The 55568-nt window shown below is 51.6% G+C and carries 59 protein-coding genes and 1 other RNA gene (2 of these 60 running past the window's edge); 23 read left to right on the forward strand and 37 right to left on the reverse strand.

All coding sequences use genetic code 11. The annotated features are described in order from the left end of the window. Both HUF18_RS17900 and HUF18_RS17905 read left to right on the forward strand, forming a co-directional pair. Nucleotides 1-823, forward strand: partial view of a permease gene (locus HUF18_RS17900; RefSeq protein ID WP_225693220.1) — the 3' portion only. Its footprint begins 167 nt before the window's first position; only the last 823 of its 990 coding nucleotides appear in the window; its start codon lies beyond the left edge, outside the window; it ends in the stop codon at nt 821-823. 32 nt (nt 824-855) lie between these two features. Beyond that, nucleotides 856-1089 (forward strand): thioredoxin family protein, encoded by a 234-nt coding sequence (locus tag HUF18_RS17905; RefSeq protein ID WP_225693222.1) that lies wholly within the window; start codon nt 856-858, stop codon nt 1087-1089. A 27-nt stretch (nt 1090-1116) separates the two neighbouring features. Here HUF18_RS17905 and HUF18_RS17910 read toward each other — a convergent pair whose 3' ends face one another. The 5 genes from HUF18_RS17910 to HUF18_RS17930 all read right to left on the reverse strand — a co-directional run bounded on the left by HUF18_RS17910 (nt 1117) and on the right by HUF18_RS17930 (nt 5877). Continuing rightward, nucleotides 1117-1593, reverse strand: a complete 477-nt coding sequence (locus HUF18_RS17910) for a Dps family protein (protein WP_145466179.1) — start codon at nt 1591-1593, stop codon at nt 1117-1119. Nucleotides 1594-1642: 49 nt separating this feature from the next. Next, on the reverse strand, nt 1643-2572 hold the full coding sequence (locus HUF18_RS17915) for a ZIP family metal transporter (protein ID WP_225693224.1): 930 nt from the start codon (nt 2570-2572) through the stop codon (nt 1643-1645). Between the two features lie 97 nt (nt 2573-2669). Then, entirely contained in the window at nt 2670-4112 is a 1443-nt protein-coding gene (locus tag HUF18_RS17920; protein ID WP_225693226.1) for an FAD-binding domain-containing protein, read from the reverse strand. After that, the gene (locus HUF18_RS17925) at nt 4112-4312 is read right to left on the reverse strand and encodes a DUF2256 domain-containing protein (RefSeq protein ID WP_225693228.1); all 201 of its coding nucleotides are present in this window, start codon (nt 4310-4312) and stop codon (nt 4112-4114) included. Before HUF18_RS17925 ends, HUF18_RS17920 begins: the two co-directional genes overlap by 1 nt. Nucleotides 4313-4314: 2 nt before the next feature. After that, nucleotides 4315-5877, reverse strand: coding sequence for a cryptochrome/photolyase family protein (locus HUF18_RS17930; protein ID WP_225693229.1), 1563 nt, complete (start codon nt 5875-5877; stop codon nt 4315-4317). Between the two features lie 157 nt (nt 5878-6034). Between HUF18_RS17930 and HUF18_RS17935 the strand changes: the two genes are divergently transcribed. Next, entirely contained in the window at nt 6035-6490 is a 456-nt protein-coding gene (locus tag HUF18_RS17935) for a hypothetical protein (RefSeq protein WP_225693230.1), read from the forward strand. On the opposite strand, the gene HUF18_RS17940 is transcribed toward HUF18_RS17935, so the two are convergent. After that, entirely contained in the window at nt 6475-7248 is a 774-nt protein-coding gene (locus HUF18_RS17940) for a transporter substrate-binding domain-containing protein (protein ID WP_225693231.1), read from the reverse strand. The two genes, HUF18_RS17935 and HUF18_RS17940, sit on opposite strands and share 16 nt — an antisense overlap. Before the next feature lie 170 nt (nt 7249-7418). Here HUF18_RS17940 and earP point away from each other — a divergent pair, with 170 nt between their 5' ends. Next, the gene (gene earP, locus HUF18_RS17945; RefSeq protein ID WP_225693232.1) at nt 7419-8615 is read left to right on the forward strand and encodes an elongation factor P maturation arginine rhamnosyltransferase EarP; all 1197 of its coding nucleotides are present in this window, start codon (nt 7419-7421) and stop codon (nt 8613-8615) included. A 39-nt stretch (nt 8616-8654) separates the two neighbouring features. Further along, entirely contained in the window at nt 8655-9221 is a 567-nt protein-coding gene (efp, locus tag HUF18_RS17950) for an elongation factor P (RefSeq protein ID WP_145466170.1), read from the forward strand. Between the two features lie 76 nt (nt 9222-9297). Here efp and HUF18_RS17955 read toward each other — a convergent pair whose 3' ends face one another. The 21 genes from HUF18_RS17955 to HUF18_RS18055 all read right to left on the reverse strand — a co-directional run bounded on the left by HUF18_RS17955 (nt 9298) and on the right by HUF18_RS18055 (nt 26656). Beyond that, a complete protein-coding gene (locus HUF18_RS17955) occupies nt 9298-9897 on the reverse strand; it encodes an adenylate/guanylate cyclase domain-containing protein (protein ID WP_225693233.1) in 600 nt (199 codons plus the stop codon). A gap of 239 nt (nt 9898-10136) precedes the next feature. Beyond that, a complete protein-coding gene (locus HUF18_RS17960; protein ID WP_274704273.1) occupies nt 10137-10676 on the reverse strand; it encodes a methyl-accepting chemotaxis protein in 540 nt (179 codons plus the stop codon). 5 nt (nt 10677-10681) lie between these two features. After that, nucleotides 10682-10918: a hypothetical protein gene (locus HUF18_RS17965; protein ID WP_225693234.1), complete on the reverse strand. Its 237-nt coding sequence runs from the start codon at nt 10916-10918 to the stop codon at nt 10682-10684. A 106-nt stretch (nt 10919-11024) separates the two neighbouring features. After that, entirely contained in the window at nt 11025-11396 is a 372-nt protein-coding gene (locus HUF18_RS17970) for a hypothetical protein (RefSeq protein WP_225693236.1), read from the reverse strand. 270 nt (nt 11397-11666) lie between these two features. Next, nucleotides 11667-12737 carry an AAA family ATPase gene (locus tag HUF18_RS17975; protein ID WP_225693238.1) on the reverse strand — a complete coding sequence of 357 codons (1071 nt, stop codon included), beginning with the start codon at nt 12735-12737 and terminating at the stop codon, nt 11667-11669. Further along, nucleotides 12724-13314: a nicotinamide riboside transporter PnuC gene (gene pnuC / locus HUF18_RS17980; protein WP_225693240.1), complete on the reverse strand. Its 591-nt coding sequence runs from the start codon at nt 13312-13314 to the stop codon at nt 12724-12726. The genes HUF18_RS17975 and pnuC overlap by 14 nt, the downstream gene beginning before the upstream one ends. Then, nucleotides 13311-14657 (reverse strand): hypothetical protein, encoded by a 1347-nt coding sequence (locus HUF18_RS17985; RefSeq protein WP_225693241.1) that lies wholly within the window; start codon nt 14655-14657, stop codon nt 13311-13313. The genes pnuC and HUF18_RS17985 overlap by 4 nt, the downstream gene beginning before the upstream one ends. Further along, nucleotides 14654-15238, reverse strand: a complete 585-nt coding sequence (locus HUF18_RS17990) for a hypothetical protein (protein ID WP_145466159.1) — start codon at nt 15236-15238, stop codon at nt 14654-14656. The genes HUF18_RS17985 and HUF18_RS17990 overlap by 4 nt, the downstream gene beginning before the upstream one ends. Nucleotides 15239-15269: 31 nt before the next feature. Next, on the reverse strand, nt 15270-16925 hold the full coding sequence (locus HUF18_RS17995; protein WP_225693242.1) for a hypothetical protein: 1656 nt from the start codon (nt 16923-16925) through the stop codon (nt 15270-15272). Between the two features lie 155 nt (nt 16926-17080). Further along, nucleotides 17081-18058: a hypothetical protein gene (locus tag HUF18_RS18000; protein ID WP_225693243.1), complete on the reverse strand. Its 978-nt coding sequence runs from the start codon at nt 18056-18058 to the stop codon at nt 17081-17083. Continuing rightward, complete coding sequence (locus HUF18_RS18005; protein ID WP_225693244.1) at nt 18055-19635, reverse strand: AAA family ATPase; 1581 nt, start codon at nt 19633-19635, stop codon at nt 18055-18057. The genes HUF18_RS18000 and HUF18_RS18005 overlap by 4 nt, the downstream gene beginning before the upstream one ends. Nucleotides 19636-20150: 515 nt before the next feature. Next, nucleotides 20151-20576 (reverse strand): type II toxin-antitoxin system YafO family toxin, encoded by a 426-nt coding sequence (locus HUF18_RS18010; RefSeq protein ID WP_225693245.1) that lies wholly within the window; start codon nt 20574-20576, stop codon nt 20151-20153. Between the two features lie 44 nt (nt 20577-20620). Further along, nucleotides 20621-20845, reverse strand: coding sequence for a hypothetical protein (locus HUF18_RS18015; protein ID WP_225693246.1), 225 nt, complete (start codon nt 20843-20845; stop codon nt 20621-20623). Between the two features lie 233 nt (nt 20846-21078). Next, nucleotides 21079-21477 (reverse strand): HNH endonuclease, encoded by a 399-nt coding sequence (locus tag HUF18_RS18020; RefSeq protein WP_225693247.1) that lies wholly within the window; start codon nt 21475-21477, stop codon nt 21079-21081. Nucleotides 21478-21605: 128 nt separating this feature from the next. Next, nucleotides 21606-22526: a zonular occludens toxin domain-containing protein gene (locus tag HUF18_RS18025; RefSeq protein WP_225693248.1), complete on the reverse strand. Its 921-nt coding sequence runs from the start codon at nt 22524-22526 to the stop codon at nt 21606-21608. 2 nt (nt 22527-22528) lie between these two features. Continuing rightward, nucleotides 22529-22801: a DUF2523 domain-containing protein gene (locus HUF18_RS18030; protein ID WP_225693250.1), complete on the reverse strand. Its 273-nt coding sequence runs from the start codon at nt 22799-22801 to the stop codon at nt 22529-22531. Beyond that, nucleotides 22794-23873: a hypothetical protein gene (locus HUF18_RS18035; RefSeq protein WP_225693252.1), complete on the reverse strand. Its 1080-nt coding sequence runs from the start codon at nt 23871-23873 to the stop codon at nt 22794-22796. Before HUF18_RS18035 ends, HUF18_RS18030 begins: the two co-directional genes overlap by 8 nt. 82 nt (nt 23874-23955) lie before the next feature. Next, a complete protein-coding gene (locus HUF18_RS18040; RefSeq protein ID WP_225693254.1) occupies nt 23956-24108 on the reverse strand; it encodes a major capsid protein in 153 nt (50 codons plus the stop codon). A gap of 126 nt (nt 24109-24234) precedes the next feature. Continuing rightward, nucleotides 24235-24516, reverse strand: a complete 282-nt coding sequence (locus HUF18_RS18045; RefSeq protein ID WP_225693256.1) for a G5P family DNA-binding protein — start codon at nt 24514-24516, stop codon at nt 24235-24237. A gap of 30 nt (nt 24517-24546) precedes the next feature. Further along, nucleotides 24547-26328, reverse strand: coding sequence for a replication endonuclease (locus HUF18_RS18050; RefSeq protein ID WP_225693257.1), 1782 nt, complete (start codon nt 26326-26328; stop codon nt 24547-24549). A gap of 109 nt (nt 26329-26437) precedes the next feature. Next, entirely contained in the window at nt 26438-26656 is a 219-nt protein-coding gene (locus HUF18_RS18055; protein ID WP_225693258.1) for a helix-turn-helix domain-containing protein, read from the reverse strand. Nucleotides 26657-26804: 148 nt separating this feature from the next. On the opposite strand from HUF18_RS18055, the gene HUF18_RS18060 reads away from it, so the two are divergent. Both HUF18_RS18060 and HUF18_RS18065 read left to right on the forward strand, forming a co-directional pair. Beyond that, complete coding sequence (locus HUF18_RS18060) at nt 26805-27494, forward strand: helix-turn-helix domain-containing protein (RefSeq protein WP_225693259.1); 690 nt, start codon at nt 26805-26807, stop codon at nt 27492-27494. Between the two features lies 1 nt (nt 27495). Continuing rightward, the gene (locus HUF18_RS18065; RefSeq protein ID WP_225693260.1) at nt 27496-28479 is read left to right on the forward strand and encodes a phage integrase; all 984 of its coding nucleotides are present in this window, start codon (nt 27496-27498) and stop codon (nt 28477-28479) included. On the opposite strand, the gene HUF18_RS18070 is transcribed toward HUF18_RS18065, so the two are convergent. The 3 genes from HUF18_RS18070 to smpB all read right to left on the reverse strand — a co-directional run bounded on the left by HUF18_RS18070 (nt 28480) and on the right by smpB (nt 31133). After that, entirely contained in the window at nt 28480-30066 is a 1587-nt protein-coding gene (locus HUF18_RS18070; protein ID WP_225693261.1) for an LA2681 family HEPN domain-containing protein, read from the reverse strand. 107 nt (nt 30067-30173) lie between these two features. Continuing rightward, nucleotides 30174-30529, reverse strand: a transfer-messenger RNA (tmRNA) gene (gene ssrA, locus HUF18_RS18075). 121 nt (nt 30530-30650) lie between these two features. Continuing rightward, the gene (gene smpB / locus HUF18_RS18080) at nt 30651-31133 is read right to left on the reverse strand and encodes an SsrA-binding protein SmpB (RefSeq protein WP_145466151.1); all 483 of its coding nucleotides are present in this window, start codon (nt 31131-31133) and stop codon (nt 30651-30653) included. A gap of 139 nt (nt 31134-31272) precedes the next feature. On the opposite strand from smpB, the gene HUF18_RS18085 reads away from it, so the two are divergent. Genes HUF18_RS18085 through HUF18_RS18095 form a run of 3 tightly spaced genes read left to right on the forward strand, consistent with a single transcriptional unit; the run spans nt 31273 to nt 33487 of the window. After that, nucleotides 31273-32748, forward strand: a complete 1476-nt coding sequence (locus HUF18_RS18085) for a sodium-dependent transporter (RefSeq protein WP_225693262.1) — start codon at nt 31273-31275, stop codon at nt 32746-32748. Between the two features lie 21 nt (nt 32749-32769). Continuing rightward, a complete protein-coding gene (locus tag HUF18_RS18090) occupies nt 32770-33201 on the forward strand; it encodes a type II toxin-antitoxin system RatA family toxin (RefSeq protein WP_145466146.1) in 432 nt (143 codons plus the stop codon). Then, nucleotides 33194-33487, forward strand: a complete 294-nt coding sequence (locus tag HUF18_RS18095; RefSeq protein ID WP_225693263.1) for an RnfH family protein — start codon at nt 33194-33196, stop codon at nt 33485-33487. Before HUF18_RS18090 ends, HUF18_RS18095 begins: the two co-directional genes overlap by 8 nt. Nucleotides 33488-33576: 89 nt before the next feature. Here the strand turns inward: HUF18_RS18095 and HUF18_RS18100 are convergent, their stop codons facing one another. Next, the gene (locus tag HUF18_RS18100) at nt 33577-33975 is read right to left on the reverse strand and encodes an outer membrane protein assembly factor BamE (RefSeq protein WP_225693265.1); all 399 of its coding nucleotides are present in this window, start codon (nt 33973-33975) and stop codon (nt 33577-33579) included. Nucleotides 33976-34088: 113 nt separating this feature from the next. On the opposite strand from HUF18_RS18100, the gene fur reads away from it, so the two are divergent. Beyond that, a complete protein-coding gene (fur, locus tag HUF18_RS18105; RefSeq protein ID WP_145466140.1) occupies nt 34089-34496 on the forward strand; it encodes a ferric iron uptake transcriptional regulator in 408 nt (135 codons plus the stop codon). A 98-nt stretch (nt 34497-34594) separates the two neighbouring features. Here fur and recN read toward each other — a convergent pair whose 3' ends face one another. After that, nucleotides 34595-36268 carry a DNA repair protein RecN gene (recN, locus tag HUF18_RS18110; RefSeq protein ID WP_225693267.1) on the reverse strand — a complete coding sequence of 558 codons (1674 nt, stop codon included), beginning with the start codon at nt 36266-36268 and terminating at the stop codon, nt 34595-34597. Between the two features lie 149 nt (nt 36269-36417). Between recN and grpE the strand changes: the two genes are divergently transcribed. From grpE to dapB, 4 genes are all read left to right on the forward strand, one after another. Then, on the forward strand, nt 36418-36993 hold the full coding sequence (gene grpE / locus HUF18_RS18115) for a nucleotide exchange factor GrpE (RefSeq protein WP_225693269.1): 576 nt from the start codon (nt 36418-36420) through the stop codon (nt 36991-36993). 116 nt (nt 36994-37109) lie between these two features. Then, nucleotides 37110-39017: a molecular chaperone DnaK gene (gene dnaK, locus HUF18_RS18120; RefSeq protein WP_145466134.1), complete on the forward strand. Its 1908-nt coding sequence runs from the start codon at nt 37110-37112 to the stop codon at nt 39015-39017. 163 nt (nt 39018-39180) lie between these two features. Then, nucleotides 39181-40299 (forward strand): molecular chaperone DnaJ, encoded by a 1119-nt coding sequence (gene dnaJ, locus HUF18_RS18125; RefSeq protein WP_225693271.1) that lies wholly within the window; start codon nt 39181-39183, stop codon nt 40297-40299. Nucleotides 40300-40404: 105 nt separating this feature from the next. Continuing rightward, nucleotides 40405-41208 (forward strand): 4-hydroxy-tetrahydrodipicolinate reductase, encoded by an 804-nt coding sequence (dapB, locus tag HUF18_RS18130; RefSeq protein WP_145466130.1) that lies wholly within the window; start codon nt 40405-40407, stop codon nt 41206-41208. A 62-nt stretch (nt 41209-41270) separates the two neighbouring features. Here the strand turns inward: dapB and HUF18_RS18135 are convergent, their stop codons facing one another. Then, on the reverse strand, nt 41271-41879 hold the full coding sequence (locus HUF18_RS18135; RefSeq protein ID WP_145466128.1) for a TetR/AcrR family transcriptional regulator: 609 nt from the start codon (nt 41877-41879) through the stop codon (nt 41271-41273). Nucleotides 41880-42489: 610 nt separating this feature from the next. Between HUF18_RS18135 and carA the strand changes: the two genes are divergently transcribed. The 3 genes from carA to greA are packed head-to-tail and all read left to right on the forward strand — an operon-like array spanning nt 42490 to nt 47377. After that, nucleotides 42490-43638 (forward strand): glutamine-hydrolyzing carbamoyl-phosphate synthase small subunit, encoded by a 1149-nt coding sequence (gene carA, locus HUF18_RS18140; protein WP_145466126.1) that lies wholly within the window; start codon nt 42490-42492, stop codon nt 43636-43638. A 16-nt stretch (nt 43639-43654) separates the two neighbouring features. Then, a complete protein-coding gene (gene carB, locus HUF18_RS18145) occupies nt 43655-46870 on the forward strand; it encodes a carbamoyl-phosphate synthase large subunit (protein ID WP_145466125.1) in 3216 nt (1071 codons plus the stop codon). A gap of 30 nt (nt 46871-46900) precedes the next feature. Beyond that, entirely contained in the window at nt 46901-47377 is a 477-nt protein-coding gene (gene greA, locus HUF18_RS18150) for a transcription elongation factor GreA (protein ID WP_222428427.1), read from the forward strand. A gap of 66 nt (nt 47378-47443) precedes the next feature. Here the strand turns inward: greA and HUF18_RS18155 are convergent, their stop codons facing one another. From HUF18_RS18155 to HUF18_RS18165, 3 genes are all read right to left on the reverse strand, one after another. Beyond that, nucleotides 47444-47965: an acyl-CoA thioesterase gene (locus tag HUF18_RS18155; RefSeq protein WP_145466123.1), complete on the reverse strand. Its 522-nt coding sequence runs from the start codon at nt 47963-47965 to the stop codon at nt 47444-47446. A gap of 133 nt (nt 47966-48098) precedes the next feature. Further along, nucleotides 48099-48614: a 3-hydroxyacyl-[acyl-carrier-protein] dehydratase FabA gene (gene fabA, locus HUF18_RS18160; RefSeq protein ID WP_225693273.1), complete on the reverse strand. Its 516-nt coding sequence runs from the start codon at nt 48612-48614 to the stop codon at nt 48099-48101. Between the two features lie 155 nt (nt 48615-48769). Then, the gene (locus HUF18_RS18165) at nt 48770-49888 is read right to left on the reverse strand and encodes a beta-ketoacyl-ACP synthase III (protein ID WP_225693275.1); all 1119 of its coding nucleotides are present in this window, start codon (nt 49886-49888) and stop codon (nt 48770-48772) included. Nucleotides 49889-50050: 162 nt separating this feature from the next. Between HUF18_RS18165 and HUF18_RS18170 the strand changes: the two genes are divergently transcribed. Then, entirely contained in the window at nt 50051-50437 is a 387-nt protein-coding gene (locus HUF18_RS18170; RefSeq protein WP_145466117.1) for a hypothetical protein, read from the forward strand. A 5-nt stretch (nt 50438-50442) separates the two neighbouring features. Here HUF18_RS18170 and HUF18_RS18175 read toward each other — a convergent pair whose 3' ends face one another. Further along, the gene (locus tag HUF18_RS18175) at nt 50443-50745 is read right to left on the reverse strand and encodes a YhbY family RNA-binding protein (protein WP_145466115.1); all 303 of its coding nucleotides are present in this window, start codon (nt 50743-50745) and stop codon (nt 50443-50445) included. Nucleotides 50746-50882: 137 nt separating this feature from the next. Here HUF18_RS18175 and rlmE point away from each other — a divergent pair, with 137 nt between their 5' ends. The 4 genes from rlmE to glmM all read left to right on the forward strand — a co-directional run. Beyond that, nucleotides 50883-51503 (forward strand): 23S rRNA (uridine(2552)-2'-O)-methyltransferase RlmE, encoded by a 621-nt coding sequence (gene rlmE / locus HUF18_RS18180; RefSeq protein WP_145466112.1) that lies wholly within the window; start codon nt 50883-50885, stop codon nt 51501-51503. A gap of 82 nt (nt 51504-51585) precedes the next feature. Then, nucleotides 51586-53508 carry an ATP-dependent zinc metalloprotease FtsH gene (gene ftsH, locus HUF18_RS18185; protein ID WP_145466110.1) on the forward strand — a complete coding sequence of 641 codons (1923 nt, stop codon included), beginning with the start codon at nt 51586-51588 and terminating at the stop codon, nt 53506-53508. An 86-nt stretch (nt 53509-53594) separates the two neighbouring features. Continuing rightward, nucleotides 53595-54437, forward strand: a complete 843-nt coding sequence (gene folP, locus HUF18_RS18190; protein WP_225693277.1) for a dihydropteroate synthase — start codon at nt 53595-53597, stop codon at nt 54435-54437. Then, nucleotides 54430-55568: the 5' portion of a phosphoglucosamine mutase gene (gene glmM / locus HUF18_RS18195; protein WP_225693279.1), read on the forward strand. 196 nt of this gene lie beyond the right edge of the window; 1139 of the gene's 1335 nt are visible here — the first part of the coding sequence; its start codon is at nt 54430-54432; its stop codon lies beyond the right edge, outside the window. Before folP ends, glmM begins: the two co-directional genes overlap by 8 nt.

The following is a 55568-nucleotide window of genomic DNA, read 5'->3' on the forward strand; positions in this document are numbered from 1 at the left end:
GCTGAATGTTGAGCGGGTGCGCGATTATCTGGCGCGCAAACATACCGGGCTGGGCTTATTACTGGGCTCGGCCTTTGGTGCTATTACGCCGTTTTGCTCCTGCTCCAGCATTCCTGTTTTTCTCGGCTTTACTTCTGCCGGTATTCCGGTGGGTATTACCATGGCATTTCTGCTGACGTCACCGCTGATTAATGAAGTGGCCGTACTGCTGCTGATGAGCCTGCTCGGCTGGAAATTCACGCTGCTGTATATCGTTACCGGCATGGCCGTCGGCGTAGCCGGTGGTCTGGTATTGCATCTGTTAAAAGCCGAACGCTGGCTGCAGCCTTTTGCTGCCCGTGCTTACAATCAGGCGCAACAGGCCGGTCATACCGGAACCGCGAGCACCGGCAGTATGACTCTGAAAGAGCGTCATGAATTTGCCAAAGAAGAAATGACCGATATTTTTTCCCGCGTATGGAAGTGGGTCATCCTAGGCGTCGGTCTGGGCGCCGGGCTGCACGGTTTTGTGCCGGATCAGTGGGTGTCTGACACCCTGGGGCAGGGTGAGTGGTGGTCGGTGCCGGCCGCGGTACTGGCGGGAATTCCGCTGTATTCCAACGCCACCGGGGTGATTCCGGTGATGGAGAGTCTGATTACCAAAGGCCTGCCGGTGGGTACTACGCTGGCGTTTTGTATGAGCACGGTTGCCGCCAGTTTTCCCGAATTTATCCTGCTGAAACAGGTCATGAAAATCCGTCTTCTGGCGCTGATTTTTATCATGCTGCTGGTGGCATTTACGTTGGTGGGTTGGGTGTTGAATGCACTCACTCCGTATCTGTAACACAGCCGTTTTTATGGCGGTAAGGAGTCATGATGAAAATCGTTAAAGTACTGGGTTCAGGATGCAGTAAATGCGAAAAAGTCGCGCAGTCGATCAGCGCTATTGCCGCAGAAAAACAGATAGAAATTGAATTAATTAAAGAAACCAGCCCGGAAGCCATGATGAATTATGGTGTTATGCGTACACCGGCGGTGGTGGTGGATGAGCAGCTGGTACACAGCGGCTCGATTCCACACCGTGAGGATATTGAAAGCTGGCTGCAATAATACAGCCAGCCTTATGGGCCTGAGTGGTTATTCTTCCAGCTGGGCGCGCAGCATCCAGGCGGTCTGCTCGTGAATGGCCAGCCGCTGGGTTAATAAATCAGCGGTCGGTTCGTCGGATGCTTCCTCCACCAGTTTAAACAGGCTGCGTGCTGTGCGGGCGGTGGCTTCGTGGCCATCGGCCAGAATACGGATCATCTCTGTGGCTTTAGGCGGCACCTGTGGGGCATCCGGTAATGAAGCCAGCTTGGCAAACTGTGCGTAGGAACCCGGTGCTACATGGCCAAGCGAACGGATGCGTTCGGCAATCGGATCGACGGCGTTCCACAGTTCGGTGTACTGGGTCATAAACATCGCGTGCAGGCTGTTGAACATCGGCCCGGTAATGTTCCAGTGAAAATTATGGGTGGTTAAGTACAGCGTGTAGGTGTCGGCCAGTAAGCGGCCGAGTCCCTGGCTGATGGCTTCACGGTGTTCGGCACTGATGCCAATATTGACGGTGGTCATAAGCTGCTCCTGCGGTTGCTTTGATAAAAGTAGTCTTTTTGCCTCGCTCTTAACCGAGCGTGGTATCCAAAATCATCATTAAGGCAAAACCGGTCATTAATCCCAGTGTGGCGACGGTCTGGTGGCCGTTGCGGTGTGTTTCCGGAATCACTTCATGGGACACCACAAACAACATAGCACCAGCGGCCAGTCCAAGTCCGATCGGATAAGCGAGTAATAACCCGCCGCCCAGGCTTACGCCCAATAATGCTCCGACCGGTTCCAGCAAACCGCTGCCCGCGGCAACCAATACCGCAAACAGTGGGCTGAAGCCGGCGGCGCGCAGTGTGAGCGCAACCGCCAGACCTTCGGGAATATCCTGCAGGGCGATGGCCGTCGCCAGTGGCAGACCCACGGTTAAATCGCCCTGGGCAAAGCTGACACCTACGGCCATGCCTTCCGGCAGATTGTGCAGAGCAATGGCGAACACAAATAACCAGGCTCTGCCGCAACGTTCATGGCCCGGGCCGCAGGGGCCGGTTTTGTCGTGCTCATGCGGGGTAAATTCATCCAGCCCGAGCATCAGCGCCACGCCCATAAACATGCCGAACACCACAATGAGTCCGCCCTGTGTGGCGCTATGCAATAACTCCGTACCGGCTTCAATGCCGGGTAACAGCAGCGAAAAAGCCGAAGCGGCGAGCATCATTCCGGCGGCAAAGCCGAGCATGGCATCTTCCGCAGCCTGCGGGATTCTTTTCAGCATTAGGGCGGGTAAAGCGCCCAGCGCGGTGGCGATAAAGCCGGCGCTGCCACCCAGCAAGGCATAACGGCCGAACAGGCTGCTGTCGGTGGTCAGTACCTGAATCAGACTCTGCACCAGCAACACGCTGACCAGTGCCAGTGCCGCCGCCAGCGCTGCGGCGATATAAGGGTGCTCAATCGCATGCTGGCGGAAGATCGCCAGCCATTGGTTGTTGGAGCGTTGGCCGATGTCCATGAAAACCTCACTGAGCCGGAATCTGCTGTTTGAATCCCCCATTGTAGAGTGGCTGTTCATAGAAGCTATTTTATTAAAATGATACGTTCATAAGTTTTTAGCTATGAATCAGAGCGGCTGGCGCTGCACAGGTTGCTGCTGGCCACAAAGGCAGCGTCGGGCCACCGCTCTGATGTTGCTGCACCTGGCTCAGGGTCACGTTGCTCAGTTCCGGCAGCCATTGCCGCAGGTGCGTGAGGTGCGGGTCATACCGTTCCAGCTGTTTGTTGAGGTTAAAACAGCGCCCGCCGCGCGGGTCCTGACCGCAACCGGCGATATAGGCCCAGTTGCCCCAGTTACTGGCGACATCAGCATCGATCAGGTGTTGCTCAAAGAAGCGTGCGCCAAGGCGCCAGTCGAGTTTCAGTTCATGGATAAAAAAGCTCGCCAGCCACTGGCGCATACGGTTGGAGCTGAAGCCGGTGTGGATCAGCTCACGCAGGCCGGCATCAATCACCGGATAGCCGGTGCGCGCTTCACACCAGGCCTGCCAGCGTGTGTCAGCGAACGGCTGAGGTGCGGGGTTACGGAACAGCGCAGATCCTTTGAGGCGCAGCGTCCAGTGAAAATACTCGCGCCACAGCAGTTCTTTTTTCAGCCAGCTACTGTGTTCGCTTGCGCCATGCAGACTCTCCCAGCGCACAATATCGGCCCATACCTTACGCACCGATAATGCACCCCAGGCCAGCCAGGGGCTGAGCTGGCTGGCAAAGCGGCTGCCGGCGTAAGGGTTGTCAGCCTGACTGAGCGGCGCCGTGCAGAGCTGGTTGCGTGTATCACGGTAGTGACGAATGGCATTTTCCCGCCCCAGATAGGCTGCAAGATGGCGTAATCCGGCGTCTTCGCCTCCATGAAAGGTCGTTGCCGGAACGCGCCCGGCCCAAGACGGCACCTGATGCAGCTGATGATCCGGCCACTGTACGGCGGCTTTGAGCGGTGCTTCGAGGGGATTGGCACTGAGCATGGTGGGCGGCAGCGGCGCGGCTATAGCGCCGGGTAAGCCGTGCTTATCGAGCCAGCGGCTGAAGGCGCTGTAGCTGTCGGGCCAGTTTTCTGAGCTGAGCAATTCCGCCAGCTGTTGCTGGCTGAACAGCGTCTGGGTTTCGTAGGTGCTGACCGGTGCAAAAGCGGCAATGGCATTCAGCCAGTGTTCTTCTTCCGGCGCCTGGGCGACGCTGGTGTGCAGGTGAAACGGCTGTTGGGCATACCAGTCACGCAGCAGGCTGACCGGGTCACCGCCGAGCAGGCTGAGGCGGATATTCTGCTGATACAGGCTGCGCTGCACATCAATCAGACAGGCGCGCAGGAAGCGGGCCCTGGCCAGTCCCAGCCGGGTCAGGCCCGGATATTCTGCCGTCGGCTGCTGCCAGTGTTGCGGCAGAATAAACACCACCGCCATACCCGGGCATTCGCCCTGAGCGGCCAGATGCTGAAAAACAGGATGGTCGTGCAGGCGCAGATCGTTGCGCAGCCACACCAGATTGATGGGGCGGGACGTCATCAGAATTCATCCTCCACGGACGCGGCGGCGCATATATTGGCCGGTGTTTTTTGTGCCCTGTGTTTGCAACCTTTGCTGCAGTACTTCACGTCGTCCCAGCTGCGCGCCCATTTACGCCGCCAGCAGAACGGCCGGCCACAGAGGGCACAGGTTTTGACCGACAGGTTATGGGGGTTACGGAAGCCACTCAGCAGGCCCATGGTTACAGAGTCTCCAGATGGATCAGACAGTGCTCCGCCCGGGCCAGAATCGCCTGTTGTTTGGCCGCAGCCATGCGGTCGTAACTGCGGTACATCATGGCCATGCGTGGATTGGCGGCGAATTGCCCGCGGTGGCGGATTAAAAAGTGCCAGTACAGGCTGTTGAACGGACAACTGTCGGGCTGTTCGGCGGTTTTCACGTTGTAGCGGCAGTGGCCGCAGTAGTCTGACTGGCGGGCAATGTAACTGCCGGAGGCGCAGTAGGGTTTGCTGCCCAAGAGACCACCGTCGGCGTGCATCATCATGCCCAGCGTATTGGGTAATTCCACCCAGTCGTAGGCGTCGGCGTACACGGCCAGATACCAGTCGCAAATCTCCTGCGGGCGGATTCCGGCCAGCAGGGCGAAATTGCCCGTCACCATTAAGCGCTGAATATGGTGCGCGTAGGCGTTAGCGAAGGTGGTGCGGAAGCACTCACTCATGCAGTGCATCTGCGTTTTTCCAGTCCAGTAAAACCAGGGCAGTGCACGCTCGTTGTGCTGGCTGTTACGCCCGGCGTACTCCGGCATAAAGGCCCAGTAAATACCGCGCACGTATTCGCGCCAGCCGATGATCTGGCGGATAAAGCCTTCCACCGCCGCCAGCGGCGCCTGACCATGGTAATAAGCGGCTTCGGCAGCTTTGCACACTTCCAGCGGGGTCAGCAGGCCGCAGTTGAGGTAGGGCGACAGCAGGCTGTGAAACATAAAATCAGCGCGTTCGCCCAGGCTGTTGTGGCTGACCATAGCGTCCTGATAACGGCCGAAGTGCGCCAGGCGGTGCTGAATAAAGTGCTGCAGAGCAGTGAGTGCCTGCTTCCTCGTAGTCGCCCAGCGGAAGGGCTGAAGCTTGCCGGGGTGGCGGTTGTCTGGCCCGGCGAAGCGGGTGCTTACCAGCGCCAGCACCTCGGCATCAATGGCATCGCGGCTAAAGCTGAGCGGCGCCGGTACCGGTACTTCGCCCTTATAAGCTGCGCGGTTATCGGCATCGAAATTCCATTGCCCGCCGACGGGCTTGTCACCGTCCATCAGCAGACCGGTTTTGCGCCGCATATCGCGGTAAAAGTATTCCATACGCAGCTGTTTGCGGCCGGCAGCCCAGTGCGCGAAGTCGGCGGGCGGGCAGATAAAACGGTCGTCTTCAAATACGCTTACCGGGACGCCAAGGGTTGCTGACCACTGATTATCCATCGCTGTTTGCAGGCGATATTCCCCGCAGCGGGTCAGCATCAGGCCACTGCATTGCTGTTCCTGCAGGGTTCGGCGAACGACATCGAGCAGGCTGTGGTCATTATCCGGTGCATCCAGCGGACGGTAGATTACGGTCCAGCCGGCACGGCGCAGCTCCTCGGCAAAATGGCGCATAGCCGAGAACAGCAGGGCAATTTTCTGCACATGGTGGGCAACGTAGGTGGCTTCTTCAGCGACCTCGGCCATTAACAGCACGTCCCGCTGCGGATTCAGTGCGCGCAGACTGGCCAGTGATGAGCTCAGTTGATCGGCGAGGATAAGACCCAGATATTTCATTAGTTATACAAAAATCTGTTTATGTACAATTAGTGTATAGCTTTTTATGTGTATTGCCAGTGGAGACTCATCCGCTGCAGGTTATTTTTTGTTGGCCATCAGGGGCGCTGCAGCGGCTCAGCTATGCTTATCGGGCAGCGGCATATCGGGGGTTTATATGCTCAACACACGTATTCAGCATGGCGAATTTGTACTCAGTACCAACGGTAATATTCTGGTTGCCCGTTTGTCCGGCAGCTGGAATGAAGAAGCGGCCAGAGCCTTTGACCGTCACTTCCGCGAACATGCCGCCGGGCTGGCCTCTGCGCCCTGGGGACATATGGTTTTACTCGATGAGTGGCAGTTAGGCGTGCCGGAAATGGGGCCGGTGATTGAGGCGCTGGTGCACTGGTGTATTGATAATGGTCTGCGGCGCGCAGCTCATGTGTACCAGCCATCGCTACTGAAAAAACTGCAGCTTGAGGATTTGGTCACCGGCTCTGAGCAAGGTTTTCAGCGCCGGGCGTTCAGCAGTGTTGATGTGGCTCTGGCCTGGCTGAAAGAAGAAGGGTTTGAACTGAATGATGAACTGGACCCACTGCTAGGAGCCGACAGCCATCAGGGCAGATCATAACTCTGGCGGATAGCACGGATCACTTCCGGGTTCTCACGCATAAAGCGGTCGAAGCGTTCAATCAAGCGGGGATGACGGATACTGGAAAGGTGGTAAGCATAACGGTAGGGGGCAATGTCTTTCAGCATGGTCAGTTGCAGCGGCTGTGTGCGTCTGGCAGCCGCTTCCTGTGCTACCCGGACGTTGAAGTAGATACCGTCGATGCGACCGGATTCTAGCATTTTCAGCAGCTGCTCCATCCCCGTGACTTCGGTCAGGGCGATATCTCCGCGACTCAGGGCAGAGCTGATGCCCGGTGTGGTAAATCCCATAATGGTGCCGACATTGCGCACCGGTCCCTGGTGATCGTTGAGTATCATTACGGCTTCACTGACCTGGAATACCGGCTGACTGTAGTGAATGGTGAGGCCGGCTTTCAGGTTTTCTGACCACTGCGGATTATCGGGAAATTTGAAGTCGAGCTGGTTATGAGTGAACTGCAGAAACAGGCGTGGCACCGGTAACGGGTGATAGTCGGCTAACAGGTGCGCATCGGCGAGAAAAGCATCCAGCAGATCACGCGCCATGCCGCTGTAGCGCTCATCCTGCATATGGTAATAGGGAGCGTAGTCGGTGGTTTCTACGCCGATCAGCAGGGTGTCCGGTGCTGCATTTGCCGATACCGGCGCGAACGCCTGATTGCCTGCCAGCGGTTCTGCGGCAGCGGTCAGTGTCAGGCAGCTCAGTATGAGCAGGCACAGATGCAAAACAGTATTCATATATTGGTTATTTGTTAGCCAATGTATCAGAAGATTAGCAGAAATATGTGTCCGGACTCATAACTGAGCATGACTTTAATCCGTCAATCGCCACCGTCTGTACTTACGGACTTTCCTCGCCCTGTGTGGCCTTCTATGATGCTGGCCTTTTTCCTGCCGGATACCCTTGCATGAGCCTGATGCCCGACCCGACTTCACAACGCCACTGGCACCTGTTCTGCCGGGTGATCGATAACTTTGGCGATATTGGCGTGTGCTGGCGTCTGGCGCGGCAACTGCACCAGCAACATGGTCAGCAGGTAACGCTCTGGGTGGATGACCTGAGCAGTTTCCGCGCGTTATGCCCGGTGCTGGATTGCTCTCTGGCAGAGCAGCAACAGCAGGGGGTTGTGATCCGGCACTGGGCTGAAGATTTTCCACTGCTCAGCCCGCAGCAGACCGGTGATGTGGTGATTGAAGCCTTTGCCTGTGAGTTGCCGCAAAGCTATATCGCAGCCATGCAGCAGCGTGAGCGCACGGCCTGCTGGATTAATCTGGAATACCTGAGCGCCGAAGACTGGGTTCCCGGTTTTCACCTCAGTCAGTCGCCGGTGCACGGGCTGAGCAAAACCTTCTTCTTTCCCGGTTTTGTTCAGGGGACCGGCGGCCTGTTGTGCGAACCGGAACTGGCACTATTGCCACACCAGATGGCCGAAGGTGCGGCACGTCAGGCTTTTCTGAGCAGCTTTGGTTTGGCTCCGGCTCTGGCAGATTGTGCGCTGCAGATCAGCCTGTTTGCCTACGAAAATCCGGCCCTGGCCGGTTTGCTGGATGCGCTGCAGGCCTGGCCGCAGACAGTACACCTGCTGGTTCCGGCAGGACGGGTATCGGCGGGGCTGGATGACTGGCTGGGTGAAACGACGCAGGCCGGGCACACCTATCAGCGCGGCAGACTGAGTATTTCGCTGCTGCCATTTATGTCACAGCCACAATACGACCAGCTGCTGGCCATGTGTGATCTGAATCTTGTGCGCGGAGAGGAATCCTTTGTCCGTGCGCAGATGCTGGGCAAGCCTATGTTGTGGCATATCTACCGCCAGGAAGAGGATGCGCATCTGGATAAACTGGAGGCTTTTCTTGGCCTGTATTGTGACCGCAATAACCTGTCAGACCGCATGCTGGCGGAGCATCTGGTGGGGGCATTCCGGCACTGGAATCAGGCACCGGATAGTGCGCTGGCAGCAGGCGCTGAGGCGCATGAACACTGGCACGGGCTGCTGCAACAGCTGCCAGCATGGCAGACCCATGCTGTTGCCTGGCAACAGCAGCTACAGGCGCTTGGCGACCTTGCATCAAATCTCGTGCATTACGCCACGGATCGGGTATAGTGCAGCGCATTTTTAACGACTGATATCCGGTAATTCTCTATGAAAACTGCTAACGAATTTCGTGCCGGTCAGGTACTGAGCCTGAACGGTCAGGCATGGGTTGTCCTGAAAGCTGAATTCAACAAATCCGGCCGTAACGCCGCTGTTGTAAAAATGAAACTGAAGAACCTGCTGACCGGTGCGTCGCAGGAGCCGGTTTTCAAGGCTGATGACAAGCTGGAACCCATCATTCTGGAACGCAGCCAGGTAACCTACTCTTACTTCGCAGATCCGCTGTACGTGTTTATGGATGAAGAGTACAACCAGATCGAAGTGGAAAAAGAAAACCTGGGTGACACCCTGAACTTCATGACCGACGGTATGACCGACGTATGTGAAGCGGTTTTCTACGAAGGCAAAGCCATCAGCATCGAGCTGCCTACCACCATCGTCCGTACTGTGTCTTACACCGAGCCTGCGGTTCGTGGTGATACCTCCGGTAAAGTGATGAAAATGGCCACTCTGGAAAACGGTTATGAACTGCAGGTTGCTGCGTTCGTTGAAATCGGTGATGCCATCGAAATCGATACCCGTACCGGTGAATTCAAAGGCCGTGCAAAAAACTGATTGGTTTTTGCGTGCATAAAAAAAGCTGCTCCGGCAGCTTTTTTTATGTCTGTCTGAAAAGGACGGGTGTTGTTTTTCAGCTCATATAATAGGTGCGGATCGTCAGTTTTCCGAAGGCATGGTCACACATTTTTTCGTGTACCCGCATATCGGCCGGCAGATTATGGTAGGCCGCTTCGGTCAGCAGAATTTCCCATGCAGCGGCGGTGTCTTCTCCCAGCTTGCTGGCTTCATTAACCGGGTCACCGAAAATTTCGCGGTCGTGAAAATTAAGCAGCTCACCAAAGGCAATACCTGCGGCAATTTCAATATCGTGATGCTGCGGAAATTGCTGATTATCCTGCTTCAGACGCTGACGGATTTCGCGCAATGCATTCAGGGCAGAAGCGCTGTCGGCAAATAATACAAAGGCATCGTCGGCCACGTATTTAATCAGCGTGCCGTTAAACTGTGCGGTAACGGCTTCAACGATATCCTGCATACGCTGAATTAATGTCAGGTAATAAACAATGCCTTTTTCTTTGGTGATGGCCGAGAAGCGGCTCATATCGGTAATTAATACCGCCGCGGTTGTACCATAGGCCTGCCATACCGCCTGAGCTGATTCCGTGCAACCATGGCTTAAGTGATGTTGCTGCAGTAATTCTGCCAGCGGTGAGTGATCATTGACCCGCATCGTGAGTTCCTGATTTTTAGTCCCTTGCCAGATGTTAATCCGTCATGTTATTGCCGGATTCCGTGAGCGATAACAGCGCGTATGTTATTACATCAGGAAGAGTCTGTCCCCGGCGTTCTTTTTACCGAAAGGGTATGTGATGTGACTTTACGGGAGCGGATTTCTGTTCAATAACCGATGATCGGCATTGGCGGGCATTAGTGTACGCAGGTGAGCCTGCGTACATTAATGCCGGATTTTCAGCTCAGACGAAAGCTTTGAATCATGGTTTTTAATTTGTCGGCGATATCCGCCAGCTCCGACGATTTACTGCCGGTCGATTGGGCGGCTTCGCGGGTATAGACCGCAATTTCTTTGGCTTCCTGCAGGTGTTGGTTAATACCACTGATAACGGTGCTTTGTTCTTCACTGGCGGCAGCAATTTCAGAGTTCAGATCGTTAACGGTGTTCAGGCTGCCGAATAATCCCAGAATCTGTTCGTTGGCTTTGGCAAAGGATACGGCCATGGATGCGCTGGCCTCGGTGCTGTTGGTCATGGCCTCAATTGAACGACTGGCGCTTTGTTTCAGGTTTTCAATCAGTCCCTGGATTTCTCCGGTACTGCTCTGGGTTTTGCTGGCCAGGTTGCGCACTTCGTCGGCAACCACGGCAAACCCACGGCCCTGTTCTCCGGCCCGTGCCGCTTCGATGGCCGCATTAAGCGCCAGTAAATTAGTTTGTTCGGCGATGCCACGGATGGTCTGCAGGATGCCGTAAATACCGTCGACCTGAGCACTCAAGTTGCCTACGTCGCGATAATGCCGGTCAGATCATTAAACTGGCCATTCAGGGCGCGGATATCGTTGCTCAGGATTTTACCATCACGATCAACGTCGGAAACCTGATTGTGCGCTTCCTGCACATTCCGGGCGATGTCGCTGGAAGCCGTGATCAGTTCATTGGTGGCGGAGGTAACATTCACCATAATGCAGCTCAGATTTGCTGCGTGGGTTAAATTACCGTCGGCATTTTTCTTCAGCACCGAAGTGCTGTTATTCAGTCCGTCGGATACCTCATTAATCCCTTTACTGTGGGTTCAATGCGATTCATAAAATGGTTCAGGCCATTTCCCAGCGCGCTGAGTTCGTTCATATCCCGTGCCTGCAGGTGATAGGAGAGCGGGGTAGCGGGGTAGCGGGATCGGCGATGCGGATAACACCTTCAGCCAGATTATTCAGACCGGCGGTAATGCGTTTAACGCTGGTCAGCGCAACGAAAACCAGTACCGGAATCGCGATTTCGGCTTTTTCATAAAAAAATGTCTCAAATTCGCGGCTGATCAGCGTGCGCAAAGCGTATTCATCCGGTACCGCTGGCATAGCGACGATCTGGCAGCTGAGGCTGTCGACCAGGTTATCGCGTTGGGCAAGCATGTCGATGACCGCTTTCGTGATGGTCACAAACAGCGTCGGCTGGGCCGGAAGGGCAGAAGCAATGATCCGTTTTCGTTGGGCGCTCATACCAGCTGTCCGTTTGACAGGTAGTAAAACTGATAATCCTGGTAGCAACTTCCGTAGATGCCCGGTTTACGGATAAACCGCGCTGCGGGCTTGCCACATTGGCAGCTTTGGTCCTGAGTGGGACCGGAAACAATTGACCATTACACTAGTTGCACCCCTAAAAAGTCGATGGCGTTGATGTATGATCTTGCGCGCTTTCATCGACTTCATTTTAGGTCGTAATTGGAATATGTAACTTCGGATATATCGTATTTTCTGTAAAAATCGATGCTATTTGTTAAACCCTAATTGGTTAGATATATACTCTACGCGATCTGAAACCTTACCTTTCACAACCGTGTAAGCAATGTTACGCCGGTTAAGTTCTTTCTCGTACCACTCCTGTTGACGTTGGCGGAACGCCGGATCCTGCCGCGTACCATCCTGAACAAAGTCAAAATCTGCGGCACACAGAAACACGTGGTCATAGTGTCGGGTGGCTAGCACTTCTAACGCTGGATCTACGCGGTCAAACAAAACCTGGGAATAGAGAGCTGTGGTGAGTGGGCTGGTATCGCATACGAGCCATTTATTGGCTTTTTGTGCGAGAGCCTGTTCACGAGCGACCTGAGTTTGTCCGATATGGAGCATATCTTCGAATATAAGTGTGCCGTTGCGCTCATCCCAGCACTCCCGACCATATTCTGGTGCCCATTGTGTCTCTAACTCCGAAGCCAGTGCTTCTGCCAACGTCGTCTTACCCGTGGACTCGCCACCAAGCAGAAGAATTCGTTCTACAAAATCGGCGTAGACTTCAGGTGCCATAAAGTGCCTCAAACTGTGCGGGCCAGCGCGTAGCTGTGTTCCGGATACGGGAATCTTTTGTCGATAGCGATCGACACTTCGGTGTACCGTCTCTGGAGCTTGAGGGTCTGTTTGGCGAAAGTACTTCGTGAGTTCGGCTGCAAACCCATCTCCGTAATCTTCACTGGTGAATACTGCGTCTATGTGAGTATTAAACAGGTGCTGACATAGCCAGCCGCAGAAGTAGCGGTGGTCGTTGTCAGGGGCATCGTTGTCAGGGATATCCGGCGGGTTGTCTATACCCTGGCTAGTGGCGGCGCGTTTTAATTCGCTTTGATCCAGAACCAATATTGGCAGTTTTGGGAAGCGTTGGCGCAGCCAGGATTCGCGACGGGAGCGATTGCATTCCGGCAGCTCGGGTTCACTGTACGAAATCAGATAAAGATTTTCACATTCCGCCTGAGCCTGAGTGATCAGAAATTCGTGACCTAAGTGCAAAGGACTGAATTTTCCGACCACCAGACCGTTGATAAAGCGTTGCTGGTTAAGCTGGGGCATTGGCTGATGTCGTTGCGTCTATATCTTTTGTGAGCAGTGAGCGCCAGTAGAAGAATGCGATGATGGCATTCACCCAATAGCAAGCGTACAGGAAAGACGTGAGATACAGCTCGCGACTAGCGAAAAGGGGCACTGCAATGGTGTTGACCAGAAGCCAGAACCACCAGGCTTCGAGGCGGCGCTGCATCAGTAACCATTGTGCAATAACGCTGAATGTCAGGACAAGTGAATCTAGAAGTGGTGCATAGGCATCAGTGAAACGGTGGAGTATTAGTGCGTATAACGAGGCGACAAGCAGACCAAGCGGTGCAATTAGTGCAACATGGCGCAGACCTGCACGGGTGACTGGCCTTGCCTGACCATTATTTCCGCGTCGCCAATGCATCCAGCCATAAGCACTGGTGGCAACAAAAAATATCTGCAGCGTTACATCGGCATAAAGCTGAGCCTGAAAGAACAGTAGTCCAAACAATACACAACCAATAATGCCGGTCCACCATGTGTGTACGCTGTTACGCCCAGCCAGCAGAATAGAAATGGTGGTTATCAGATTGCAGGCGATTTCCAGCGCACTCATTGCAGTGTTCCTTCTTTAAGGTTGCTTGTGTATTGCATAATTTTGTCTTCGCTCCCAATGGACTTTACCGAAATCGGCTGGTTTCCAAAGACAGACGCTAAAGCGTCAAGGCTGGCGGTTGAGTAATGCATAGAGACCGGTGCTAGGGATAAACAAAGTGAGCCGTCCGCGTCCTGATGCAATCCGAACTGAGCCAATGGCAGTGATTTTAATGCGTGAGTGATGTCGATATTGTTGACCCAATCTCCGCTTTGCGTAAGGAATCTCACCGGACTACGTCCGCTAAGACCTGTAAGCAAAGGGCCTTCTGGCGAGTAGGCGAGTGAAGCGTAATCGCCAGTACGATAACGCAGTAGTGGCAGGCAGAAGTTAAATCCACCGGTCAGTGTAATTTCGCCGCGTTGACCCGGGGGGACGGGTTTACCTTCAGTATCCAGAGTTTCGATATACAATTCCGGCTGGAGTAAGAGATGTCCATTGAGATTTGCATCAAATACTGCGACTGGACCAGATTCATTCAGCGAATAAATGTCGAGCACGGGGGCGCTGAAATGGGATTCAAATTCATTCTTCAGGCCTTGTGATAACATCATTCCAACGGAAATGAGCGCCTTCGGACGGGTACTTAATGGCAAAGTTTTCAGCGCGCTCAGGGACAATGGATCACCCGTATATATTTCAGCGTTCAGTGCATCAAGATAGGCTTCACGGTCAGAAGGGCTAGTCCAGTCGTCTGGGTGCAGATTGATCTTTGCCAGGCCTGACTCGCCCAATTGTGGAGTGACAGAAATATACGTGAAGCAACGACGTTGATGACCGACCAGAACAACCCCTACTTGTTCAGGTCCTTCGCTTAGTTCAATTCCGAACCGGCGGAGTGCCCGGCGATGAAAGCACAGATATGTCGCAGCGATACGGGGATGTGAAGGTAACAATAATGGATTGCCACTGGTGCCTGTGGTCTGAAAATTGATCATGCGATCGAGTGGGGCGCTGTCAGGCACAAAGGCGGTAATGTCGCGACTGAAATCCGCTCGGGTCACTGGAGTTATGTCGGTAAATTGGGGCACTTGTCCCTGCGACCGGTAAAATGGGACGTCGTGATACACGTTATCAACAAATGTATTCAGCCATTGTGGAAGTTGACGATCATTCCAGTCGACGCTGCTGTTATTCAGTTTTCGCTCGTAGTCAGCCAGCAGGTTCAGGTCGTCGGAGGTCAGCTTATTGCCGCTACTATTGCGGTAGATTGGTGCCTGCGGATGTTCGCGAAGAAATTTGAGCATCCGGGCGCCGTCTTCGCTCAGAGTAGGATAACGTTCCGGGTCGAAATACGAATTCATTCCCGTGTCCACTTGTCGGCAGATTCTGCAGCCGCCTGCTTTGCGAGAGCTTCACGGATAGCCCGTGCGCGGGCTTCTGCTTCGCGACTTTCCTGCAGCAGACGATTGCGCTCAGTCGTGCTCAGGGCACTGAGACGATCTGTCGCTTGTGTAATACTTTCGCCAGCGGGGCGGTAGTCGAGACGCGCCAGAAGGAAACGCGCAAATTCTTCACGGCGATCACTGTCATTAATGTATTTGGTTGCCGTACAGACATCGGCGAGTTGCTGTATCGCCTTATCGAGCAGGGACAGCAGTGCATCGGCATCATGTAATGTGCTCTTAAACCACTCATCGTTCAGTACCCAGATGGCCAATGCTACCAACCTCAGTCGGTTGTGATCCTTTTCTGAATGACTGCCAATGAATCTCTGCAGTTGTTCAACAGTGGCCTGATGGCCGACCTGGCGGAGAATATCGTGCACCAGCGCGGCAACTGCGAGGTCGCCACGGCCATGCACCTTCGGATCATCCAGAAAATCTGCTGGTGTGGCAGATATCCGGCGCAACAGGTGTTGCAGATCTGGTCCAATGTTATTCACGCTGAAATCCTTGTCATTGAGTTCACCGGGATTATTCCGCGTTAAATTTGGCTGATGGGAGAGTAACTGAGCGCTGACCATAGTGCCGGTGGGAGAATTCACGGGCAAATTCGAGCAATTGAGCAAGATCTGTCACGGCATAAATCTCCCAACCTTGCTGATCCCGTGCCTTGCGCAGGTCGTTTGCGTAGGTGGCGTTCTGTGTTGTCCATTCGCGATACAGGTTCAGAGCCATGGTGCCGCCGGCACGGCCCTTTTCCAGAGCCATTGCCGCGATATCCCAACCGCTGTTGCCCCGCTCATCCTGATCAAACATGGTGGTGATACCGTCATCGGATATGTGCAGGATATGACAGTCGCGATCCTGGACATCACGCTGGGCAAAGGTGTCGCGCAGTTTGTGAATCGGAAACGCCGTAGCCCCTCCGAAATGGCCGGTTAATATACTCAGAATGCTGTCTTCGTCACGAACGAATCCTAGGGTGGAGATACACTGGTGTGTGCCGCTCCATAACGTGGCTTGCACGCGCGCTCCGCTGCGTAGAGCTGACAGGCAGATAACGGCTCCCGCGAGAGCCATATAAGAAATACGTTGCTGCGGGTTTGGCATAGAGCCTGAGCTGTCGACATAGATATCCAGATCCACTGGGCGTGTCGCAGGTTCTGCACCCGCCACCATGCCATACCGGCGTTTTAATGTGGTGATTCCTGGTACTGGCTGTGGTGAATAGCTGAGGCTCTGTAGCCAGTCGATTTCGTCCAGAGCGTCACCCATCTCCCATACATCGAGTCCTTCCATCTGTGGCTCCAGAGTCTGTGGTGCCGCACGTTTAGGAAATGGGATCAGATAGGGTAAAGCGGCTTCGCGGTAGTAGCGGACAGCCAGTTCATGGTCTGTGAGCTTCAGGCCTGCTGCACGCAGAATTTCGCCATATTCGAACGGTTCCCGGCGTTGTCCCCGGCCGGGAATTATCTGTTCATCCCGTGGAGTGTCTGATGCTGCTTGTTCATCGGGTTCAGTGCCTGTGATCAGAGGGTCTTCCGACGGGTGCAACTGCGACACCTTTTCATCATCGTCAAAATCAATCAGACCCGTGGGTTCGCAGTCCTGACCTGCTGATTGAGTATCCATGAGTTGTTGAAGAGCTTTTTCCTGCGCTTCTTTTTCCTGCTCTGCCGCATGTAGATAGGGCAGCAGTAACGCGGAAAATCGCGCTCCACCGGTCAACCAGTCATTGGCGTACACCCGCACCAGACGCGCTCCCAGCCACGCATGAGTATTGAACAGACTGTTTTCGACCATTACGCCGAGCGCACCGCGATCAAGTTGCCATAAAATTTCGTAAATCCGCAGGTAGAGGGCCCATACACCTGGCCTCCGGATAGGATCGTCATGATCGACCAGGCGTTGATAGATGGCGTGCATACGCAGCCCGCTTTGTCGTTGCAGGCGATCGTTGATCAGCAGGTCGGTATAGAGGTTCGCCACCATTGGCGCGTGTTGCTCAAGTGTTGGCAGGCCCTGGCGGATTCGTGCCAGCAATCGATAGTGATTACTGGCGTTGGCCGGAGCTAATACATGGTGGCCGATTTCGTGGGCCAGAACCTCTACTGCATAATCTTCCAGTTTCAGCCTTTCTATGCCTTCGAGGTCGACGACCACACTCTGATCGGATAGCCGGATCATGGCGAAACTGCTGGTTAATCCTTCTTTGGCTGCAGTTACGGACGATTGACAGAGGTTAGGATCAGACAAGCGCGTGAATTGACTCCAGACGGCCAGAGCCTGCGGCCATGCTGATTGCCAACGTTCCAACAGTGAAAGGGGCTTTGCAGATCCAGTCATAATAAGGGCACGATACTGATGGAAAAACTGTAGGGCGAAGTCAGTGCAGCAGTGTATGCATTCCAGGCCAGTTGTAACCCATCGGCAGGTAGCGGAATGACAATCGAAGAATTCGCATAGATCAGAGTATTGGCACTTAGCTTGGGTGATCTGCCTTCCCTTGCCGCATGTCCGGCACTGACAAATTCAGCTAGGGTCGCCGGTAGCAATACAGCACCAAAGCCATCGGCGATCAGCTGGAAACAACGGTCGCTGCTTTTGACGATAAAGCCATCGTTGGTTGCACGTACTTCGGGTGGCTCTGCAAACTGTCCTCCAAGCCCGGTGAACGCGCCTACCTCAAGAGCCTTGTCTGAGCGCGCTATCAGCCAGGGATTCTGTTCTGCAAGTCGCAGTTGTTCCTGCACGTCACGCTCTGGCGCCAAATCAAGCAGCGTGCAACCGATATGTGGAAGACGTGCTGCCGCTTGTAATGCAGGCAAGCGGAAGTGAGCTGCACCAGCGCGCCAGGCCGCGAGCACTCCGAGTTGCAGCAGATCATCGGGAGCGGTAAGGCTACTACCGTATTTTTTGAGTAGTTCCAGCCATTGATTAGGGCGGGCAGCGGGCAGAGCTTCGAGATTGAGCAGTGCATTGCACAAGGCGCTGATCAATCTCGAAGGGCGGTCAGCCATAGCCGGTGTCAGGGTTGGTAGGGTGTCTTGCCATAACGCTGTAAGTAACTTCCCCCGTGGGTGAGCGCCTGTCAGTTCGCGGCCCACGAGATCCAGCGCAATGTCGAACGCCGAGCTGGCAAAAGCACCGCGGTTTGCCGCGTCGATACTGACGATCACCGGATCGACGCACTCTTGCAGAAACAGGCTGAATACATCGGTATTAAAACCGCGGTAGCGGTGGCGAGCTTCGGCGACCCGGGCATTAAACTGCGGCCTGCCAGCACGCAGCAGTTCAGCAAATTCGGTAGAAATACTCATCGTTGCAACTGCAGCCAATGCAGATAATTGGTGTAACGCTGGTGCAGATATTTCAGTTTGAGTAAGTCATCGTAGATATGGCCATAGAGCTTCCGGCCTTTACACCATTCTCCGACCAGTCGCTCGATTCTGCCTATTCTTGTCCGGACCTCACTTTCAGTGAGCCCATCTAACCCCGCAGAAAACTCAAGATCAAGTTGTTGCACCGGATCATCGTGATCCAGGCCCAGACGTTCAAATTCTGCATTGGAGAGATCAAACAGATGGCGTAGCCAGCTTATGCTGTCTGAACGGAAGGCAGCATTTTGAGGTAACGCGAAAAACGGTGCATCCAGGTCGGGCGTCAATTTGTCGTTCAAAACGAACGGCAGAATCTGACGCAGATCTTCGAGCTCGACAGAGGTGTTGCCGCGGAAATAGGCCAGCGACTTAGCGTAAATAATAAGCGTCATCAGATTGCGCACCGACAGGCCATTCAGGGTCTGGCAGCCGAGGTCTTTGAGACGGTCACGACCGTTATCGGCCGCGACCAGTTGTGCCCAATCGATGGCCGCTAATCGGGCAGTGTCTTTGGTCATGTACTCGAACTGAGCACCGGCGGCTTCTGACAATTCAAACTGACTGGAGAAAAACTCCAGACGGCGGCGCAGCGGTGGCGGCAGTTCGATCTTAAGAATATCCGCGTTCATCTGATCAATTTCGGCTTCAGTGAACACAATGTCTTTCGGAACCACTTCTTCTGGTCGCAATCCTTCTTCTATTCGCACCAGTAGTTCGCCAAGAAAGCGTGGATTGAACGCCAGTGCCTGTACTATCACATCAATACGGTCGCGCAGTGCCTCAATTACCTGATAGGTGCCGCCACCCTGATCGTCATTTGCGGTTAGATACCAGGCGGAATCCGGGCATTCGAAAACATGGTTCAGCACTTCGGCGTAGTTGTCGCCCATGACCGTTAGCAGTGCGCTCTGAGTGCGGGTTGGGATGCGGTTATATTCGTCGATGATCTTGACCCGCATGCCCAGCCAGTTGCGCCAGGCGATACGGATGTCTTCCATACGCTGGGCACCGACGAGATCCGCGGGTAGAGGATTTCCCAGCAGATCCGCGATCGTCATTTGTGGATGGCCGTGCTGCATGGCCCTGCGTACTTCTTTTACCGGGTATCCGGCGAGTACGCCCATGAGAATGGCACTGGCTGTTTTACCGCGCCCCGGACCGCCGACAAACAAACACTTACGCCGGGTAGCGAAGGTAAGCAGAGGGAGTAACACGTAACTTGAATAGCTCTGTGCTGACGGCAGTGTAAGGCGTCTTTTGCTGTCACCGACAATGAAACTCTGTGGTGGAGTGAGGTTATATTCAATGTCGTAGTGCGGACTGATGATCGCACTGTTCACAATCCAGAAATACGCCTGACGCAGCTTCTCATCCAGAGCGATGGCAGCTGGTGCCGGATCAAACTCGGATTGCAAAGGGCCCTGATAGAGATCCGCCACATCAAACTGCTTCGGTTGGGTGACTCGTTGCGGATTGGTGGGGGCAGCAGAAACGCGTTGGAAAATTTTGAAAGGCATCAACTATCCCTTTTGCGGTACTGTATTCGCATTTTCTTTTAAACAAGGATGATGCGTCAGCTCGCTTAGATTCGCAATTGGGCCGGAGAGTTATTGGGGCTGCATCGAGATATTTAAATTAAAAATTATCATCAAGTTTGACTCGTCAGGTTCTATTCATTTGCTAGATTTCATAAATATAATCAAGAAAATAAAAAGCCCCTGATGCGAGTTCTATGGGGGATTGCACTCGGTATATCAATGTACCTCGCCCTTCGGGCTGCTTCGCAGTGCAAAACGGCTGTCCAGCCTTTTTTGGAACCCAACTGTGGCAGGTGCAGAATCCCCGCTTCAGCAAGTAAAAAAGGCCCGGCGCTTTCGCGTCGGGCCTTCTCTATTTGTATGGTGGAGATGGCGGGATTTGAACCCGTTGCAATGGGGTATAACGAGGTTTTAAGGGGCGGAAATATAGATTTCATGGGCTTTTCCACCCCGTTAACACCCTGTGGTACCTCACTTATGTAGTCACATCGTAGTCAGTATTTGTCTCTAAAGTCAGCGGCGGCTTTTTCTGCTAAGGGAATCATTACATTTAAATGATCTCTTTGGAGCTCATGCCCATTTGGTTCTAATATTGCCATTAGCATGTATGCATTTTCATCATAATAACCCTTGGTATATACAAGGATTCTATCTCTTTCAGCATCACCGATACGGTTAGTTCTCCTGTCTTGAGAGATTCCTCGGTTAAAAGGCCTGTCAGACGGTGCTAAATGGATGTGCCACAAATTATCTTTAACTACTTGAGGGGTGTCGGGGTGATCATAGGCAGCATCCCTGCCAAAGTTGTCAGGCAGACCATTACCGCTTTTATAGCTTTTGAAGCTAAGCGCGAGGTTTCTTATATTGGGGATGTCTTTAATGTGCTCGTGGTACGTTACCCGGACTACAATCTCGGCCATTCGTCAGCTTGTTCCTTCCTTTGATTCTGAGAATGGTCTTCGATTTATACCCAGTCTGGGCAGTAGTCTTCTGGAAGACGAACAGTGTTCTGGATTGCAGCCAGCGAAACCTCAACAGCTCTAGCCATTTCTGCTGCTTTTGGGCCTGCAAGTAAAGGGGCTTCAGGGGAACGCTTCTTAACTTGTAAACGCTTTACAAGGCTCCCACAAGCCAGCGAACGTGATATTTGCACGTTTTGATAGCTGTCAACTGCGAGTAAAGCACTCATTTTAGATTCCTGTTGGGGTGTAGGCTTAAGTTTAAGCCTACACGGTGTACAAACTTTAGTCAATTACGCTGTAAGTTAGTAAGTTCGTACATTGGTAACTTTATAAGCGTAGATTACCTAACTTAGAAGGAGGATTCCACACAAGTTACTCCGATGTTCGGAGCTAACTTTCTAGGGGCACAAACCATTAGTTATACATGGGGCGCTACCGCCCCCATCCCCCCGGTAGGCGCTCAATCGCCGCGGGGCTGGTCAGTCAGGGCGAGTATCTCATCTGGCGGCGTTAAGGGCTCAGAACTACCGATGTTCCTTTCAGTTCGGTATGGCAAGCCGGGATCATCATAACTTGTGAACATCGGAGGCATTGTTCGAGCCGGTGGTCTGATTATCGTTGGGTCAGGGCAGGGGCAGCCGCCCCAGTGGTTCAACAGGAGTTCGATCTTGTGCTTGGGTGAAATGCCCTGAAGATGTGAATTCATGGATTTGCAGCAGGCAGCCAGATTGTTGAAGCCTTCGGCTCCGATTGTTGAACTTGGAATGATGTGCTCAATGGAAGCATCTTTCCTCGGCAGTGGTTTACGACAATAGAAGCAAAGACCGCCCTGGCGATGCAGTAAGGTTTCGACTTGCATGTATTATCTCCTTCGGTGGGCGTATGTTTTATTCTGGCGGGTATAAATTAATGAGTTTCGCTTGCGAAACTGAGGGCTGATTGCCCTATAGCGTGTCAGACGTGCGCAAGCGCCCGTCGGCCCCGCTATCAGGGCAGTAGAGCTAACAAATCTCTGTCTCTGACCCGATAGTTGAAGTCTGCTATGTAAAAGACAATATCCACTCCCTGACGTCTGTAACCGTCAAAGTCTTGGAGTGTGAAGTATTGGCCTGATGTTGGATCTTCAAGGAAGACAGTCAGTTGGCCGCCGCTTCGTTGAAAGCCGCGATACTGAAGTTCGCCATCATTGGTCACGGAGGGTTGTTTACCTGGTAGGGGATCTGTGACCACTTCGGTGTGTGTCGGAGTATGGGACTGTTTCGCTTTGCTTAAATCAATTTTATCGTTCATAGAAAGCCATAAGCTGTAGATGCAATACAAAACGAAAAGAGCCGAACCCACTCCTATACTAATGTATTTCCAAGGAAGGCGAAGTTTATGAGTGTGAACGGTTGCAGATTTGTAGAACTGAAAAAGCTTTTTATCAAATGGCTTTTTCTTCTTTGCTGCATCCGATGAGGAGTGAGAGGGTTCAGGGTTTTCGTTGCAGGTATTCCATTCTAAAACGGTGCGACGCTTCATACCGAATGCACGGTACATGTGTTGATGCAACTCAACCAGTTTACGAATATTGCGATCAATCAGTCCAGGGTGCTGTGTAATCAGAATAATATCTAGCCCCTGATGGCGATGGGTCTCAAAGCGACTGATGTAGTCAGGTACCGCCGATCCATTGGGACGTGGGCGAAACCAACGCTGACATTCGTCGATAACAATCAGAGATCCATCAGGGAGGTCATACCAGTGTTCAACATCTTCGAGTTCAAAGCAACGAAGAGCATCGGTATCAAGTCCGCTGATATTCGAGTAAGCGGGCCTGATATTCTCAGATAATGAGTTTTCATAGAGTAATTCGACGGCGAGTAAAGACTTACCTGAGCCTGGTATTCCTGTAATTAAATGAATCATGATCAGAGCCTCATCTGACGCAGCGACATCATCGTAATTCGGGCCGTGTACCCCGATACAATCAGATTGATAGCGAGATCGACGTCAGCTAACCCCAATAATGCAGCAACATCCCCAGGTAAGCCGGTGAACATGTCATGCACCAGCATAACGACCTGGGACAGGATGTAATCCAGCCCCTGAAACGTAACGAAGGATATGCCCAGGGCAAGTAAGATCCTTGCGACTACGTGGCCGGCAACGAGAGCTGTGAAATGGAGAAACAGACTACTCATTACGAATACCTCCGAAAATAATTGCAATAAAGCTCAATACAGCGCCAAAACGAATGAAGGGTGAGGCGTAGTCCGTCAGTAATGAGCAGAGCGTTCCATACTCGAATGTGAAGGTTTTATCACCAATGGTGAGAAGATCTTTATCGGCAGGGCAGGTCTTCGGCAACCAGCCAACACCGAAATCAAAGTATTCAGATAGATCTACGGTTTTTTCTTCGACGTAATCCATACCAATCATTGGCTCAGTTGGTTCAGGGTCAGGATCCTGTGGCTCATTTCCGAAGTCGGTATCAGAAGCTGTTTCAGTAATGCTAATCGGGTCAAAAACATCACCATATACACCTGGTGAAATTTGCAAATGGGAGGGGTTCGCGAGAGCGGCAGCTGCAACATCTTCATCGGATACGGGTTGTTCCTGTGCTTCTTGTTCTGGTTGCGTGTCATACCAGTTTTGATAATAGGTTTTCAGTTCAGCCAGAGAATCGGAGTAGACCATCCCGTATAGACGAACCACTCCATTGGGTAAATCTTCATTCCAGGGCAAGCCAGGATACTGAGGCTGTGGCTGGAATGTGTAGAGCACATACTTTCCTGCCCAGTTCGGCCCGGAGGCACAGGGAATTGGACCAAGTGCGGTAGAAACACCACCGTTGACATCTTCAACTGGCTTTTCTAAGCATTCCTGATAGGAACCAGAGGATCCAGGGAGAACAATGCGGCCATCGCTTGTAAGTGTGTAGCCGTAATAAATTAAAGCGGAAGTTAATGCAGCAGAGGCGGCACATGAAACGGGATTCTTGACGCAGGTCGTGACATAAGTTCTTAGTTTTCCGGGATTAAAGTTAGCTGTTTTGAATACCCGGATCGGATTGCCAAACCGGTCACGAGCATCTATGACAACGTTTGCAGTTTTATTGCTACTACTGATGCTGGTTACACCTGCTAAACGCGCTGTGTTGCCATCAGTTGTGGGTATTGTGTTGGTATTTGGAAAGCTAACTACCTCTGCGAATGTAGTTATCGAAATAAAATATAGAACGCAACAAGCATAGTGCCGATGTATAGAAACCATTCCATTTACCGCCCTCGAAAATGGGGCGAATGATCGCCCCTTCTGATTTAAGATTTTCCCCAGAAAGCTGAGGCGAGAAATATCAGCCGATTGCGCGACGAATCCACTTGAAGGCTGCAATGCCAACGACTACGCCGAGAATTGCCAGACCAACTGTTTGCACATCGCCTACAGATGCAGAGATGGTGTTAGTTACAGAGGTCAGATCCAGTGCAGATGCAGTATTTTCTTCCATTTTTGGTTCTCCAATGAGAGTTAGATTGCTTTTTTAATTTGCACAATTATCCAGGCAGAAGCCCAGAGAAGACCCACCGCTTGAACGAATTCAATGGCTTGTGCAGGGTCAACTTCAGGAAACACGTTATGAGGCCTTTGAAGCCGCGCGAGGCGTTTCAGCAGGCTTTAAACGCAGCTCGAACGGATTGAGTTCGAGGTTTTTAAAGCGGCCTACCTGAAAGGTGCTGACATCGAGTGTGTATTCACCAATAGGTTTGGCATCCGCAGGGTTGCGGAGTGGGATTTCAATCTGTTGAGGAAAAGCACCGCCCAGGTGAGCGTAAGCCTCCTGGAAGTAACGGATTCCGTTTTTGGTATTGCGGGATTGGGCCTGATGATGGCCGTCAATGATGCTGATGCTTAACATGGTTTTTACCTCATAGTGGTTGGCGTAGAGTTATTGAAACAAGTCCAAGGCAGCAGGCTGCGCCTGCTGCATGTAGACGCTGTGCAATGACACAGGAAGCTGATGATTCTGTTCCTGGATCTCTTCAAGAATGTCGGCAATACCGTCCATAATTTTCTGACGGGCTTTGATGACCTTCTCGTTCTCACGGATCTGCCAGAAGTGGGTACGGCTTAAGACCGTAATACCGTGAATCAGAATGCCCACAACACGCTCTTTGGCTTCATCGCCGTAACGGGTGTGGGTGACTTCGGTAATCTCACCAGTGGCAAAATCCAGCTTCTCAGACAGGGCATAAGTAGGCCGTGCCAGATACTCATTGCGTGGGATATTCGGGCCGCCCATTGCTTTTACGAATGCAGCCCAGTCACCAGCGTCAGCAGCTTGTCTAACTTGTTCGATGACACCTTCCTGCTCGCTCAGGCGTCTGAGTTCTCTCCATACCGTCACGCTTGGGCCTCCTATGGGCTGAAATTGGCGAATGCGGTTTGTTCTGGCCCATGCTTCGATTCGTTCAGCCGTTTCGTATGGGTTCTTACCGTTCCAGTCTTTGTCTTTTGCGGCCTGTTCATCGTTGTCGATTCCGTGGCCGTCGATGTTTTTACTGATGTACTTAATGATGTAGCCGGTTGCGGAGTACTCCCGCCCGGTTTCCGGATTGATACCGGATTTGATTTTTTCTACTTTCACGCGGTGTTGAGCTGCACCCTTTTCGTCAGGTGAATCTTTGAGTGCCCAGCGGTGGAAGATTGAAACCAGTTCCTCACTACGTTCTTTCTGAACGAACAGAAGGAAATGCCAATGAGGTGTGCCATCGTGGTGAGGTTCTGCAACGCGAAAGCCATAGGGACGAATACCCTCACGGTGGAATTTGGCCTGAATTTTTGCCCAGGTGGAGCACAGATATTCCTGAGCGTCGCGTGGTGTTGAACCGTCAAACTTCCCATTGGGAACGACCTTAATGACCTTGCCGGATTCGCCGGTTATTTTGGTCATACGATGGAAGCGAGAGGGTGCTGTAAATGTCACAAACAGAGCTTCATGCCCCATTTCTTTAGCGAGAACTTCGTATCCTTTACAACGAGTAATCAGCTCAAGTCGTCGAATAGCCGGATTTGAAACTCCTAAATCAGATAGCTCTGCCAACGTATACTCTTGACCACGCTCGTTAGTCGCTAATTGCGATTCTAAATATTGGCGATTAGCCAGCTTTTGGGTTTTATACTCTCTAAGAGAAATAGTTGAGCAATAAGGAGTCGCATGATCGTGTACCAGTTTTAAATCTCTGGATACTGACTCAACTGAAGATTTCTTCAAACGCATTAAATTACGCTTCCACCATTTCTCACAGCAAAGGCGATTCAGGCAAGAAGTAATGTTGTTCGAGTGATTGGATGGATCAGGGGGATTCAGTCGGTATGATATGGCAAGGTCGGAACACTTCTTAAATGCCACTTCTTCCGAAAACTTGGATGAGAAAGATAAGCAGACCACTGCGCGAGAACGTGAAAATTCGCGGACTTCGGCTTCATCCCATACAAAGTAAAAGTCTTCGACGTGGAGTGCATTGTGCAGGTTCAGCAAGCGTTGATTCGCTTCAACATAGGAAGAGGAATCCGCAGTTGTCTTATATTCCTTTTTTAGCGCATTCAGGAAGGGCAGGTGTGATGAAAAAATGCGCTCACGGAATTGCTGGCACTCTGCAGTACCATACTTTAAGAATTCGGCTCCTGAGTAATCAGAGCCAGGCTGACCGGGAATATGGCCAGACATCAATCTATGCGGTAACATTCTTCCGTCCTAGTTTTTAGCGAATCGGGACAAGCTGAGGGTGTTGGCGCACCCTTGGAGGTCTTACCAGTTGGCGCTGGTAAGGCCGCTCTTAACGTTCAAACTCTGCTTCAAGCGCTTCTTTAGTAATCAATGCAACATTGACCATTCTATGTTTGCCAATCTTCACGGTTGGCAAATGGCCGCGATCAACCATTCCGCATATTGTTTTTTCAGTAAGGCCTGTGAGCTGAGCAAAGAGTCGTTTGGTTACAATTGGACCGGTGCTCGCTAACGGGGTTGTATTGACAATGGTGTTTACTTCTTCCATGGGCCCTCTGTGTCTTGTCACTTATTACACTGGCTATTGTGTTGTGCTAGCCTACTCATAACAGGAATATAGCTACTGCAATTGCAGTAGTTGCAACTATCTAATGAGTGGTGGCTACGTGTCAAGCGCTTTGCACGAAAAAATACGGATGATCCGTGAGGTTGAAAGTCTGACCAGGGCTGAGTTTGCAGCTCAGATTGGAATTTCATCGAGAACGATTGAGGCGATAGAGAATAAGGGGAGTGTCCCAAGGGGAGATGTAATAGAGAAAGTTGCCGTAAAATGGCCAAGGTACGCTTATTGGCTGACTACCGGTGATATTGACCTCCCATTTCACATTTCACCTGATAAAGCTTCTGGCAGGGTTCTTCGTGTGTACGAGGATGTCAGCAATCTTCATCCGGGTACTACTGATTTGATGACAAGGCCAGAATGGTTTGGAAGGGTGCTATTTCTTCAGCGTAGCGATGAGAAAAATGATCTCTATGTTTTGATCGAAACGATTCAACCAGAGCTGATGGGCATCAAGCAGTGCATATTCATAAGGTCAGGACTTAACCTGTGCAGTGATGGAAGTGGAAAAAACCGATTAAGAGATCTTGCTTTGTATCTGGTCCAGAAAGGACGTGCAGACCTGATCAAGACCAGCGAATTAAGGATTTGTCTCTCTGACAAAATCAATAAGCTCTTTGAAACTAAGCAGATCGAAGAAGAAGCGCTTCAAGTGCCAGACCTGGCTAAAGCGGAGTGGTTGAAAAAACTGCATATCAACTTTGCTGCCTGGAGGATGGACGGTGAGAACTATGAGCCGAAGTATACCTGGCAGGACATGAAGTAGGATGACAATAAAAAAGGACGGTGAGAAATGGCTCGTTGATCTTTACCCAGAGGGCCGAGGTAGTAAACGAGTACGGAAGAAATTCGACACCAGAGCGGAAGCTGCACGATTTGAGAAGTTTGTGCTCAGTGCTGTTCACCAGGGAAAGGACTGGAATACAAGTAAGCGAGATTCCCGGCATCTGAATGAGCTGATTGATATCTGGTACAAAGCGAAGGGCAGTTATCTGAAAGATGGGCCGCGCCGTCGAAAATGCTTGCTGGATATATCCGAGTGGCTGGGGAATCCGAAGGGAATTGATCTGAAAGCTATCAACTTTACGGCGTACCTGAGTTATAAAACCGAATCCGGTATCTCCGAAAAGACGATTAACAACCACCTGGGATATATGAATGCGGTGTACAACTATCTTTCCGACGTAGGTGAGATTGAGTACTCCAACCCCCTGGCCAAGATTAAGCCGATCAAGATAGATGAGCGTGAGCTTTCATGGCTCACAACCGAGCAGATCCGGCACCTCTTAAGCACCATCGAATCATTCAGCCAGAATCAGCACGTACTTCTTCTGACAAAGATATGCCTGGCAACAGGTGCGAGATGGAGTGAGGCTGAAGGGCTGAAGTTACGTCATGTCCGTGACGGAAAATTAAGCTTTCACGGAACCAAGAGTGGCAAGTCTCGAAGTGTTCCAGTGGCTGAAAACCTTTTTAATGAAATTCATGCTCACCTGGAGAAGTGCGGTGAGTTCAGCTTTTCACTGAGTGCGTTCAGACGGGCACTGGATGAATCAGGGATTGAGTTGCCAAAAGGGCAGGCTGCTCATGTATTGAGGCATACCTTTGCGAGCCATTTTATGATGAATGGTGGTAATATTCTTACTCTGCAACGGGCTTTGGGGCATTCGAGTGTAACGATTACTATGAGGTATGCCCACCTATCACCAGAACATCTGCAAGATGTTGTTCTAAAAGGCCCTCTTTCTTAATCATCTTTTCTTTTTGGGTACGCTATTTTTTATTGATATAGAGTTGGGTTTTTTTTCTTGATTTTTCTTTTCTGTTAATCCAATTGCAAGATTTAGATAAATTATAGAGTTTCTGACAAGCTTTAATAGTTGGACAGATTTTTTCTCCAAAGTAGAGCGATTTATTTCTAATGAATGGTTCTTCCTTTTTATTATATGTCTTTCTTGTTTGTCAGGGCTTTCATTGCTATTGGATGGGGCTGGGAAGCAAGAAGTGAATATGTCATCAATCACTTTTATTGATCTGTGTTCTATGTGGTTTCTGATCTCTACAATAGTTTCAGATTCCGGATCGAGCCACTTTGATGGGCTTTCCTCTTTTAGTCTTTGTACGTCTCGTAGATCTCTTAGTATGTTGAATAGCGCAGCTAAGAATATGTTCTCTGAATCTATTTTGTTATTTGTGTATTGGGATTCTTTTTTTTCTTTTATAAATATTTTTTTAAAATCGGCATCCTGGTCTTTTGATAAATCAAAGATGTCGTAATAACGGTGTAGTAGGTAAGCAATTTTATCCAATATGGAAAAGGCTATTCTGTATGATGACTTTAAATCTTCACTTGATTTGTCAAGGATTGAGCCATCTAGACAATCTGTTTGTTCTAAGTCTTGAAATGTAAATTTTAAAGGGTCTTCTAATTGGTAGATTGCTGAAAATAGTAGGTTTCTAGCATAAATGAAGCTGGTGATGATCTCATCGAAAGCGTAGTGATATATAAGTTCATCTGAAATATTCATTTTTACTGAATCGTCTATGCCTATTCTTACGCTTGGAAAAGGAATGAAGTCGTAAAAGAATTCAGGGCTATTGTTTAGGGAATTGAGGGGGTTTAAGAAGAGCTTGTTTGACCCGCACCATCTTTTGAAGTCAGCTTCGATGTCGCTGTGATAGTTCTCTTTATAGTCTTCTAGATCTATCTCTAAAGGAAGTAGTTCTTTTTCATACCATGTTTTGAAGTTGTGGATGATGGAGCCTTCAGAAATGGTTCCGGAATAGCTATCGTCATAATTGATGATGTTGTCGCATTTTAGAGCTGAATAGTAAGCCTCTTTGTAATATTTTAGAATGTGCTTCTGGTCAGGGAGAAAAGTGGAAGTATTTATTAGGTTTTTGGTTATACCTAGGATGGCTACAGGTTGTCCTTTACTATACTGCTCTTGTAATGCCTCAGTTCCTTCCAATAGCCTTCCCAAGGAAGAAATGTTATTCGCCGCATTTGTTTTAATGCACGATTCGAGTTGTAGGACGTCCTCTGTTCTCTCCAGCTTTGACAGTTCATGTAAGGCTTTTCTAAAACATACTAATGCCTTACCGGAGTTCTCTGAAAAATAGTCATTAGTATTGTTGTTGTATATGTAATCGAATGCGTTACCTAAAATGTAGTAAAAACTGGCTTTCGAGCTGATGCTGCCAAAAATCAAATTGTTGTCAACATAGGGGGTAACGATGGTTGCTAAGTTTTCCGGTGTACCATTCCGAATGCACTGATCGATTTTCGTTGATAGAGTTTGGATTTCATTGTCGTTGACGTGTTTATTAATGTTCATTTCACTCTATTCCCTTTGATGTGTAGTCAAAGTGTGGTCATTTTCAGAGTAAAAAACAATGGGAATAAAAAAACCCCAAGCAAATCAATTGCTTGGGGTCTTTTGTATGGTGGAGATGGCGGGATTTGAACCCGCGTCCGCCAATCCTCCACTAGAGGATCTACATGCTTAGCCGTCTCTATTGATTTAGTTCGTCACGGGCCGAGGGGCAGGCCGTTCAGAACGAGCTCGATTAAGTTTAACCTTTCAGCTCCGAGCGAAGCATCCGGGCGATCCTGTAAGACGTCGCCCTCGTCCCCCGGCTACAGGAACCCGAGTTCGGAGGTAAGCGGGCTTAAGCCGCTAGTGCGTAAGTTTCGTCGTTTGCGACTATAACTATGTATAACGTTTATTTACGAGATCGCTATACACTCTCGGCATGCACCCATAGCTTTGTAATCAACGTCGAATCCTAATCATCCCCGAATTCGTCGCCTGCTACTTGCTCAGGTCTTAGTGTCTTATATGAGGGCAGTCTGGTGTTTTTCAACCCCTGCCTGCCCGCAAACAAGATGAGTCAGCTTACCACAGTTGTCTGACATCTGTCAGCGTGTGGTGTGCTTCATGATCCGTTCTTTCTGCTTGGCCCAGTCGCGGTCTTTGGATGCATCGCGCTTATCATGGCTCTGCTTACCTTTGGCCAGAGCAATTTCTGCTTTGACGTTGGGGCCTTTCCAGTAAATCGCAGTGCAGACGCAGGTGTAACCTTTGGCCTGGATTTTTTGATTCAGGCGGTCGATTTCACGGCGGTGCATCAGCAGTTTACGCTCACGCCGCGGTTCGGTAACGATATGGGTAGACGCCTGCTTCAGCGGTGTGATCAGGGCGCCACTCAGCCAGGCTTCGCCTTTATGCATGACGATATAGGAATCGACCAGCTGACATTTACCTTCGCGCAGCGCTTTTACTTCCCAACCAGTCAGCACCAGTCCTACTTCCAGTTTGTCTTCCAGGAAGTAATCGTGACGGGCTTTTTTGTTGAGGGCGATCGTGCCGCCATTTGTTTTGGGTTTTTTCTTGGTACTCATGGCCGCGAGTATAACTGACGAAGTGTAGAAAAGGCAGTAGCTGTAGCGCTGCTTTGGGTTGAGGCGAGGGGGCAAATCCCGGACAATACGCCGAACTGAAGATTGGGTAAAAAGAACGATGAGCGCAGACAAACGCGGAATGCACGGTATTTGGGGTAGCCGCTGGACATTTATTCTGGCCGCCACCGGATCGGCTGTCGGGTTGGGGAATATCTGGAAGTTTCCATATATCACGGGTGAAAACGGCGGCGGCGCTTTTGTTCTGATGTATCTGGTCTGTATTCTGATTGCTGGTGTTCCGGTGATGATGGCCGAGGTATTGCTGGGCCGCAAAGGCCGGATGAGCCCTATTCATACCATGCAGGCGATGGCGCGCGAGAATAATGCCCCACGGCTGTTTTCCGGTATTGGCTGGATGGGTGCAGTATCCGGTTTCTTTATTCTGTCGTTTTACAGTGTCATTGCTGGCTGGACGCTCGCTTACGTCGGTAAGTTAGCTTCGGGTGAGTTTGCCGGAGCAACGGGGGAAGTGGCAAAGGCGTCTTTTGGTGGATTGTTGAGTGATCCGTGGATGCTGCTCGGATTGCATACCTTTTTTATGCTGATGACCGGTTTTGTTATTGCCCGTGGCGTTAAGCACGGGCTTGAAGACAGTGTTCGCCTGCTCATGCCTATGCTGTTCCTGATGCTGATTCTGCTGCTTGGCTACAGCATCACGACGCCGGGTTTTGTACAGGGCTGGGATTTTCTCTTTACCTTTGATTTCAGCAAACTGACGACCCACAGTGTTGTGGTTGCTCTGGGTCATGCATTTTTTACCCTGAGTCTGGGGATGGGCGCGATCATGGCATACGGCGCTTATATGCCGGCTCAGGCCTCGCTGGGTAAAACTATTCTGGCGGTAGCGTTTCTGGATACCCTGGTCGCCCTGGTTGCTGGTCTGATTATTTTTCCTATCGTATTTTCGCATGGACTGGAACCGGCATCTGGCCCTGGCCTGATATTCCAGACACTGCCTATCGCCTTTGGCGCATTACCGGGCGGGACGTTAATTGGCACTGTATTCTTTGTTCTGGTCGTCATTGCGGCCTGGAGTTCGGCGATTTCTATTGCTGAACCGGCGGTAGCCTGGGCAGTAGAGAATGGTTTCAGCCGCGCCAAGGCAACCTTTGGTGTTTGCTTCCTGGCCTGGTTGCTGGGGATTGGTTCGGTATTGTCATTCAATGATTGGGGTGATGAGCAGTTCTTCGTAACCGAAACCATCGCCACGACCGTGGCTGACGCGAGTACCGGCGAAGAAATCCAGAGCAGTGAATCGGTATTCCACCTGTACGCCAACACGACAGAGCTGAATGCTGAGCCACTGGCGGACGGGGCTGAGCGCAGCGTGAAGGGTAAGACGTTCTTCGACCTGCTCGACTTTATTACTGCCAACGTCATGATGCCGCTGGGTGGCGTCTTTATCGCCATCTTTGTCGGCTGGTTTATGTCGCGTGAGTCGGTGGCTGCCGAAGCCCGGGTAAAAAGCCCGCTGCTGTTTAATATCTGGCGATTTATGGTGCGTTATATTTCGCCGGTTGCGATCTTTATTATCTTTGTTGAAGGCCTTTCCTGAGACGGCGGAGAGTGAGTGCGAATGACCAGTATTACGCGCAGTGCGTTGGTGATGCATACCGCAGAGCAGATGTTTGATCTGGTAAATGATGTGCGCCGCTACCCTGAATTTCTTCAGGGTTGTCAGGCAACAGAAGTGTTGGCTGAAGGTGAGGATTTTATTGAAGCCCGGCTGACCATTGCCAAGGCGGGTGTTAATCAGAGCTTCAGTACCCGCAACACACTGCAACGTCCGGAACGAATGGAAATGCGGTTGGTGGATGGGCCATTTACGCACTTTCATGGCGTCTGGCATTTTTATCCGTTATCCGATGAAGCCTGCAAGGTGTCTTTAGATATGGATTTTGATGTCGGTAATAAACTGGCGGGTGTGGCCCTGGGGGCAGTTTTTAAACAGGTTGCCAATATGATGGTGGATGCCTTTGTTAAGCGAGCAAAAGAGATTTATGGCTGACATGATTCGTGTAGAAGTAGCGTACGCCTTGCCACATAAGCAAAAAATCCTCAGCGTTGAGGTTGAAGAAGGTACGAGCATGATTGATGCCGCTCGTCAGTCGGGAATTGAAGCTGAGTTCCCGGAGTTAGTATTGGCGGAGGCGAAGTTCGGTATCTTTGGCAAAGCATCGCGTGCACCGGAAACGGATGTCGTGCGGGATGGTGATCGTATAGAAATTTATCGTCCGTTGCTGATTGACCCCAAGCAGGCGCGGGCTAACCGGGCGGCCAAGGCACAGAAGTAAGCGCTTTACTCGCCACGCCAGAGAGTGCAGAAACAGAGCACAAAAAAGCCAGGCGATGCCTGGCTTTTTTGTGCTTAAGAGGGAGTATCTCAGATATCGGTTGGCACGGTGTTAACCGATTTTTCCTCTGTCGGCAGGGTTTTCAGCTGATCTTCTTCTTTGAAAGCCTGCTCTGGCAGAGTGCCGGTGTAATGGGTGTAGTTTCCCTGAGCATCGAAGTAAACGCTGATGGTGTAATTTTTGATAACCTTATCGCGCTGTTCAAGGGTATACAGATAGTCCCAGCGCTGTTGCTCAAAAGGATTGCGAACCACCGGATTGCCCATCACATAAGCCACCTGACGGGGATTCATGCCGGGTTTCAGTTGTTCCAGCATATCCGCAGTCACAATGTTGCCTTGCTGCACGTTCAGTTTGTAGACGCCAGGGAAGACACAGCCGGAAAGGGTTGCAAAACCGAGTAAAAGGGTCAGAATTGGGATTCGCATAATAATTGGTGTTGTCTCTGAGTGCGTTTGTAGTTGCATAGTTGTTGCGTTGTGACTTAGACCCGCGATAATACCCGATAATTCAAGTTGCTGTGAAATATTCGAGGAAAGCAATGTCCGATCAGAACGTGGAGTTGCGTAAAGCAGGCCTTAAAGTCACTTTGCCACGAGTGAAAATCCTGAGCATTCTGGAAACCAATATCGACGCACATATGAGTGCTGAAGATGTCTATAAATCTCTGATCGAAGCAGGCGAAGATGTTGGTCTGGCGACGGTTTACCGCGTACTGACCCAGTTTGAAAGTGCGGGTCTGGTAACACGCCATAATTTTGATGGCGGTCACTCGGTGTTTGAGCTGGCGCGTGGCGAGCATCACGATCATATGGTAAACGTTGATGACGGCACCGTGATTGAGTTTACCAATGCGCAGATTGAGCGCCTGCAGCATGAAATTGCCGAAGAACACGGCTTTGATCTGGTTGAGCACAGTCTGGTGCTGTACGTACGCAAGAAAAAATAATCCTGCGCGACAGACATAAAAAAAGCAGCCATTGGCTGCTTTTTTTATGTCTGTCGGTTACCGCTTCTGCGTATCAGTATCGCTGTGCTGGCACCGGTCTATCTGACCAGCGCCAGCATTTCTTGCGCATGAGCCAGGGTTTGTTTGGTGATATCGACGCCGCCCAGCATCCGCGCAATTTCCTCTGAGCGCTGTTTCTCACTCAGTTCACGCAGCTGGGTGTGGGTGGCGCTGTCACCACTGATTTTGCTTACCTGATAATGCTGATGTGCCTGAGCAGCGACCTGCGGCTGGTGGGTAACACAGAGCACCTGGCTGTCTTTGCCAAGCGTCCGTAGCAGGCGGCCAACGCGCTCAGCGGTTCCGCCACCGATGCCGACATCGACCTCATCAAAAATCAGACAAGGTGTTTCGCTGACGGCAGCGGTTACCACCTGAATGGCCAGGCTGATACGGGCCAGCTCACCGCCAGAGGCGACTTTGGCCAGTGGGCCGCCGGGCATGCCCGGGTTGGTCTGTACAAAAAAGCCGATCTGGTCGATGCCATGTTTGTTGCCGTGCTCGGTACTGCCGGCTTCAACCTGAGTGATAAAGCGGGCGCGACCCAGAGCAAGTGCTTCAAAGTGTGATTCAACTTCTCTGTCCATGCGCGCAGCGGCGGCCTGACGGGCACTGCTGAGCTGTTGTGCCAGTGTGCTGTATTCTGCCTGCAGTTCCTGTACCTGCTGTTCCAGTTCAGCCAGATCTTCGTCGCTGAGATTCAGGCCGGCGAGCGCTTCTTCCTGCTCCTGCCAGTAAGAGTGCAGTTGTTGTGGCTGAATCTGATGCTTGCGCGCCATGCTGTACAGGTCACTGAGGCGGCTTTCTACCTGTTGCAGCCGGTGCGGATTGATATCGACCAGCTCAAGGTAGTGCTGCAGCGAACGACCGGCTTCTTCCAGCTGGATTTGCGCCTGTTGCAGCAAATCCCGGGCTTCGTTCAGCAGCGGATGCTGGTCGTCGATATTATCGAGGCGGGTAATGGCCTGATAGGTCAGCTGGGTTGCAGCCAGCTCGCCGTTGTCGTCACCATAACAGGCAGCCATCGCATACTGGCCGTTAAGCAGCATACTTTCGGCATTGGCCAGACGTTTATGTTCGGCTTCCAGCTCGTCCAGCTCGGTCTCTCCCGGTGCCAGCTGGCGCAGCTCTTCAACCTGATAGGTCAGCAGCTGACGCTGGGCGGTTACTTCGGCACTTTCTTCCTGCAGCATGGCAAGGCGTTTGGCGTGTTGCTGCCACTCGGACCAGACCAGAGCTACCTCGGTTGCCTGCAGCTGCAGCCCGCCAAAGGCATCCAGCAGCTGGCGCGGGGTGTCTTTCTGCAGCAGGCGCTGATGGGCATGCTGGGAGTGAATTTCGATCAGATACTGACCGATGTCTTTCAGGTCGTTGGCGGATGCGGGGCGACCATTGATATAGCCGCGTGAACGGCCTTCGGCGGAAATAATACGGCGCAGGATTACCCAGTCATCATCGGCGGGAATATCCCGCTGTTGCAGCCATAACCGCGCCTGTTCGTTCAGTGTGAATGAGGCGGACACTTCGGCTTTTTCGGCATTGTTACGCACACAGCCGGCGTCGGCCCGCTCGCCGAGTGTTAGCCCGAGCGCATCAAGCAAAATCGATTTACCCGCACCGGTTTCGCCGGTAATCACCGACATACCGGGTTGCAGTTCAAGTTCCAGCTGATCGACTAACGCAAACTGATGAATGGACAGATGAGCCAGCATGGTCATGCTCCGTATCTGAATGGATATACAGTGTTTTTATATACAGTATAAGATTCTGTCAAGAGAATGTTGCAGCGCTGCCCTTGAATCTCATCCGTTCGTCCCCCATATAGCCGACAGTTTCGAAAATAGTGATCGAGGAAAGATAGATGTCGGAAGAGCAGAAGGTTCAAGAAGAACTCCAGGAACAACTGGACACTGAAACTCCGGTGGATGCGGCGGATGCCACTGCCACAGAATCTGCTGATGATCAGCTTGCCGGCGCACTGCAGGAAGTGGCTGAGCTGAAAGAACAGGTGTTGCGTGTTCAGGCGGAAATGCAGAACGTACGCCGTCGTGCTGAGCTGGATGTGGAAAAAGCCCATAAGTTTGGCGTTGAGAAGTTTGCCAACGAAATGCTGGCGACCGTCGATAATCTGGAACGCGCGCTGGCTGCGGCTGTTGCCGATGATGAAGCGACAAAAGCGATTCGCGAAGGCGTGGAAATGACCCTGAGCGGCCTGGTTGCCGGTCTGGAAAAATTCAAGGTGGAAAGTGTAGATCCGGTTGGTTCTGCGTTTAATCCGGAATTCCATCAGGCAATGGCCATGGTTGAGAATCCGGATGCCGCACCGAATACAGTTATTGCGGTGATGCAGAAAGGTTACACCCTGCAGGGACGCCTGTTGCGTCCGGCAATGGTGGTGGTGAGTAAAGGCGCACCACAAATCGACGAAAGCGCCTGATTTTATTGTTACCGGGGGCCTTGAAAGCCTGTTTCCCGGACTTATATAGAAAGCAACACAAATACAACGGTTAATAGTTCACGCAGCGTAAGCTGCCATGAATGGAGAATTGAAAAATGGGTAAGATTATCGGTATCGACCTGGGCACCACCAACTCCTGTGTGGCAATCCTGGATGGCGACAAAACCAAAGTGATTGAAAACGCTGAAGGCGATCGCACCACTCCTTCCGTCGTTGCTTATGCTGACGACGAAGTACTGGTTGGCCAGTCAGCCAAGCGTCAGGCCGTCACCAACCCGAACAACACCCTGTTTGCGGTTAAGCGTCTGATCGGTCGTCGTTTCAAAGACGACGTAGTACAGAAAGATATCTCCATGGTTCCTTACAAAATCATGGAAGCGGATAACGGTGATGCCTGGGTAGAAGTAAAAGGCGAAAGATATGCGCCACCACAAATCTCTGCTGAAATTCTGAAGAAAATGAAGAAAACCGCAGAAGATTATCTGGGCGAGAAAGTAACTGAAGCGGTTATTACCGTACCGGCTTACTTTAACGATTCCCAGCGTCAGGCAACCAAAGACGCCGGTAAAATCGCTGGTCTGGAAGTTAAGCGTATCATCAACGAGCCAACCGCTGCGGCTCTGGCTTATGGTATGGATAAAGAAGGCGGCGACCGCACCATCGCAGTATATGACCTGGGTGGTGGTACCTTCGATATTTCCATTATCGAAGTGGCTGACGTTGACGGTGAAAAACAGTTCGAAGTACTGGCAACCAACGGTGACACGTTCCTTGGTGGTGAAGACTTTGACCTGCGTCTGATCGAATATTTAGCGGCTGAATTCAAGAAAGAAAGCGGCATCGATCTGCACAACGATCCACTGGCTCTGCAGCGTCTGAAAGAAGCCGCAGAAAAAGCCAAGGTTGAGCTGTCTTCTTCTCAGCAGACTGACGTAAACCTGCCGTACATCACGGCCGATGCGACTGGTCCTAAGCACTTAAACGTGAAAGTGACCCGCGCCAAGCTGGAGTCTCTGGTTGAAGAGCTGGTAACCCGCTCGCTGGAGCCTTGCCGTATCGCACTGAAAGATGCCGGCCTGAGCTCTGGTGAAATTGACGAAGTAATTCTGGTGGGCGGTCAGACCCGTATGCCACTGGTGCAGAAGAGCGTTGCTGATTTCTTCGGTAAAGAACCACGTAAAGACGTGAACCCGGATGAAGCGGTGGCTGTTGGTGCTGCGATTCAGGGCGCGGTTCTGTCCGGTGATGTTAAAGACGTTCTGCTGCTCGACGTAACGCCGCTGACTCTGGGTATTGAAACCATGGGTGGCGTTGCGACTGCGGTTATTGAGAAAAACACCACGATTCCGACCAAGAAATCTCAGGTGTTCTCAACCGCCGATGACAACCAGACTGCGGTAACCATTCACGTGGTTCAGGGCGAGCGTAAGCAGGCTGCGCAGAATAAATCACTGGGTCGTTTTGACCTGGCCGATATTCCGCCAGCACCACGCGGTATGCCACAGATCGAAGTAACCTTTGATATCGACGCCAACGGTATTCTGAACGTGAGTGCGAAAGACAAGGCTACCGGTAAAGAGCAGTCGATCGTCATTAAGGCCTCTTCTGGTCTGAGCGATGAAGAGATCGAAAAAATGGTTGCTGATGCAGAAGCGAATGCGGATGCTGACCGTCAGTTCGAAGAACTGGTGCAGGCACGTAATACTGCCGATGGTCTGATTCACGCAACCAAGAAAACTCTGGAAGACGCGAAAGACAAGGTAACCGATGACGAGAAAACTGCCATCGAAAAAGCCATCGCCGATCTGGAAGCTGTGATCAAAGGCACCGATAAAGAAGAAATCGAAGCCAAGACACAGGCTCTGACTGAAGCGTCCAGCTCTCTGGCTCAGCGTCTGTATGCCGAGCAGGCTCAGGCCCAGCAGGGTGGTGCGGAAGCTCAGTCCGGTAATCAGGACGATGACGTTGTTGACGCCGAGTTCGAAGAAGTTAAAGACAAGTAATTAACGGCTGCATCAGTCGTTAAGCGGACGCGGCAGTTTTCTTTCGGAAGCTGTCGCGTTTTGCTTTGTTATCACACCTCAGAAACGCCTGTGCGCGTGCTGGGTTTGTTCCTGTCGCCAGCGTTAATCAGCTTGTGGCGGCAGACAAAAAAACAGGTGAAGTATGTCTAAGCGAGATTATTACGAGGTTCTGGGCGTCAGTAAGGACGTCGATGGACCAACACTGAAAAAAGCTTACCGTAAGCTGGCGATGAAATATCACCCGGACCGCAATCCGGACGATAAAGATGCGGATGCCAAATTTAAAGAAGCAACCGAAGCTTACGAAGTGCTGGGCGATGAGCAGAAGCGCCGTGCCTATGACCAGTACGGTCATGCCGGTGTGGATGGTCAGGCCGGCGGCGGCTTTGGCGGTGGCGGTGCTAACTTCAGCGATATTTTCGGTGATGTATTTGGCGATATTTTCGGCGGTGGTGGCCGTGGCCCGCGTGGTGGCCCGCAGCGTGGTTCTGACCTGCGTTACACCATGGAGCTGACACTGGAAGAAGCGGTGCGTGGTGTGGAGAAGAAAATCCGCATTCCAACCCTGACCGCCTGTACCACCTGTGACGGCAGTGGCGCCAAGCCAGGCACCAAACCAAAAACCTGTAATACCTGTCATGGTGCCGGTCAGGTGCGTATGCAGCAGGGCTTCTTCTCGGTGCAGCAGACCTGTCCGAGCTGTCGTGGTCAGGGTACGCAGATCGATGATCCCTGCACCAGCTGTCATGGCCGTGGCGTAAAAGAAGAAACCAAGACCCTGTCGGTGAAAATTCCTGCTGGTGTTGATACTGGCGACCGTATCCGTTTATCCGGTGAAGGTGAAGCGGGAGCCATGGGTGGGCCGGCCGGTGATCTGTATGTGCAGGTCAGTGTGCTGGAGCATAAGCTGTTCCATCGTGATGGCCGTAACCTGTATTGCGAAGTACCGATCAGTATCGTCGATGCGGCACTGGGTGCTGAACTGGAAGTACCAACGCTGGATGGCCGGGTAAAACTGAAAATCCCGGCAGAGACCCAGAGTGGCAAACAGTTCCGTCTGCGCGGTAAAGGTGTGCTGCCGGTGCGCGGTGGCCCGGCGGGTGATCTGCTCTGCCGTGTACAGGTCGAAACACCGGTCAGCCTCAATGCTGAGCAGAAAGATCTGCTGATGAAGTTCCAGGCTTCTCTGACCGGTGAGAAACACTCACCACAGAAGAAGAGCTGGTTTGAAGGCGTGAAGAAGTTCTTTGAAGAAATCTGAGCGGCTTTAAACCCTGCAGGCGTGGCCTTCGGGCTGCGCCTCGCATCTCCTGCCGAATCGCTATATCCTTAGCGCCATTCTGAAATTCTGTCTGGGTATTTTTACATGACACGCATTGCAATTACCGGTGCTGCCGGACGTATGGGGCGGGTGCTGATCGAAGCAGTCCGTAATGCTGACGACGCAGAACTTGGAGCAGCCATCGTTCTGGCTGATGATCCGCTGGCGGGTGTTGATGCCGGTGCTATTGCTGGTTTGGGCGTTACGCTTAATGTTGCTGCGGCAACTTCTGTTGAAGCCGTGCTGGATCAGTTTGATGTGCTGATCGACTTTACCGCACCAGCGGCCACCATGGCCAATATCGAACTGTGCCGTAAAGCCGGTAAAAGTATTGTGATTGGCACCACCGGTCTGAGTGACGAACAGAAAGCTGAGATGAAAGTTGCAGCAGCGGATATGAGCATTGTCTTTGCGCCAAATTATTCGGTTGGTGTGAATCTGTGTCTTAATCTGCTGCGTATGGCTGCTTCTGTTATGGGTGAAGACAGCGATATCGAAGTGGTGGAAATGCATCACCGTCACAAAGTCGATGCGCCATCCGGTACCGCATTGCGTATGGGCGAAGTCGTCGCAGAAACCCTCGGCTGGGATTTAAAAGAAGTCGCTGTGTATGGCCGTGAAGGTTACACCGGTGCCCGTCCGCAAAAGCAGATTGGTTTTGAAACCATCCGTGGCGGCGATGTGGTCGGTGATCATACCGTGATGTTTGCTACCGAAGGTGAGCGTGTGGAAGTGACGCACAAAGCACAAAGCCGTATGACCTTTGCCAAGGGCGCAGTACGCGCCGCTAAGTGGGTCAGCACTCAGCCAAATGGTCTGTACGATATGCAGGATGTATTGGGCTTCTGATACCTTTCTGAAAATAAAAAAGCCGCTCGATGAGCGGCTTTTTTATGACTGCGGGGCAGGCCTCAGGCTTTAACGCCCAGCATATGATCGAAACCTCGCTCGACCATTTTTTCCATGCCGCGCGGTTTGCCGTTCGGATCAAATACCATCGATACCAGCATCTGGGCATTACCAAGCGCCCAGCGGGCACGTTCTTTCGGCGCCAGCCCCTGCTCCAGGATACCTTTCTTGATGCCTTTGTCGATTTGCTTGGCAATCAGCTCCAGTAATTTATTCTGGAATTCCAGATACTGTGGCCAGATTTCATCACGTACCGAAGCGCTCCATTCCAGCCAGACTTTAATGTAATCCGGGTTTTCTTCGCAGGCATTCAGGAATGCTTTTACGTGTGAACGGATGGCTTCCAGAGGGTTGTCTTCTTCTGCGTAAACGGACTCGGCCAGATTGAGCAGAAAGTTTTCTACTTCTTCCAGAACGGCTTCAACCAGAGCTTCGCGGGTTTTAAAGTAATTAAATACCGTTGCTACGGATACTCCACCGATCTCGGCAATCTCTGTATGACCGCCCCGGCCGATTCCGCGGCGGGCAAATACTTCAACAGCATTGGTTAATAATAAGCGCTTACGCTCTTCCGGTTGCAGACGACGACGACCATCTACGGCTACAGGCATGGGGCAGACCTCTTCATTTTGGTTTTAATTGTTGTTGTCCTTATTTTTTGACTTATCAGTCAGATATTTAATTGTTTAAAAATATCTTTAACTGTTAATAAGCCAGGCAGTAGTTTTCCCTCTCAATAGATAACAATGAAATGACTCATTTGATTCTGAGTGAAGTAATATTAAGTGTATATTTGTATGTTACAGAATGTAATTTTATGTAACTCGCCATTTAGTACCAGAGTTATCAGTAAATTTCAGGGGCCTTGCCTGGTGTTACTGACCTTCGGGGAGTACTCGGTCTGGCTTGCTTTTGGCTCAGCTTGCAGGTGAGGGATGGGGGAAATACGGAATGCAGCCGGCTGGTGCACTGTTAACGTACAATCCACCACCTTTAATGGACACAAGACCCTGTTTTCAGTATCATTTAGGGTTAGTTTATACACGCACTGCGGTGATCGTTTTTTGTCGCCGGAATCCGCTATCAGTCCATAGCGAGTCATAAGCGGGATGGAGTCAATTTGTCGCCATTCCGCTTTTTTACGACTGCAGATTCTGGTTCTGACCTCCTCCGGCCCGGTGCGGTAGTCTGCAAGTTTATTCTTTGTTCGGGGATTTAGCCTTGTCTACGCCAGCCATTCTAGCTCTTGAGGACGGCAGTATCTTCAAAGGTACCAGCATCGGTGCCGAAGGCCTGTCAGTGGGAGAAGTTGTTTTCAACACCTCCATGACCGGTTATCAGGAGATTCTGACCGACCCTTCCTACGCCAACCAGATCGTCACTCTGACCTATCCACACATTGGTAACTACGGTACCAACAGCGAAGATGAAGAATCCAATGGCATTTATGCCAAAGGTCTGGTGATCCGCGACCTGCCGCTGATCGCATCCAACTTCCGCAGTGAACAGGCACTGGATGTTTACCTGAAAGAGCGCAATGTGCTGGGCATTGCCGATATCGATACCCGCCGCCTGACCCGTATTCTGCGTGAAAAAGGCTCCCTTAATGGCTGCATTCTGGCGGCTGCAGATGCGCATTCTGAAGAGAATGTGGCGAAGGCACTGGCCGAAGCCAAAGCTTTCCCTGGCCTGAAAGGTATGGATCTGGCGAAAGAAGTGACTGTTAAAGAAGCTTACAGCTGGACTCAGACTGACTGGACGCTGGGCAAGGGTTATGGCGAGCTGAGCGAACCAAAATTCAAAGTCGTGGCGTACGACTTCGGCGTTAAGCGCAATATCCTGCGTCTGCTGGCTGAGCGTGGTTGTGAGCTGACTGTTGTTCCGGCACAGACTCCGGCTTCTGAAGTGCTGGCAATGAATCCGGACGGTGTTTTCCTGTCCAACGGCCCTGGCGATCCGGAGCCTTGTGATTACGCCATCAAAGCGATTCAGGAGATTCTGGAAACCAATATCCCGGTGTTCGGTATCTGTCTGGGTCACCAGCTGCTGGCTCTGGCCTCCGGTGCCAAGACCATGAAGATGGGTCATGGTCACCACGGTGGTAACCACCCGGTGCAGGATCTTGAATCCGGCAAGGTGATGATTACCTCACAGAACCATGGTTTTGCGGTAGAAGAGAGCACTCTGCCAGCCAACCTGAAGGCGACCCATAAGTCGTTGTTCGATGGCACGCTGCAGGGTATCGCCCGCACTGATAAGCCTGCCTTCAGTTTCCAGGGTCACCCGGAAGCCAGTCCTGGCCCGCGCGATGTCGCGCCGTTGTTCGACCACTTTATTGATTTGATTGTTGCTGCCAAGGCCGCCCAATAACAGGACAGACTGAGTTATGCCAAAACGTACTGACATAAAAAGTATTTTGATCATTGGCGCCGGCCCTATCGTTATCGGCCAGGCCTGTGAATTTGACTACTCCGGCGCTCAGGCCTGTAAGGCTCTGCGTGAAGAGGGCTACCGTGTAATTCTGGTGAACTCTAACCCGGCGACCATCATGACCGATCCGTCGATGGCGGATGCAACCTATATCGAGCCGATTACCGTTGAAGCGGTTGCCAAAATCATCGAGAAAGAGCGTCCGGATGCACTGCTGCCAACCATGGGTGGCCAGACCGCACTGAACTGTGCGCTGGGTCTGGAAGCGGCTGGTGTACTGGAAAAATTCGGCGTGGAAATGATTGGTGCAAACGCCGACACCATCGACAAAGCTGAAGACCGTAACCGCTTTGATAAGGCGATGAAAAAGATCGGTCTTGAGTGTCCGCGCGCCGGTATTGCGCACAGTATGGAAGAAGCCCGCGAAGTACAGAAAACTCTGGGCTTCCCGTGCATCATCCGTCCGTCCTTTACCATGGGCGGCACCGGTGGAGGTATTGCTTACAACAAAGAAGAATTCGAAGAAATCTGTACCCGTGGTCTGGACCTGTCGCCAACCAACGAGCTGCTGATCGACGAATCCCTGATCGGCTGGAAAGAATATGAGATGGAAGTTGTGCGTGATAAAAACGACAACTGCATCATCATCTGTTCCATCGAAAACTTCGACGCCATGGGTGTGCACACCGGTGACTCCATCACCGTTGCTCCGGCACAGACCCTGACCGATAAAGAATATCAGATCATGCGTGACGCCTCTCTGGCGGTACTGCGTGAAATCGGTGTGGAAACCGGTGGCTCCAACGTGCAGTTCGGTATGGATCCGAAAACCGGCCGTATGGTCGTGATCGAGATGAACCCGCGAGTGTCCCGTTCTTCGGCACTGGCTTCCAAAGCAACCGGTTTCCCGATTGCTAAAGTGGCGGCCAAACTGGCTGTGGGTTACACCCTGGATGAACTGCAGAACGATATTACTGGTGGTCGCACGCCTGCATCGTTTGAGCCGTCGATCGACTACGTGGTTACCAAAATTCCGCGTTTCACCTTCGAGAAATTCCCGCAGGCCGATGGTCGTCTGACTACGCAGATGAAATCTGTCGGTGAGGTAATGGCGATTGGCCGTACTCAGCAGGAATCTCTGCAGAAAGCACTGCGCGGCCTGGAAGTCGGTTCTACCGGTTTTGATCCGAAAGTGGATCTGAACGATGCCGGCAGCAAAGACAAAATTATATCTGAACTGCGCGTGCCTGGCGCTGACCGTATCTGGTACGTGGGCGATGCTTTCCGTGCCGGTATGAGCGTTGATGAAATTTATCAGCACTCCGGTATCGATCCGTGGTTCCTGGTGCAGATTGAAGATCTGATCAAAGAAGAAGGCAATGTTGCGCAGAGCAGTCTGACGTCAATGGATGCTGATCGTATCTTCCGTCTGAAGCGTAAAGGTTTCTCCGATGCGCGCCTGTCAGCACTGCTGGGCGTGACCGAAAAAACCTTCCGCAAACAGCGCCAGAAACTGGGCATCCGTCCGGTGTACAAGCGTGTGGATACCTGTGCGGCTGAATTCGCCACCGACACGGCTTATATGTATTCCACGTACGAAGAAGAGTGTGAAGCGAATCCGTCTGATCGCGAGAAGATCATCGTTCTCGGTGGTGGCCCGAACCGTATTGGTCAGGGTATCGAATTCGATTACTGCTGTGTGCACGCCGCACTGGCAGCGAAAGAAGAAGGTTACGAAGCCATCATGGTTAACTGTAACCCTGAAACCGTTTCCACCGACTATGACACATCCGACCGTCTGTACTTTGAGCCTGTGACTCTGGAAGACGTACTGGAAATCGTCGATCGTGAAAAGCCAAAAGGCGTAATCGTACAGTACGGTGGTCAGACTCCGCTGAAACTGGCCGACGAGCTGGAAGCCGCGGGTGTGCCGATCATCGGTACTTCCCCGGAAGCGATCGACCGTGCCGAAGACCGTGAGCGTTTCCAGCAGATGATCCAGCGTCTGGGTCTGAAGCAGCCGGTTAACGCCACTGTTACTTCTGCTGAAGAAGCGGTAATTAAAGCTGCAGAAATCGGTTACCCGCTGGTGGTTCGTCCATCTTATGTTCTGGGTGGCCGTGCGATGGAAATCGTCAACAACGAAGCCTCGCTGCGTCGTTACATGACTGAAGCGGTAAAAGTATCCAACGATTCTCCGGTACTGCTGGATTACTTCCTGGATCGTGCGGTTGAGGTGGATATCGACGCGATCTGTGACGGTGAGCAGGTTGTGATTGGCGGTATCATGCAGCACATCGAACAGGCCGGTATTCACTCCGGTGACTCCGCCTGTTCTCTGCCGCCATACAGCCTGCCGGCTGATGTGCAGGATGAAATGCGCAAGCAGGTTGCAGCGATGGCACTGGAGCTGGGCGTTGTTGGCCTGATGAATACGCAACTGGCATGGCAGGATGGCGAGATCTACGTGATCGAAGTTAACCCACGTGCTTCCCGTACCGTGCCGTTTGTGTCCAAGTGTATTGGTACCTCTCTGGCGGCGGTTGCGGCCAAAGTTATGACCGGTAAGAAACTGTCTGAACTGGGCTTTACCAAGGAAATTATTCCACCGTATTTCTCGGTAAAAGAAGCGGTATTCCCGTTCAATAAATTCCAGGGTGTTGACCCGATTCTTGGGCCGGAAATGAAATCCACCGGTGAAGTAATGGGTGCCGGTAAAACCTTCGGCGAAGCCTTCTTTAAAGCACAGCTGGGTGCCGGTGCCAAACTGCCGGACAGCGGTGTGGCTTTTGTATCGGTACGTGATGCCGATAAAGCCGGTGTGGTTGCCGTTGCTGAAGGTCTGATCGAGCGCGGCTTTAAACTGGTCTCTACCGAAGGTACCTGCAAAGTGCTGCAGGCTGCTGGTGTAGCCGTTGAACGCGTGAGCAAGGTGACCGAAGGTCGTCCACATATTGTGGATATGATTAAAAATGACGAGATTTCTCTGATTGTGAATACCACCGATGGCCCACAGGCCATTGCAGATTCTGCCGACATCCGTCGCAGCGCGCTGCAGCACAAGGTGTATTACACAACGACTCTGGCCGGTGCTGAAGCGGTGGTTGAAGCGCTGCGTTCAGAAGGTCTGAAAGAAGTTCGTCGTCTGCAGGAACTGCATGCGACCATTTAATGGTCGCATTCAATTAGGGAGTCAGAATATATGCAAAAGTATCCAATGACTGTTGAAGGCGAAGCCTCACTGCGTGAAGAGCTTCAGCGCCTGAAAACAGTTGATCGTCCGCGCGTTATTGCGGCGATTGCAGAGGCGCGTGAGCACGGCGACCTGAAAGAAAACGCTGAATACCACGCCGCCCGCGAACAGCAGGGCTTTATTGAAGGCCGTATTCAGGATATTGAAGGTAAGCTGTCTAATGCTCAGGTTATCGATATTAAAACCATTCCGCATAGCGGAAAGGTTTTGTTCGGTACTACAGTGCGTATCATTAATGTGGATACTGATGCAGAAGTGGAATACCGCATTGTTGGTGAAGACGAAGCGGATATTAAAGCTAACCGTATCTCTATTTCTTCACCGATTGCGCGTGCGCTGATCGGTAAAGAAGAAGGGGATGTGGTTACGGTTCAGATTCCGAGCGGTACCGTTGAGTATGAAATTGACGAAGTAAGACACGCCTGATTTCTGCTTTTCAGTCCATAAAAAAACCGCGCTATGCGCGGTTTTTTATGCCCTATTGGTAGCTGATCAGGGGCAGGGGATCAGCGGTAAATCGTCAAAATCATCTGAGCCATCATCCCTTTCAATCGCACGCATCATTGCCTGCAGTTTCTTCTGCGCTTCACGGCGTTTCAGTGCTTTGTTCCAGCGGCGGATCTGAACTTCGTTTTTTAATTCCAGTTCCGGTACCGGGGTTGGTTTGTTGTTGTCATCCATGGCAACCATAGTGAAAAAACAGGTATGAGTATGGCGCACAGTGCGTTGCTTAATATCTTCGGCGACCACTTTAATGCCGATTTCCATAGAGGTGCGACCGGTATAATTTACCGTAGCAAGGCAGGTGATGAGCTCGCCGATCAGAATGGGTTGTTTGAACAGAACGTTATCAACGGAGAGGGTCACGGCATAATGACCGCTGTAACGCATGGCACAGGTGTAGGCAACCTTGTCCAGCAGCTTGAGTAATTCGCCGCCGTGCATATTGCCGGAAAAGTTAGCCATATCCGGAGTGACGAGTACGGTCATCTCGGTTTGTATGATCTGTCCCACAAAGATTCCTCACTGAATGATAAAGCCAGTTTAACGGAAATCGGTGCAGAGAGAACGGGGGAATATGTTCAGGATCAGACTCTGTCAACAATGACAGAGTCTGATCACCAATTATTTGAACGGGAGAAGAAAATCAGAAATTTTCGGTGGAGGTGAAAAGCCCTACACGCAGATCTTTGGCGGTGTAAATTTCACGGCCATCTACTTCCATGGATGCGTCGGCAATACCCATCACCAGTTTCTGTTCCATCACGCGCTTGATGTCGATACGGTAAGTCACTTTTTTCGCGGTTGGTAATACCTGGCCACGGAATTTCACTTCGCCACAGCCCAGTGCACGGCCACGGCCAGGGTTACCGCGCCAGCCAAGGAAGAAACCAACCAGCTGCCACATGGCATCCAGGCCCAGACAGCCAGGCATTACCGGGTCAGTTTCAAAGTGGCAGTCAAAAAACCACAGTGATGGATCGATATCCAGTTCGGCAATAATTTCGCCTTTACCGTAAGCGCCACCTTCGCTGCTGATGTGCACGATGCGATCCATCATCAGCATGTTAGGCAGTGGCAGCCGTGCATTGCCTTCACCAAACAGTTCACCGTGGCCGCAGGCCAGCAGTTGTTCACGGTTAAAGGAGTTTGGGTGAGTCATGCAGTTTCCTCTTCTGGTCTTGGTCTTTAGGGTCATTATAAGTATGCCGGTACACTGACATATTTACAGCATGATAGCCAATGAAGGTTTTTTGAATAAAAGGAATTAATGGGTAGTATTTCCGGCGCAGGCTGCGCCGGGAAACCGGTTTCTGATCAGAGTTTTTCGACCAGCAGACTGCCGATGGAATAACCGGCGCCAAAAGAACAGATCAGGCCTTTATCGCCAGCCTTGAAATCATCTTTATAGCGGTGGAAAGCAATCACCGAGCCGGATGACGCTGTGTTGGCAAATTCGTCCAGTACCACCGGTGCTTCATTACCTTCAGGCAGGCGGCCGAGGAGTTTTTTAACGGCAAACAGGTTCATATTAACGTTTGCCTGATGCAGCCACATACGTTTCAGTGAAGAAGCTTCCAGTTGGTTTTCGGTCAGCAGATTTTCAATAAAATTAGTGACCAGAGGCAGCAGTTCTTTGAATACTTTGCGGCCCTGTTGTTTGAAGGCGTAGCGGTTGGCCGGCACGTTTTCAAAGCAGTAATCGGCGTAAGAGGCATCGCAACGGATATTATCCGAGTATTGGGTAAATTGTTTGGTGCTCAGAATGCGGAAAGTATGTTCTGACGTTGCCGTCTCGGCAGGCTCCAGAATCGCTGCGGTAGCAACGTCGCCAAAAATAAAATGGCTGTCGCGATCTTTGAAATCCAGTCCCGGGGTGGTGAATTCCGGATTTACAAATAACACACATTTGGCGGTGCCGGCTTTTAACGCGGTGTAAGCATTGATCAGCCCGAAGGTTGCGGATGAGCAGGCAATGCCCATGTCATAAGCAAAACCTTTAATTCCCAGTTCGCGTTGAATTTCAACCGACATACCCGGGTAGTCACGCTGGCGGAAGGTGCTGGATACAATGACCATATCAATATCGTCAGCGGTTTTACCGGCCTGTTCCATGGCTTCGCGTGCAGCAGCAACACCCATGGTAACCATTTCCGGGGTGGCGCCTTCCTGTGTCATCGGAAATACAGGGTGCATGATGTCCGGGTTGACAATGCCATCTTTGTACATGGCGTAGCGTGCTTTGATACCGGAAGCCTTCTCAATAAATTCGCTGCTGGACAGTGGCAGTGCTTCAGTTTCGCCGCTGGCAATGGCGTCCGCGTGCTCTTCGTTAAAGCGGTTTGCGTAGGTATTGTAGGCTTCTACCAGTTCATCGTTGGTGATGGTAAAAGGCGGGATGAACAGGCCGGAGCCGGAAATTACGATATCGGACATGAGCATTGAAACCTTACTTTTTTCGCTATTATCACCGGAACGGTCCGGTCTTCCAACTCCCCTTTGGTGTAAGCTTGTTAACACAGGTCTGATATGGGCAGTCAGGCCACGGATTTATCTTTCCTCTGCACTTGTCCGGAGTATCCGGACGGAGTCATTAACATGGTCCGGCATTATCTGATTTTATTCCGCACGTTCTGGTTGGGTGGGTTATGGGCTTGTGCGTATGTGGTCAGGCCATTGCTGGAACACCGCGGCTTTTTTCCGCAGCACGGTATGGATGTGATGCATGTAATGGTAGGGCTTGGTGCGGTCAGCGGAGGGCTTATTCTGTTGTTGGGGTTATTGTTTCGTGCTCTCAGCTGGCGTCAGTTACCTGTGCAGCTGGTATTGATTATGACGTTTCTGTCACTGGTGTATTTCGCATTTATGCCATGGTGGAAGCTGCAAATGATACTGGTACATGCCATATCACTTTTAGGATTGGTCTGGCTGCTGATTGCGCCGCTAACGGTTATCCGCCGGGATGTTACGCCGGCGGAACGATAAAACGATCAGCGCTTCAGGTTGGACAGCTTTGGATTCGCTTTGGGGTTGCGACGCAGTAACAACGCGGTGTTACCTATCTGTTGCGGCATTTCTGCACCGGTGATGCGCAGAATTTCGGCCAGAACTTCTTTTTTTACATCGCGGTCACCGACCGACACTTTGATTTTGATCAGTTCGTGATCGTTCAGGGCGCGGTTCAGCTCGTCAATAACGCCTTCGGTCAGGCCATTGGCGGCAACGGTGACAATCGGATTCAGTGTGTGGCCGATGGCACGATAGGCCTTTTTCTGTTCGTTTGATAATGCCATATAGGTTCGGAAGCTCTGTAGTTCGGTAGTAAAGTGGTTCGGTGGTAAACTTACCGTTTTATACGGCGTAGACCCTTGGGCTTGTTTCCACGAGTTAAACAGACCCTAGTATACCTGACCTTGGAGCAAGTACCTGCATGGCGCGTTCAAAAACCAGTGCCGATTGGCTGAAAGAGCATGTTGATGACATTTATGTGCAGAAAGCACAACAGGATGGCTACCGCACGCGTGCCAGTTACAAGCTGATTGAACTTGATGAAAAAGACCAGCTCATAAAGCCCGGTATGACCATTATTGACCTGGGGTCGGCTCCAGGTGGCTGGTCACAGGTAGTTGGGCGCAAACTGAATGGCAAAGGCGTTGTTATTGCCTCCGATATTCTGCCTATGGATCCGATTGCTGACGTCGAGTTTATTCAGGGTGACTTCACTGAAGAGGCCGTTTTTAACGAATTGATGGCAATTGTCGATGGCCGCCCTGTGGACCTTGTAATCTCCGATATGGCCCCCAATATGAGTGGAGTAGCCTCCATTGATCAGCCCGGTTCCATGTATTTGGTAGAGCTGGCGCTGGATATGGCGCGACAGGTGTTACGCCCTAACGGTCAGTTTGTCGCCAAAGTGTTCCAGGGTGATGGTTTTGATGAGTACGTAAAGGATGTAAGACAATCCTTTACAAAAGTTTTGATTCGTAAGCCCAAGGCGTCGCGTCCGCGCTCACGTGAGGTTTACGTCGTTGGGAAAGGTTTCCGCGCTTAGCCATTGCTTGCTAAGCTAGACAGTTAAAAGAAGGGAAGTCGGGATATGGCCCGACTCCGCAGCCAATGAGGTGGTGCCGGGTATGGCGAAGAATTTCATATTATGGGCGGTGATTGCAGCCGTTCTGATGATGGTGTTCAACAATTTCCAGAGTGTGGGCCGGGGTAAGGAGTATTCCTACTCTGAGTTCATTACTGCCGTGGAAAGCGGGCAGGTTGAGAAAGTTACCATCTCTGGCCAGACCATTTCCGGTGTTAACAGCGGTGGCGAAGCTTTTGAAACCATTCTGCCTGTCTATGATGACAAGCTGATGGATACCCTGCTGAATAACCACGTTCAGGTGTTGGGTGAAAAACCTGAGAAACAGGGTTTCTTCACGCAGTTGTTGCTGGCGTCATTGCCGATTCTGATCATTATCGCCGTGTTTATGCTGTTTATGCGTCAGATGCAGGGCGGTGGCGGCGGTAAAGGCGGCCCGATGGCTTTTGGTAAAAGCAAAGCCAAGTTGCTCAGCGAAGATCAGATCAAAACCACGTTTGAAGACGTCGCCGGCTGTGATGAAGCTAAAGAAGATGTAAAAGAACTGGTTGAGTTCTTACGTGACCCGGGCAAATACCAGCGTCTGGGCGGTAAAATTCCACGTGGCGTACTGATGGTTGGTCAGCCGGGTACCGGTAAAACCCTGCTGGCAAAAGCAATTGCCGGTGAGGCGCGTGTGCCTTTCTTCTCGATTTCCGGTTCCGACTTCGTTGAGATGTTCGTCGGTGTTGGTGCATCCCGTGTTCGTGACATGTTTGATCAGGCGAAGAAACAAGCGCCTTGTATCATCTTCATTGACGAGATTGATGCGGTTGGCCGTTCCCGTGGTGTGGGTATCGGCGGTGGTAATGATGAGCGCGAACAGACCCTGAACCAGTTGCTGGTTGAGATGGACGGCTTTGAAGTTAACGATGGCATCATTGTTATTGCTGCAACCAACCGTCCGGATGTACTGGATCCGGCTTTGTTGCGTCCAGGTCGTTTTGACCGTCAGGTTGTTGTTGGCCTGCCGGATATCCGCGGCCGTGAGCAGATTCTGAATGTGCATATGCGTAAAGTGCCGCTGGCAGATGATGTGAATGCATCCATTATTGCCCGTGGCACCCCGGGGTTTTCCGGTGCTGATCTGGCTAACCTGGTAAACGAAGCGGCACTCTTTGCGGCCCGTTCAAACCGTAATCTGGTCACTATGGAAGAGTTCGAGAAAGCCAAGGATAAGATCCTGATGGGCGCCGAACGTAAGACCATGGTGATGTCTGAAAAAGAAAAGACCAACACGGCTTATCACGAAGCGGGTCATGCTATTGTCGGCCGCTTGGTGCCGGAACATGATCCGGTTTACAAGGTATCGATCATTCCCCGTGGCCGTGCTTTGGGGGTCACCATGTTCCTGCCGGAAGAAGATCGTCATTCCATCAGTAAGCGTGGTATCGAAAGTAATATCTGCTCGCTCTATGGTGGTCGTATCGCCGAAGAGATGACGCTGGGTAAAGATGGTGTGACAACCGGTGCTTCCAACGATATTGAGCGTGCGACCAAATATGCCCGCAACTATGTCACCAAGTGGGGCTTATCGGAAAAACTGGGCGCGCAGTTATATACCGAAGAGGAGCAGAATGGTTATCTGGGTTCTTCCGGTGGCGGTCAGATGTCGCATCTGTCGGATGACACTGCACGTGTTATTGATGCCGAGGTAAAGGGCTTGCTGGATAGCTGTTATCAGCGTGCGGCGAAAATTCTGGAAGAAAACCGCGATAAACTCGAACTGATGAAAGACGCGCTGATGGAATATGAAACCATTGATGCGGATCAGATCGACGATATTATGGCCGGTAAAAAGCCACGTCCGCCAAAGTCCTGGGGTGATAATGGCTCTGGTCCTGCGGCACCGGCAGAAGAAAGCCGCGATATGGCCCGCGATGCCGATGATGATGCGGTGGGCGATCCAGCCGGCGAGCGCAACTGATTCGCTTGGCTTATGCATAACAAAAAGGCGGCGCAAGCCGCCTTTTTGTTTCTGTTCGTATTTCTATTTGTCTACAGGATCTCTGCGTGAAATTTGTTTGCGGTAATCGCCAGCTTGATCTTTCTGTTCCCCGGGTGATGGGGATTCTTAATGTTACTCCTGACTCGTTCTCCGACGGTGGCCGTTTTACTGTGCTGGATAATGCATTGCGTCATGCCGAGCAGATGCTGAATGAAGGTGCAGCCTTGGTTGATGTTGGTGGTGAGTCGACCCGTCCGGGTGCTGCACCGGTGAGCGAAGCTGAAGAGCTTGAGCGGGTCGTTCCGGTGATTGAAGCCATCGTGCAGCGTCTGGATGTGGCGGTTTCCATTGATACCAGCAACGCGGAAGTTATTCGCGCCAGTGCTCAGGCAGGTGCTCATCTGATTAATGATGTGCGTGCACTGACAAGGCCCGGAGCGTTGGCGGCTGCAGCGGCTTCAGGTTTGCCTGTATGTCTGATGCATATGAATGGTGAGCCACAGGTGATGCAGGCAGCTCCGCATTATGATCGTCCGATTGAGGATGCAGTGGTTGAGTATCTGGCTCAGCGTATTGCGGCTTGTGAGGCTGTAGGGATTGGCCGGGAGAGGCTGTTGCTGGACCCGGGTTTTGGTTTTGGCAAAACCTTTGAACATAACTTTCGCCTATTGAACCGGCTGGAGCGTTTGCATGAACTGGGACTGCCTCTGCTGACCGGGTTGTCGCGTAAACGTATGATTGGTGAAGCAACGGGAAATTCGGTTGCGGACGAACGGATTGCAGGAAGCGTGAGCGGTGCCGTGATCTGTGCTTTAAAAGGTGCGAAAATACTCCGCGTACACGACGTAAAACAAACAACAGAAGCATTGCGTGTAGTGATTGCCACACAGAGGGAAGGGTATGTCTAGAAAATATTTCGGCACCGATGGTGTCCGTGGTCGGGTGGGTGCATACCCTATTACCCCGGAGTTTGTTATGAAATTAGGCTGGGCGGCCGGGAAGGTTTTTGCCCAGCAGGGGAAAAGCCGTATTTTAATTGGTAAAGACACCCGTATTTCAGGCTATATGTTTGAGTCCGCACTGGAGGCCGGTTTGTCTTCGGCGGGTGTTGATATTGGTCTGCTGGGGCCTATTCCTACGCCGGGTATTGCTTACCTGACCCGGACATTCCGCGCTCAGGCCGGTATTGTTATCAGTGCCTCACATAATCCGTATTACGATAACGGCATTAAATTCTTTTCCGGCAATGGCGAAAAACTGCCGGATGAAACCGAGCTGGCAATTGAGTCCTGGCTGGATAAACCCATGAGCTGTGTTGAATCTGCTCAGTTGGGTAAAGCGGTGCGTATTAATGATGCCGCCGGCCGTTATATTGAATTCTGCAAAGGCACGGTCAGCTCACTGAATCTGCGTGGTCTGAAAATCGTACTCGATTGCGCTCATGGTGCGACCTACCAGATTGCGCCGGCGGTGTTTGCTGAGCTTGGTGCGACGGTTATTACCATTGGCGCCCAGCCGGATGGCCTGAATATTAACGAAGGTGTCGGTTCTACCGAGCCTGAGGCTTTGCAGGCGCGGGTGCTGCAGGAACAGGCGGATCTTGGTATTGCCTTTGATGGCGATGGTGACCGGGTGATGATGGTGGATCACCGTGGTGAACTGGTTGATGGTGATCAGCTGCTGTTTATTATCGCGACCCACGCCAAAAATCAGGGCCGTCTGAATGGTGGAGTGGTCGGTACGCTGATGAGCAACCTGGGGCTGGAGCTCGGGCTGAAAGATCTGGGTGTCGATTTTCTGCGTGCCAAAGTCGGTGACCGTTATGTGATGCAGATGCTGAACGAAAACGGCTGGCGCTTCGGTGGAGAATCATCCGGCCATCTGTTGTGTCTGGATGCCAACACAACCGGTGACGGTATTGTTGCCGCACTGCAGGTGCTGCAGGCACTGAAAGACAGTGGCACCTCTCTGCATGAATGGCAGAAACGCATGAGTAAAATGCCGCAGGTGATGATCAATGTACAACGCAGCCGTCAGGC

The organism is Thalassolituus sp. ST750PaO-4, from assembly GCF_020320405.1.
Lineage (GTDB): Bacteria > Pseudomonadota > Gammaproteobacteria > Pseudomonadales > Oceanobacteraceae > Venatoribacter > Venatoribacter alkanivorans.

Bases quoted from the DNA above. Each gene is read 5' to 3' on its own strand.
- HUF18_RS17930 (WP_225693229.1), bottom strand. From the start codon at position 5,877: ATGAAATATCTGGGTCTTATCCTCGCCGATCAACTGAGCTCATCACTG.
- HUF18_RS17975 (WP_225693238.1), bottom strand. From the start codon at position 12,737: ATGCCCCAGCTTAACCAGCAACGCTTTATCAACGGTCTGGTGGTCGGA.
- grpE (WP_225693269.1), top strand. From the start codon at position 36,418: ATGTCGGAAGAGCAGAAGGTTCAAGAAGAACTCCAGGAACAACTGGAC.
- HUF18_RS18045 (WP_225693256.1), bottom strand. From the start codon at position 24,516: ATGTTAAGCATCAGCATCATTGACGGCCATCATCAGGCCCAATCCCGC.
- greA (WP_222428427.1), top strand. From the start codon at position 46,901: ATGCAAAAGTATCCAATGACTGTTGAAGGCGAAGCCTCACTGCGTGAA.
- HUF18_RS18100 (WP_225693265.1), bottom strand. From the start codon at position 33,975: ATGCGAATCCCAATTCTGACCCTTTTACTCGGTTTTGCAACCCTTTCC.
- HUF18_RS17915 (WP_225693224.1), bottom strand. From the start codon at position 2,572: ATGGACATCGGCCAACGCTCCAACAACCAATGGCTGGCGATCTTCCGC.
- efp (WP_145466170.1), top strand. From the start codon at position 8,655: ATGAAAACTGCTAACGAATTTCGTGCCGGTCAGGTACTGAGCCTGAAC.
- HUF18_RS18020 (WP_225693247.1), bottom strand. From the start codon at position 21,477: ATGCAAGTCGAAACCTTACTGCATCGCCAGGGCGGTCTTTGCTTCTAT.
- HUF18_RS18000 (WP_225693243.1), bottom strand. From the start codon at position 18,058: ATGAGTATTTCTACCGAATTTGCTGAACTGCTGCGTGCTGGCAGGCCG.
- HUF18_RS17920 (WP_225693226.1), bottom strand. From the start codon at position 4,112: ATGACGTCCCGCCCCATCAATCTGGTGTGGCTGCGCAACGATCTGCGC.
- HUF18_RS18060 (WP_225693259.1), top strand. From the start codon at position 26,805: ATGATCCGTGAGGTTGAAAGTCTGACCAGGGCTGAGTTTGCAGCTCAG.
- HUF18_RS18175 (WP_145466115.1), bottom strand. From the start codon at position 50,745: ATGGCATTATCAAACGAACAGAAAAAGGCCTATCGTGCCATCGGCCAC.
- HUF18_RS17970 (WP_225693236.1), bottom strand. From the start codon at position 11,396: ATGAGCGCCCAACGAAAACGGATCATTGCTTCTGCCCTTCCGGCCCAG.
- carB (WP_145466125.1), top strand. From the start codon at position 43,655: ATGCCAAAACGTACTGACATAAAAAGTATTTTGATCATTGGCGCCGGC.
- HUF18_RS18055 (WP_225693258.1), bottom strand. From the start codon at position 26,656: ATGGAAGAAGTAAACACCATTGTCAATACAACCCCGTTAGCGAGCACC.
- HUF18_RS18135 (WP_145466128.1), bottom strand. From the start codon at position 41,879: ATGCCTGTAGCCGTAGATGGTCGTCGTCGTCTGCAACCGGAAGAGCGT.
- HUF18_RS18085 (WP_225693262.1), top strand. From the start codon at position 31,273: ATGCACGGTATTTGGGGTAGCCGCTGGACATTTATTCTGGCCGCCACC.
- HUF18_RS18095 (WP_225693263.1), top strand. From the start codon at position 33,194: ATGGCTGACATGATTCGTGTAGAAGTAGCGTACGCCTTGCCACATAAG.
- rlmE (WP_145466112.1), top strand. From the start codon at position 50,883: ATGGCGCGTTCAAAAACCAGTGCCGATTGGCTGAAAGAGCATGTTGAT.
- HUF18_RS18040 (WP_225693254.1), bottom strand. From the start codon at position 24,108: ATGGAAGAAAATACTGCATCTGCACTGGATCTGACCTCTGTAACTAAC.
- HUF18_RS17985 (WP_225693241.1), bottom strand. From the start codon at position 14,657: ATGAATTCGTATTTCGACCCGGAACGTTATCCTACTCTGAGCGAAGAC.
- ftsH (WP_145466110.1), top strand. From the start codon at position 51,586: ATGGCGAAGAATTTCATATTATGGGCGGTGATTGCAGCCGTTCTGATG.
- HUF18_RS17940 (WP_225693231.1), bottom strand. From the start codon at position 7,248: ATGAATACTGTTTTGCATCTGTGCCTGCTCATACTGAGCTGCCTGACA.
- dnaJ (WP_225693271.1), top strand. From the start codon at position 39,181: ATGTCTAAGCGAGATTATTACGAGGTTCTGGGCGTCAGTAAGGACGTC.
- fabA (WP_225693273.1), bottom strand. From the start codon at position 48,614: ATGACTCACCCAAACTCCTTTAACCGTGAACAACTGCTGGCCTGCGGC.
- earP (WP_225693232.1), top strand. From the start codon at position 7,419: ATGAGCCTGATGCCCGACCCGACTTCACAACGCCACTGGCACCTGTTC.
- HUF18_RS17905 (WP_225693222.1), top strand. From the start codon at position 856: ATGAAAATCGTTAAAGTACTGGGTTCAGGATGCAGTAAATGCGAAAAA.
- pnuC (WP_225693240.1), bottom strand. From the start codon at position 13,314: ATGAGTGCGCTGGAAATCGCCTGCAATCTGATAACCACCATTTCTATT.
- fur (WP_145466140.1), top strand. From the start codon at position 34,089: ATGTCCGATCAGAACGTGGAGTTGCGTAAAGCAGGCCTTAAAGTCACT.
- smpB (WP_145466151.1), bottom strand. From the start codon at position 31,133: ATGAGTACCAAGAAAAAACCCAAAACAAATGGCGGCACGATCGCCCTC.
- HUF18_RS18090 (WP_145466146.1), top strand. From the start codon at position 32,770: ATGACCAGTATTACGCGCAGTGCGTTGGTGATGCATACCGCAGAGCAG.
- dnaK (WP_145466134.1), top strand. From the start codon at position 37,110: ATGGGTAAGATTATCGGTATCGACCTGGGCACCACCAACTCCTGTGTG.
- HUF18_RS17995 (WP_225693242.1), bottom strand. From the start codon at position 16,925: ATGATCCGGCTATCCGATCAGAGTGTGGTCGTCGACCTCGAAGGCATA.
- HUF18_RS18050 (WP_225693257.1), bottom strand. From the start codon at position 26,328: ATGTCTGGCCATATTCCCGGTCAGCCTGGCTCTGATTACTCAGGAGCC.
- HUF18_RS18005 (WP_225693244.1), bottom strand. From the start codon at position 19,635: ATGCCTTTCAAAATTTTCCAACGCGTTTCTGCTGCCCCCACCAATCCG.
- HUF18_RS18170 (WP_145466117.1), top strand. From the start codon at position 50,051: ATGGTCCGGCATTATCTGATTTTATTCCGCACGTTCTGGTTGGGTGGG.
- HUF18_RS18025 (WP_225693248.1), bottom strand. From the start codon at position 22,526: ATGATTCATTTAATTACAGGAATACCAGGCTCAGGTAAGTCTTTACTC.
- HUF18_RS18030 (WP_225693250.1), bottom strand. From the start codon at position 22,801: ATGAGTAGTCTGTTTCTCCATTTCACAGCTCTCGTTGCCGGCCACGTA.
- HUF18_RS17955 (WP_225693233.1), bottom strand. From the start codon at position 9,897: ATGCGGGTCAATGATCACTCACCGCTGGCAGAATTACTGCAGCAACAT.
- HUF18_RS18010 (WP_225693245.1), bottom strand. From the start codon at position 20,576: ATGGCCGAGATTGTAGTCCGGGTAACGTACCACGAGCACATTAAAGAC.
- HUF18_RS17935 (WP_225693230.1), top strand. From the start codon at position 6,035: ATGCTCAACACACGTATTCAGCATGGCGAATTTGTACTCAGTACCAAC.
- HUF18_RS18065 (WP_225693260.1), top strand. From the start codon at position 27,496: ATGACAATAAAAAAGGACGGTGAGAAATGGCTCGTTGATCTTTACCCA.
- HUF18_RS18165 (WP_225693275.1), bottom strand. From the start codon at position 49,888: ATGTCCGATATCGTAATTTCCGGCTCCGGCCTGTTCATCCCGCCTTTT.
- HUF18_RS18070 (WP_225693261.1), bottom strand. From the start codon at position 30,066: ATGAACATTAATAAACACGTCAACGACAATGAAATCCAAACTCTATCA.
- HUF18_RS17910 (WP_145466179.1), bottom strand. From the start codon at position 1,593: ATGACCACCGTCAATATTGGCATCAGTGCCGAACACCGTGAAGCCATC.
- dapB (WP_145466130.1), top strand. From the start codon at position 40,405: ATGACACGCATTGCAATTACCGGTGCTGCCGGACGTATGGGGCGGGTG.
- recN (WP_225693267.1), bottom strand. From the start codon at position 36,268: ATGCTGGCTCATCTGTCCATTCATCAGTTTGCGTTAGTCGATCAGCTG.
- HUF18_RS18015 (WP_225693246.1), bottom strand. From the start codon at position 20,845: ATGAGTGCTTTACTCGCAGTTGACAGCTATCAAAACGTGCAAATATCA.
- HUF18_RS18035 (WP_225693252.1), bottom strand. From the start codon at position 23,873: ATGGTTTCTATACATCGGCACTATGCTTGTTGCGTTCTATATTTTATT.
- HUF18_RS17925 (WP_225693228.1), bottom strand. From the start codon at position 4,312: ATGGGCCTGCTGAGTGGCTTCCGTAACCCCCATAACCTGTCGGTCAAA.